62 protein-coding genes (2 of these 62 cut by a window edge) are annotated in these 56,051 nt (G+C 42.9%); 32 read left to right on the top strand and 30 right to left on the bottom strand.

What is annotated here, in order from left to right; translation table 11 throughout:
• The 3 genes from NPE20_RS24885 to NPE20_RS24875 form a co-directional block, all read left to right on the top strand.
• On the top strand, positions 1–854 hold the 3' portion of the coding sequence (locus NPE20_RS24885; protein ID WP_256541421.1) for an EamA family transporter. 82 nt of this gene lie to the left of the window's left edge; 854 of the gene's 936 nt are visible here — the last part of the coding sequence; its start codon lies beyond the left edge, outside the window; it ends in the stop codon at positions 852–854.
• Between the two features lie 130 nt (positions 855–984).
• Positions 985–1,545, top strand: a complete 561-nt coding sequence (locus tag NPE20_RS24880) for an NUDIX domain-containing protein (protein ID WP_256541420.1) — start codon at positions 985–987, stop codon at positions 1,543–1,545.
• 47 nt (positions 1,546–1,592) lie between these two features.
• The gene (locus NPE20_RS24875) at positions 1,593–2,330 is read left to right on the top strand and encodes a lysophospholipid acyltransferase family protein (protein ID WP_256541419.1); all 738 of its coding nucleotides are present in this window, start codon (positions 1,593–1,595) and stop codon (positions 2,328–2,330) included.
• Between the two features lie 295 nt (positions 2,331–2,625).
• Here NPE20_RS24875 and ypfJ read toward each other — a convergent pair whose 3' ends face one another.
• The 4 genes from ypfJ to NPE20_RS24855 form a co-directional block, all read right to left on the bottom strand.
• Positions 2,626–3,474, bottom strand: a complete 849-nt coding sequence (gene ypfJ / locus NPE20_RS24870; RefSeq protein WP_256541418.1) for a KPN_02809 family neutral zinc metallopeptidase — start codon at positions 3,472–3,474, stop codon at positions 2,626–2,628.
• A gap of 80 nt (positions 3,475–3,554) precedes the next feature.
• Positions 3,555–4,859: a M28 family metallopeptidase gene (locus NPE20_RS24865; RefSeq protein ID WP_256541417.1), complete on the bottom strand. Its 1,305-nt coding sequence runs from the start codon at positions 4,857–4,859 to the stop codon at positions 3,555–3,557.
• Between the two features lie 3 nt (positions 4,860–4,862).
• Positions 4,863–6,704 (bottom strand): M61 family metallopeptidase, encoded by a 1,842-nt coding sequence (locus tag NPE20_RS24860; protein WP_256541416.1) that lies wholly within the window; start codon positions 6,702–6,704, stop codon positions 4,863–4,865.
• 91 nt (positions 6,705–6,795) lie between these two features.
• A complete protein-coding gene (locus tag NPE20_RS24855) occupies positions 6,796–7,914 on the bottom strand; it encodes a DUF4407 domain-containing protein (protein ID WP_256541415.1) in 1,119 nt (372 codons plus the stop codon).
• A gap of 122 nt (positions 7,915–8,036) precedes the next feature.
• On the opposite strand from NPE20_RS24855, the gene NPE20_RS24850 reads away from it, so the two are divergent.
• The 3 genes from NPE20_RS24850 to NPE20_RS24840 all read left to right on the top strand — a co-directional run bounded on the left by NPE20_RS24850 (position 8,037) and on the right by NPE20_RS24840 (position 9,522).
• Positions 8,037–8,351, top strand: coding sequence for a rhodanese-like domain-containing protein (locus NPE20_RS24850; protein ID WP_256541414.1), 315 nt, complete (start codon positions 8,037–8,039; stop codon positions 8,349–8,351).
• A 1-nt stretch (position 8,352) separates the two neighbouring features.
• On the top strand, positions 8,353–8,541 hold the full coding sequence (locus NPE20_RS24845) for a DUF6358 family protein (protein WP_256541413.1): 189 nt from the start codon (positions 8,353–8,355) through the stop codon (positions 8,539–8,541).
• 75 nt (positions 8,542–8,616) lie between these two features.
• Entirely contained in the window at positions 8,617–9,522 is a 906-nt protein-coding gene (locus NPE20_RS24840; protein WP_256541412.1) for a prohibitin family protein, read from the top strand.
• A gap of 146 nt (positions 9,523–9,668) precedes the next feature.
• Here NPE20_RS24840 and NPE20_RS24835 read toward each other — a convergent pair whose 3' ends face one another.
• A complete protein-coding gene (locus NPE20_RS24835) occupies positions 9,669–10,901 on the bottom strand; it encodes a glycoside hydrolase family 5 protein (protein WP_256541411.1) in 1,233 nt (410 codons plus the stop codon).
• A 130-nt stretch (positions 10,902–11,031) separates the two neighbouring features.
• Between NPE20_RS24835 and modA the strand changes: the two genes are divergently transcribed.
• Genes modA through NPE20_RS24820 form a run of 3 tightly spaced genes read left to right on the top strand, consistent with a single transcriptional unit; the run spans position 11,032 to position 13,085 of the window.
• Positions 11,032–11,793, top strand: a complete 762-nt coding sequence (gene modA / locus NPE20_RS24830; RefSeq protein ID WP_256541410.1) for a molybdate ABC transporter substrate-binding protein — start codon at positions 11,032–11,034, stop codon at positions 11,791–11,793.
• 3 nt (positions 11,794–11,796) lie between these two features.
• Positions 11,797–12,468: a molybdate ABC transporter permease subunit gene (gene modB / locus NPE20_RS24825; RefSeq protein ID WP_256541409.1), complete on the top strand. Its 672-nt coding sequence runs from the start codon at positions 11,797–11,799 to the stop codon at positions 12,466–12,468.
• Positions 12,465–13,085, top strand: coding sequence for an ATP-binding cassette domain-containing protein (locus NPE20_RS24820; RefSeq protein ID WP_256541408.1), 621 nt, complete (start codon positions 12,465–12,467; stop codon positions 13,083–13,085). The genes modB and NPE20_RS24820 overlap by 4 nt, the downstream gene beginning before the upstream one ends.
• A 7-nt stretch (positions 13,086–13,092) precedes the next feature.
• Here NPE20_RS24820 and NPE20_RS24815 read toward each other — a convergent pair whose 3' ends face one another.
• The 5 genes from NPE20_RS24815 to NPE20_RS24795 all read right to left on the bottom strand — a co-directional run bounded on the left by NPE20_RS24815 (position 13,093) and on the right by NPE20_RS24795 (position 15,791).
• Positions 13,093–13,860 (bottom strand): DUF3592 domain-containing protein, encoded by a 768-nt coding sequence (locus NPE20_RS24815; RefSeq protein WP_256541407.1) that lies wholly within the window; start codon positions 13,858–13,860, stop codon positions 13,093–13,095.
• An 80-nt stretch (positions 13,861–13,940) separates the two neighbouring features.
• A complete protein-coding gene (locus NPE20_RS24810; RefSeq protein ID WP_256541406.1) occupies positions 13,941–14,519 on the bottom strand; it encodes a peroxiredoxin-like family protein in 579 nt (192 codons plus the stop codon).
• Positions 14,520–14,600: 81 nt separating this feature from the next.
• Positions 14,601–14,864, bottom strand: coding sequence for a hypothetical protein (locus NPE20_RS24805; protein ID WP_256541405.1), 264 nt, complete (start codon positions 14,862–14,864; stop codon positions 14,601–14,603).
• Positions 14,865–14,926: 62 nt separating this feature from the next.
• Positions 14,927–15,202 (bottom strand): hypothetical protein, encoded by a 276-nt coding sequence (locus NPE20_RS24800; RefSeq protein ID WP_256541404.1) that lies wholly within the window; start codon positions 15,200–15,202, stop codon positions 14,927–14,929.
• Between the two features lies 1 nt (position 15,203).
• The gene (locus NPE20_RS24795) at positions 15,204–15,791 is read right to left on the bottom strand and encodes a sigma-70 family RNA polymerase sigma factor (RefSeq protein ID WP_256541403.1); all 588 of its coding nucleotides are present in this window, start codon (positions 15,789–15,791) and stop codon (positions 15,204–15,206) included.
• A gap of 180 nt (positions 15,792–15,971) precedes the next feature.
• Between NPE20_RS24795 and NPE20_RS24790 the strand changes: the two genes are divergently transcribed.
• The 3 genes from NPE20_RS24790 to NPE20_RS24780 are packed head-to-tail and all read left to right on the top strand — an operon-like array spanning position 15,972 to position 18,241.
• Positions 15,972–16,769, top strand: a complete 798-nt coding sequence (locus tag NPE20_RS24790) for a DUF1223 domain-containing protein (protein WP_256541402.1) — start codon at positions 15,972–15,974, stop codon at positions 16,767–16,769.
• 13 nt (positions 16,770–16,782) lie between these two features.
• Positions 16,783–17,475: a cytochrome b/b6 domain-containing protein gene (locus NPE20_RS24785; protein ID WP_256541401.1), complete on the top strand. Its 693-nt coding sequence runs from the start codon at positions 16,783–16,785 to the stop codon at positions 17,473–17,475.
• Complete coding sequence (locus NPE20_RS24780) at positions 17,465–18,241, top strand: molybdopterin-dependent oxidoreductase (protein ID WP_256541400.1); 777 nt, start codon at positions 17,465–17,467, stop codon at positions 18,239–18,241. The genes NPE20_RS24785 and NPE20_RS24780 overlap by 11 nt, the downstream gene beginning before the upstream one ends.
• Here the strand turns inward: NPE20_RS24780 and NPE20_RS24775 are convergent.
• Positions 18,226–20,052 carry a PAS domain S-box protein gene (locus NPE20_RS24775; RefSeq protein ID WP_256541399.1) on the bottom strand — a complete coding sequence of 609 codons (1,827 nt, stop codon included), beginning with the start codon at positions 20,050–20,052 and terminating at the stop codon, positions 18,226–18,228. The two genes, NPE20_RS24780 and NPE20_RS24775, sit on opposite strands and share 16 nt — an antisense overlap.
• Positions 20,053–20,145: 93 nt before the next feature.
• Positions 20,146–21,264 carry an alpha/beta hydrolase gene (locus tag NPE20_RS24770; RefSeq protein WP_256541398.1) on the bottom strand — a complete coding sequence of 373 codons (1,119 nt, stop codon included), beginning with the start codon at positions 21,262–21,264 and terminating at the stop codon, positions 20,146–20,148.
• A 90-nt stretch (positions 21,265–21,354) separates the two neighbouring features.
• Between NPE20_RS24770 and NPE20_RS24765 the strand changes: the two genes are divergently transcribed.
• On the top strand, positions 21,355–22,218 hold the full coding sequence (locus tag NPE20_RS24765) for an alpha/beta fold hydrolase (RefSeq protein ID WP_256541397.1): 864 nt from the start codon (positions 21,355–21,357) through the stop codon (positions 22,216–22,218).
• Positions 22,219–22,445: 227 nt separating this feature from the next.
• Positions 22,446–23,021: a pentapeptide repeat-containing protein gene (locus NPE20_RS24760; protein WP_256541396.1), complete on the top strand. Its 576-nt coding sequence runs from the start codon at positions 22,446–22,448 to the stop codon at positions 23,019–23,021.
• A 239-nt stretch (positions 23,022–23,260) separates the two neighbouring features.
• Here the strand turns inward: NPE20_RS24760 and NPE20_RS24755 are convergent, their stop codons facing one another.
• Positions 23,261–24,145 carry a TIM barrel protein gene (locus tag NPE20_RS24755; RefSeq protein WP_256541395.1) on the bottom strand — a complete coding sequence of 295 codons (885 nt, stop codon included), beginning with the start codon at positions 24,143–24,145 and terminating at the stop codon, positions 23,261–23,263.
• A gap of 82 nt (positions 24,146–24,227) precedes the next feature.
• On the bottom strand, positions 24,228–25,472 hold the full coding sequence (locus tag NPE20_RS24750) for a DEAD/DEAH box helicase (RefSeq protein ID WP_256541394.1): 1,245 nt from the start codon (positions 25,470–25,472) through the stop codon (positions 24,228–24,230).
• Positions 25,473–25,643: 171 nt separating this feature from the next.
• Between NPE20_RS24750 and NPE20_RS24745 the strand changes: the two genes are divergently transcribed.
• The 7 genes from NPE20_RS24745 (at position 25,644) to NPE20_RS24715 (ending at position 33,024) form a co-directional block, all read left to right on the top strand.
• Positions 25,644–26,636, top strand: coding sequence for a hypothetical protein (locus tag NPE20_RS24745; protein WP_256541393.1), 993 nt, complete (start codon positions 25,644–25,646; stop codon positions 26,634–26,636).
• A gap of 144 nt (positions 26,637–26,780) precedes the next feature.
• A complete protein-coding gene (locus tag NPE20_RS24740) occupies positions 26,781–27,443 on the top strand; it encodes a 3-keto-disaccharide hydrolase (protein WP_256541392.1) in 663 nt (220 codons plus the stop codon).
• A 45-nt stretch (positions 27,444–27,488) separates the two neighbouring features.
• Positions 27,489–29,225, top strand: coding sequence for a GMC family oxidoreductase (locus NPE20_RS24735; RefSeq protein WP_256541391.1), 1,737 nt, complete (start codon positions 27,489–27,491; stop codon positions 29,223–29,225).
• Positions 29,226–29,231: 6 nt separating this feature from the next.
• The gene (locus NPE20_RS24730; protein ID WP_256541390.1) at positions 29,232–29,867 is read left to right on the top strand and encodes a gluconate 2-dehydrogenase subunit 3 family protein; all 636 of its coding nucleotides are present in this window, start codon (positions 29,232–29,234) and stop codon (positions 29,865–29,867) included.
• 208 nt (positions 29,868–30,075) lie between these two features.
• Positions 30,076–31,182 (top strand): acyltransferase family protein, encoded by a 1,107-nt coding sequence (locus NPE20_RS24725; protein ID WP_256541389.1) that lies wholly within the window; start codon positions 30,076–30,078, stop codon positions 31,180–31,182.
• Positions 31,183–31,294: 112 nt separating this feature from the next.
• Positions 31,295–32,035 (top strand): YdcF family protein, encoded by a 741-nt coding sequence (locus tag NPE20_RS24720; RefSeq protein ID WP_256541388.1) that lies wholly within the window; start codon positions 31,295–31,297, stop codon positions 32,033–32,035.
• Positions 32,036–32,040: 5 nt separating this feature from the next.
• A complete protein-coding gene (locus NPE20_RS24715) occupies positions 32,041–33,024 on the top strand; it encodes a glycoside hydrolase family 43 protein (protein ID WP_256541387.1) in 984 nt (327 codons plus the stop codon).
• Positions 33,025–33,823: 799 nt separating this feature from the next.
• Here NPE20_RS24715 and NPE20_RS24710 read toward each other — a convergent pair.
• Positions 33,824–34,213, bottom strand: coding sequence for a hypothetical protein (locus NPE20_RS24710; RefSeq protein ID WP_256541386.1), 390 nt, complete (start codon positions 34,211–34,213; stop codon positions 33,824–33,826).
• A 364-nt stretch (positions 34,214–34,577) separates the two neighbouring features.
• Complete coding sequence (locus NPE20_RS24705) at positions 34,578–35,975, bottom strand: Gfo/Idh/MocA family protein (RefSeq protein WP_256541385.1); 1,398 nt, start codon at positions 35,973–35,975, stop codon at positions 34,578–34,580.
• A gap of 179 nt (positions 35,976–36,154) precedes the next feature.
• Here NPE20_RS24705 and NPE20_RS24700 point away from each other — a divergent pair, with 179 nt between their 5' ends.
• Complete coding sequence (locus NPE20_RS24700) at positions 36,155–38,056, top strand: beta-N-acetylhexosaminidase (protein WP_256541384.1); 1,902 nt, start codon at positions 36,155–36,157, stop codon at positions 38,054–38,056.
• An 84-nt stretch (positions 38,057–38,140) separates the two neighbouring features.
• Here NPE20_RS24700 and NPE20_RS24695 read toward each other — a convergent pair whose 3' ends face one another.
• The 6 genes from NPE20_RS24695 to NPE20_RS24670 all read right to left on the bottom strand — a co-directional run bounded on the left by NPE20_RS24695 (position 38,141) and on the right by NPE20_RS24670 (position 40,720).
• Positions 38,141–38,575: a hypothetical protein gene (locus NPE20_RS24695; protein WP_256541383.1), complete on the bottom strand. Its 435-nt coding sequence runs from the start codon at positions 38,573–38,575 to the stop codon at positions 38,141–38,143.
• 130 nt (positions 38,576–38,705) lie between these two features.
• The gene (locus NPE20_RS24690) at positions 38,706–39,089 is read right to left on the bottom strand and encodes a DoxX family protein (RefSeq protein ID WP_256541382.1); all 384 of its coding nucleotides are present in this window, start codon (positions 39,087–39,089) and stop codon (positions 38,706–38,708) included.
• A 30-nt stretch (positions 39,090–39,119) separates the two neighbouring features.
• Positions 39,120–39,665, bottom strand: coding sequence for an SRPBCC family protein (locus tag NPE20_RS24685; protein WP_256541381.1), 546 nt, complete (start codon positions 39,663–39,665; stop codon positions 39,120–39,122).
• Positions 39,666–39,667: 2 nt separating this feature from the next.
• Positions 39,668–40,048 carry a DoxX family protein gene (locus tag NPE20_RS24680; protein WP_256541380.1) on the bottom strand — a complete coding sequence of 127 codons (381 nt, stop codon included), beginning with the start codon at positions 40,046–40,048 and terminating at the stop codon, positions 39,668–39,670.
• Between the two features lie 19 nt (positions 40,049–40,067).
• On the bottom strand, positions 40,068–40,478 hold the full coding sequence (locus NPE20_RS24675) for a VOC family protein (protein ID WP_256541379.1): 411 nt from the start codon (positions 40,476–40,478) through the stop codon (positions 40,068–40,070).
• Positions 40,479–40,507: 29 nt separating this feature from the next.
• Positions 40,508–40,720: a hypothetical protein gene (locus NPE20_RS24670; protein WP_256541378.1), complete on the bottom strand. Its 213-nt coding sequence runs from the start codon at positions 40,718–40,720 to the stop codon at positions 40,508–40,510.
• 115 nt (positions 40,721–40,835) lie between these two features.
• On the opposite strand from NPE20_RS24670, the gene NPE20_RS24665 reads away from it, so the two are divergent.
• Positions 40,836–41,816: a GlxA family transcriptional regulator gene (locus tag NPE20_RS24665; RefSeq protein ID WP_256541377.1), complete on the top strand. Its 981-nt coding sequence runs from the start codon at positions 40,836–40,838 to the stop codon at positions 41,814–41,816.
• An 85-nt stretch (positions 41,817–41,901) separates the two neighbouring features.
• Positions 41,902–42,699, top strand: a complete 798-nt coding sequence (locus NPE20_RS24660) for an alpha/beta fold hydrolase (protein ID WP_256541376.1) — start codon at positions 41,902–41,904, stop codon at positions 42,697–42,699.
• Positions 42,700–42,730: 31 nt separating this feature from the next.
• Here the strand turns inward: NPE20_RS24660 and NPE20_RS24655 are convergent, their stop codons facing one another.
• Positions 42,731–42,886 (bottom strand): FeoB-associated Cys-rich membrane protein, encoded by a 156-nt coding sequence (locus NPE20_RS24655; RefSeq protein WP_256541375.1) that lies wholly within the window; start codon positions 42,884–42,886, stop codon positions 42,731–42,733.
• 225 nt (positions 42,887–43,111) lie between these two features.
• Between NPE20_RS24655 and NPE20_RS24650 the strand changes: the two genes are divergently transcribed.
• Together NPE20_RS24650 and NPE20_RS24645 are read left to right on the top strand one after the other, a co-directional pair.
• Positions 43,112–43,678, top strand: a complete 567-nt coding sequence (locus tag NPE20_RS24650; RefSeq protein WP_256541374.1) for a cupin domain-containing protein — start codon at positions 43,112–43,114, stop codon at positions 43,676–43,678.
• A gap of 134 nt (positions 43,679–43,812) precedes the next feature.
• Positions 43,813–44,322 carry a DinB family protein gene (locus NPE20_RS24645; protein WP_256541373.1) on the top strand — a complete coding sequence of 170 codons (510 nt, stop codon included), beginning with the start codon at positions 43,813–43,815 and terminating at the stop codon, positions 44,320–44,322.
• Positions 44,323–44,555: 233 nt separating this feature from the next.
• Here the strand turns inward: NPE20_RS24645 and rlmF are convergent, their stop codons facing one another.
• Complete coding sequence (gene rlmF / locus NPE20_RS24640; RefSeq protein WP_256541372.1) at positions 44,556–45,467, bottom strand: 23S rRNA (adenine(1618)-N(6))-methyltransferase RlmF; 912 nt, start codon at positions 45,465–45,467, stop codon at positions 44,556–44,558.
• Between the two features lie 45 nt (positions 45,468–45,512).
• On the opposite strand from rlmF, the gene NPE20_RS24635 reads away from it, so the two are divergent.
• Positions 45,513–46,007: a GyrI-like domain-containing protein gene (locus tag NPE20_RS24635; protein WP_256541371.1), complete on the top strand. Its 495-nt coding sequence runs from the start codon at positions 45,513–45,515 to the stop codon at positions 46,005–46,007.
• A 154-nt stretch (positions 46,008–46,161) separates the two neighbouring features.
• On the opposite strand, the gene NPE20_RS24630 is transcribed toward NPE20_RS24635, so the two are convergent.
• The 4 genes from NPE20_RS24630 to NPE20_RS24615 all read right to left on the bottom strand — a co-directional run bounded on the left by NPE20_RS24630 (position 46,162) and on the right by NPE20_RS24615 (position 49,127).
• Entirely contained in the window at positions 46,162–46,773 is a 612-nt protein-coding gene (locus NPE20_RS24630) for a DUF1349 domain-containing protein (RefSeq protein ID WP_256541370.1), read from the bottom strand.
• A gap of 61 nt (positions 46,774–46,834) precedes the next feature.
• Positions 46,835–48,268 carry a glucoamylase family protein gene (locus tag NPE20_RS24625; protein ID WP_256541369.1) on the bottom strand — a complete coding sequence of 478 codons (1,434 nt, stop codon included), beginning with the start codon at positions 48,266–48,268 and terminating at the stop codon, positions 46,835–46,837.
• A gap of 59 nt (positions 48,269–48,327) precedes the next feature.
• Positions 48,328–48,720, bottom strand: coding sequence for a hypothetical protein (locus NPE20_RS24620; RefSeq protein ID WP_256541368.1), 393 nt, complete (start codon positions 48,718–48,720; stop codon positions 48,328–48,330).
• 50 nt (positions 48,721–48,770) lie between these two features.
• Positions 48,771–49,127, bottom strand: coding sequence for a winged helix-turn-helix transcriptional regulator (locus NPE20_RS24615; RefSeq protein ID WP_256541367.1), 357 nt, complete (start codon positions 49,125–49,127; stop codon positions 48,771–48,773).
• A gap of 112 nt (positions 49,128–49,239) precedes the next feature.
• On the opposite strand from NPE20_RS24615, the gene NPE20_RS24610 reads away from it, so the two are divergent.
• Positions 49,240–49,842, top strand: coding sequence for an FMN-dependent NADH-azoreductase (locus NPE20_RS24610; protein WP_256541366.1), 603 nt, complete (start codon positions 49,240–49,242; stop codon positions 49,840–49,842).
• Between the two features lie 56 nt (positions 49,843–49,898).
• Here the strand turns inward: NPE20_RS24610 and aqpZ are convergent, their stop codons facing one another.
• Positions 49,899–50,606: an aquaporin Z gene (gene aqpZ, locus NPE20_RS24605; protein WP_256541365.1), complete on the bottom strand. Its 708-nt coding sequence runs from the start codon at positions 50,604–50,606 to the stop codon at positions 49,899–49,901.
• Between the two features lie 193 nt (positions 50,607–50,799).
• On the opposite strand from aqpZ, the gene NPE20_RS24600 reads away from it, so the two are divergent.
• The 4 genes from NPE20_RS24600 to NPE20_RS24585 all read left to right on the top strand — a co-directional run bounded on the left by NPE20_RS24600 (position 50,800) and on the right by NPE20_RS24585 (position 55,366).
• Entirely contained in the window at positions 50,800–51,234 is a 435-nt protein-coding gene (locus tag NPE20_RS24600) for a hypothetical protein (RefSeq protein WP_256541364.1), read from the top strand.
• Positions 51,235–51,500: 266 nt separating this feature from the next.
• The gene (locus NPE20_RS24595; protein ID WP_256541363.1) at positions 51,501–53,015 is read left to right on the top strand and encodes an alpha/beta fold hydrolase; all 1,515 of its coding nucleotides are present in this window, start codon (positions 51,501–51,503) and stop codon (positions 53,013–53,015) included.
• 448 nt (positions 53,016–53,463) lie between these two features.
• Positions 53,464–53,814 carry a Bor family protein gene (locus NPE20_RS24590; RefSeq protein WP_256541362.1) on the top strand — a complete coding sequence of 117 codons (351 nt, stop codon included), beginning with the start codon at positions 53,464–53,466 and terminating at the stop codon, positions 53,812–53,814.
• 10 nt (positions 53,815–53,824) lie between these two features.
• Complete coding sequence (locus NPE20_RS24585) at positions 53,825–55,366, top strand: FAD-binding protein (protein ID WP_256541361.1); 1,542 nt, start codon at positions 53,825–53,827, stop codon at positions 55,364–55,366.
• Between the two features lie 97 nt (positions 55,367–55,463).
• Here the strand turns inward: NPE20_RS24585 and NPE20_RS24580 are convergent, their stop codons facing one another.
• Positions 55,464–56,051, bottom strand: the 3' portion of a protein-coding gene (locus tag NPE20_RS24580) for an acetylserotonin O-methyltransferase (RefSeq protein WP_256541360.1). Its footprint extends 453 nt past the window's final position; 588 of the gene's 1,041 nt are visible here — the last part of the coding sequence; its start codon lies beyond the right edge, outside the window; it ends in the stop codon at positions 55,464–55,466.

Genomic DNA, 56,051 nt, shown 5'->3' with positions numbered 1-56,051 from the left:
CGGTGGCTTATGGCTTAAAGGGTTTCCCACCGTTTATACTGGTTGGCCTGCGCTATTTAATTGCAGGTGCATTAATGCTGGCCTGGTGTAAAATAAAAGGTGAACAACTACCCGAACGAAAATTCATGTTTCGCCAGGCCATAAGCGGAACATTGATGCTTGTGGGCGGCACAGGCATGATAGCCTGGGTCGAGCTATACATCAGCTCGGGCCAGGCGGCGATACTGATTGCTACCGAACCCCTTATATTCTTATTGATTGATAGAAAAAACTGGTCGGAATACTTTTCCAACAAGTATATACTTAGTGGCCTGCTCATTGGCTTTACCGGCATCTTTCTATTCCTTAAGCTGGGCGTTGCCGTAGCCAACCCATCGCCCATGGCAACTATTGCCAGTATAGTAGTATTATTTAGTGCTGTTTTGTGGGTGCTGGGTTCGTTAATTACAAAAGACAGCAAAGGCAGCAGTTCATCTACCATGAATGCAAGTGTACAATTACTGGCAGCAGGTATAGCAAGTATGGGTGTCGCCTTCGCCAAAAGTGAGCAAGTTGGGTTTTCTTTTGCCAAAGTATCTGCCGAAGCTTGGGCGGGGCTGATATTCCTGATCATAATGGGTTCCTTACTCGCCTACCTGTCGTTTGTATGGCTGCTTAGTATTAAGCCCCCGGCTATTATCAGCACACATACCTATGTAAACCCGGTAGTGGCCGTGTTTTTAGGCTGGCTGCTTATAAACGAGCATGTAAATATGGCCCAACTATTAAGCTTGATAGTAATATTAGTAGGGATACTACTTGTTAACGTGCCGGGATATTTAAAAAGAAAAGAGGTATCGGTAGAAAGCGCATAGCACTCTAAACCCGTCATTGCGAGGTACGAAGCAATCTCTTTAGGACTGGTTGGCGACATGCATGCAAGAGATTGCTTCGTACCTTGCAATGACGCATGGGAAAACATTCAGAATTATTACCTTTATTCCCATGCATCACCCAACCGAAAACCCCTGGAAAATCACTTCTAAAAAGGAAATTTATGATAACCCCTGGATAAACGTTACCGAGTATCAGGTGATCAATCCATCCGGCAACCCCGGTATTTACGGGCAGGTGCATTATAAAAACATTGCCATTGGTATTTTGCCTTTAGACGATGACATGAATACCTACTTGGTAGGCCAGTACAGATTTACGTTAAACCAGTATAGCTGGGAACTCCCCGAAGGCGGCGGCATTATTGGTGTTGATCCACTGGAATCTGCCAAACGCGAACTGCTGGAAGAAACAGGGTTAAAAGCCTCGCGGTGGACCGAGATCCAACGCATGTACTTATCCAATTCGGTAAGCGACGAACTTTGCATCCTGTATATTGCCCGCGGCCTGGAACAATTTGAAGCCGAGCCTGAGGATACAGAGCAACTGATTGTAAACAAGGTGCCGTTTGATGAAGTATATCGCATGGTTTGCACTGGCGAGATAACCGACTCCTTAGCGGTAACGGCAGTTCTTAAAGCACGTTTAATGCAATTAGAGAACACTTTGTAAACTAAGATTTATCAAATCTTCAAAAAAACTTTAAATTTGCGGGGTTCATGAAAAAGTTTTTAGGTTATATCCTATCCCCGTTTTCCATTTTAGCATTTCTTTTATTGCTGGTGATATTTCATCCAATCCAATGGCTATGCCTTAAACTGGGTGGGTATTCGGCACATAAAAAGTGTGTAGATATCCTAAACTTCTTTTTAACATCTACTTTCTACATTATTGGTAACAAGGTAATTTTCATCAATAAGCAAAACCTGCCTGTTGGCCGGCCTATTATTTTCCTGGCTAATCACCAAAGCTTGTTTGATATCCCGCCGATGATATATTACCTGCGCAAATATCACGCGAAGTTTATCTCGAAGGTTGAACTAACCAAAGGCATCCCATCAATATCTTTTAACCTGAGGCACGGTGGTGGCGCCAATATCGACAGGAAAGACCCGCGCCAATCCATTACTGAACTGGTGAAATTTGCCACGAGGATGAAAGAAAACAGATGGGGAGCTGTGATATTCCCGGAGGGTACGCGCTCTAAAGATGGTAAGGTAAAGCCATTCCAATCGGCTGGCGTAGCAACATTGCTAAAGAAATGCCCGGATGCACTGTTAGTCCCCGTTGCCATTACCGATTCCTGGAAGATGATCCAATATGGCTTGTATCCGTTGAATACCTTCACCCCCATGACATGGAAAGTACTTGAACCTATTGAACCAAGCACCGGTTCCGTTGATGAACTGGTGAAATTAGCCGAGAACAGAATAAGGGCGATAGTAGACCCCAATTAAATAAACGAGTAATACGGTGACGCTCTTTTGTCAGTAGCAAAAATATTAATCAATTGATTTTAAGATAATTACCAATACCCGCAGGTGTTCACGGCCGTGAACGTGAACACTTGCCTGGGGGAACGCGCACTTCATGTCATGCAATGACATTAACGCCTGTTCAAGCGTCAACGCTTGAATGATATAGTTTGTGAGCGTCTGCGCTCACGTAACCGGCAGCGTGGACGCTGCCAATGCATTAAAGTCAAGCGTAGACGCTTGACTTGGCAAAACGCATAGTTTTTTTATTAGATGTTTACTCCAGATCCGATGCTGCAAAGGTATTTCCCTGGCTAACATCTCCTGTTTCGTAACCTTTTTTAAACCAATACATGCGTTGTGCACTTGTGCCGTGGGTAAAACTATCGGGGCGCACCTCTCCCTGGTATTCCTTCTGCAGGCGGTCGTCCCCTATCTGGTGGGCCGCGTTCAGGGCTTCTTCAATATCTCCCGGGTCAAGCACATTCTTCACATTCTTTTCGTAGTAAGCCCAAACACCGGCGTAAAAATCGGCCTGCAGCTCCAGTTTTACCGATAGCTTATTGTATTCGCTTTCGCTAAGCTGACTGCGTGCCTGCTCCATTTTGGCGGATAAGCCCAGCAGGTCCTGCACATGGTGGCCAACCTCATGGGCTATAACATAGGCCTGCGCAAAATCGCCGGCAGCACCAAACTTGTTAGATAGCTCATCAAAAAATGAAAGATCAATATATACTTTTTGATCGCCCGGGCAATAAAATGGACCTGTTTCAGCACCTGCCTGGCCACATGCCGTATTCACGGCGGCTTCAAAAAAGTGCATAGTGGGCTTTTCATAGGTTTTACCCATATCGTTAAAAAGCTTGGTCCATACGTCCTCTGTATCGGCAAGCACCACTTTGGCAAATTTCTTTTCTTTGGTGTCAGCTATCGCGGCCTGATTGTTTTCTTGCGGGGCGCCGCCACCCTGCACCTGGTTAAGTACCGCAGATGGATCTATCCCCGTAAAAAAGTATATAGCTGCTGCGATAATACCCACCACACCGCCACCAAGTGCTAAACCACGGCCGCCACTTGCGCTGCCATCTTCTGTGTTACTGCTTTCGCGCCTGCCAAACCATTGCATAATATTCCAGATTAATTTAGCTTTTAAACAGAAAGGCCCAAACAATTGTTTGAGCCTTTCTAATGCCTATGCCGTCTTAATTATTTCTTCAGCTTGGGGATGCGTGTCGGGCTGTCCTTACCCGAAACTATAGTGCGTGAGCTAAGTGCTATAGCACGGATAGTTGCCACAATATTATTTACATCCAGGGTTTTGTATTCATCCTTTACCGTATGATAAAACTTATCGATATCTATCTGATCTGTTGATATGGTATGCGCAGGCACGCCCAATGCCGCCAGTGTAGCGTTATCGCTGCGGTAGAAAAGGTTTTGCTCCGGATATGGGTCCGGGTAAAACTTAAATTGTGTTCCTTCCAGGTTGCGTTGAAGGATAGCGCCAAAATCAGATCTTTCGTAACCGGTGATAAATGCCGAGTTCTCGCCAAATTTTGAAGCCTTGCCTATCATTTCGATATTGAATAAGGCTACAACCTTATCAGGATCCAATTTGGTAGAAAAGTATTGCGAACCAAATCCACCGATCTCTTCGGCAGTAAAGGCTACAAACACCAGTGTGCGCTCGTTATTATTAAGTTTTTTATAATATTTAGCCAGGCTGATAACTGCCGTTGTACCCGATGCATCATCATCAGCACCGTTGGCAATGCTATCACCCTCCATAGGTTTGATGATACCTAAGTGATCGTAATGGCCACCAAACACGACATATTCATCAGGTTTTGTTTTACCGGGGATAACACCAACAACGTTAAACAATGGCTTCTCGGTTGTCTGTACTTCGTAATTAACAGTTAGTGATTTTACATCGCCAAATGTGCCCAGTACAAATACAATGGCTGGTGCGCTAATATCTCCTTTAAAAGAAGGCGATTCCCGTTTGTATCGCCCGGCCAACCTGGTAAATGTTTTGGCATAACTGGTATCTATTAAAACAATTTGCTTTTTACCGGCACTAACTATAGTCCTGTACTCAGTCATAAAATCTTTACCGGCTGCAATATTCACAATAGCAATCCCATCGGCATTTGCCCAGTTAAATGATGACGTAGAACTGATTGCCACCTTATCGGCAGGAACCTCTGCGCCATTAATATTAACTTTTGAACTTACCGGTTTGGTGCTTGTCATGGCAAAACTCTGGCGGAAGCCAGTGTTGCCTGTCATTGGTTTTAAACCGGCAGCTTTAAACTCGCCCTCAATAAAGGTTGCGGCTTTATCAATCCCTTTGGTAAAAGTACCGCGACCTTCCATATCGTCGGCACTAAGGGTTTTAATGATACGTTCAACATCATCCTGTTTTATCAGTTTGTTTACATCCTGACAAAAGCCCAGAACCGGCGCTGCGGCTAAAGCGGTTATCGCTACTAAAATTTTTACTCTCATGGTTTATTTAACTTTTGATGATAACCAATTGCTGCGGAAATCTTTTTGTTGTTGGCTTAATTCTTTACCTGCTTTTTCGTAGGTCACTACCTCTACAGATGGGCTTTCTTCCAATGTGATGGTTGCCTCGTGGTTGCCGGTGCGGTTCTTGTAGCTTACGCTTACTTTGTCACCTGGCTTTTTGTCTTTAATTATATCGTTTATTGCGGCTGCTTCTTTTACATCCTTTCCATCAATTTGCATAATGGTATCGTTAGCGTCTAACCCGGCTTTATAAGCAGGGCTATTTGTTGATGTTGAGCCTCCAATAACCAGCCCGCCATTACCCGGGCGACCCGGAATACGGCCCATCCAGCCTTTGCCCGGTGCTGCTTTTTGCAATAGCAAACCTGCATTAGCTAACAATGCTTCGTAATTATTCTTTTTAACACCGTATATGTAATCGTTAAAAAACGCCGCGGCAAATTTTGGATTGGTTACTTTACCTAATACGTTTTGCAGATCGGGAATGGTATATGGTTTTCCTGTTTTGCCATAGGCCAGCCAAACCTGGCGCATGTAATCATCCAAGGTGATTTTAAACTCGCTGCGTAAACGCAGATCAAGCGCCAATGCAGTTGCGCCGCCATATACATAGTAGCTGGTGAATACATTGGTATAGTTGGTAGCATCTACCGCTACACCTGCATCGGTAAATACCGCGTAACGGCTCATTTGGGCCGGCGAATATTTTGCAGGTGCAGGTGGTGCCAGTACTGAATTAACCAGGCCGCCAAGAGTACCCGTATAATCATCAATCGAATTAAAGCCGGCGCGGGCAAGTATCAGCTCACCGTAGTATTGTGTAAAGCCTTCGGCAAACCAAAGCTCGCTGCTCATGTTAGCATGCTCAAAGTTGAAGGGCTCTAACGATTTTGGGCGGATCCGCTCTACATTCCAGCTATGGAAAAACTCGTGCGAGTAGGTACCTAAAAGGTTGTTCTCGTTACCTGCAATTTTCTCTGATCTGTCGACAATGCAAGTTGAGTTGCGGTGTTCCATTCCATCGCCAAAATTTGTTGGGTGGATATCATCAAGAAAGGTATAGCTGCCATAATCATAATCGGGCTGTTCGCCAAAAACGGCTTTCTCTTCCAGCACAACTTTTTGCACCATAGTAGCAAACTTATCTACTGTTGCCTGGTCATCATCTGAGTGCACAGCGATACCCATTTTTTGCTTTTTGCCATTGGTGTTAACAACATCCCAATAGTTTGTTTTAACATTTGAAAGCTCGGTAGGGCTATCCATCATATATTGCAGATCGGGCGCGCTATAAACGTTATCGCCTTCGTGCTTTAACTGCGTGGCTACTTTCCAACCATATTTATCAAGATCGTTAAACTCAAATTTTACAGGTCTGTTAGCCATCCCAATTGCCCACATAAAACTTGCCGGCATATTCAGGTGAGCATGGCTTGCATCAATACCTACATAGGTACCATCGGTATGATTACCAAAAAGGGTGTAGCTTATTTTTACAACCGTTCCGTGCTCCCCAACCTCATAAACATCACCTTCAATTTGTTTTATGGATAAGTCTTTACCACTAATATCAGTAGCTTTTACGTTGTAAATATTTTTACCAAACTCGTGAGTAGCATACCTGCCCGGCGATGAGCGGCTCATGCGCACCTTAAGTGGCCCAATAGCCGGCACATCAGTAAGTGTCATGGTAATTTCGGCCTCGTGGTGGGCCGCGTTAGGGAAAGATACCAGGTAGTAAACCCCATTGCGAGCAGGTGCTTGCGCGTTAGCTGCAAACGCAAAAAAAGCCGCTGCCGCCATTAAAAATATTTTCTTCATTGTATGATATGATTCAGGTGATGAAATTACCAATTAAATCAATAATTACCATCTATCAATTTTATTACAAAATACGCGAAAGGAGGATCTGCTAATCATAGGTTTGCCTACCCAGATCATACTCTGATTGTGCAGTTATGATCTGCTTTCGCCGTTCGATATCTGTACTCAGACTATGGTCATAAGTATTATCTGTAACAGCTATATCGCGGTCTTTATCTTTATCGGCATAATAATTATTAGCTTCTGTCATTTTTGCAAGCGCGGTATCATATGGCCCTCGGGGCGACATCAGTTTTACAAAAACCGGCAGGCATTCAAAAAGGATGAACAGATAGCCTATGAATGAAATAGCCATATAAGTATCCAGATCGCGCGTGCCGTCTACGTTGTAGGATAATTGGCCCAGCGCCCAGTTACGATCTGCAAAACCCGCCACGTTGGAGAGGCTGTCCAGTTGTTTTTCGTTAAAAAGGCGGGTAGAGTTTACTCCTTCATAATCTTTACGCTGGCCAAGGTAGCTATCCATCTGCCCCAAATTATCGGTAACTGTTTTTAATCTGTCCTCTTTTTCCTTCAGCACATCGGCCTTTTGTTTGGCATAGGTGCCATAACCTATAATGCCCGATGTTTGGTTGGTTTTATCCCCAAAAACTTCCTGGTTCAGTTGATAACGAGAGCGGTTTATATCGCGTTCAAGCGAATCCTTTTCCTTCTTCAGATCGTTGTTCTTGCCCAGTTCCTGCGCGTATTTTTGCTGATAGGTTTTTTGCAGGCTATCTATCTTGGTATGCTGGCCTTTTAGGTAAGCCGTTTTTAATTTACTGCGGATCTCTTTATCAAAGATCTTCAGCTCCAGCGGGCGGGATATAACAATCCCTATCATAATGGCCAATAAAATACGCGGGGTTGCCTGTAAAATTTGCTGGTTCATGCTGCCTTCTTTGTTAATACTGGATACGATATATCTATCCATATTAAAGATAGCCGTGCCCCAGATAAGGCCAAACAAAATGGCAAAACCAACTGCAAACGCGTTACCGCTAAATACAAAATACATCGCGTATCCGCCGGATAGCGATGCAAATAATGCGGTGAAAAATATGGTGGCACCAATGCCCACATATTTGTTATGTTCTATAGGGTATTTTTTTAGCGTGTCCACGTGCGCGCCGGAACAGAACCAAAAAAATCTGGTTACTTTCTTCATGAAGTTATTTTGTATAATTTATTCTTATGTTATATAAAACGCACTTAGATACTGTTTGTTACAAAATATGCTCAAATATTTGATATAGAAAAACATACCTTTGACTAATAATTACATACAAGATGAAAGAAATAAGCGTACAGGAACTTAAAGAGAAGTTAGATAACGGCGAAGATTTTCAATTAATAGACGTTCGCGAGGATTTTGAATACGAAACATCAAACATAGGCGGATTATTGATACCGCTTGGCGGCATTTTAATTGAAGCTGATAAAGTAGCTAAAGATAAGCCTGTTGTAGTAATGTGCCGCAGCGGTAAACGCAGCGCAGCCGCTATTATGCAGTTAGAAGCGCAAGGCTATACAAATCTAAGCAACCTGCAAGGGGGTATATTAGCCTGGAAAGCCGAAATAGACCCCGAACTTAACGTATACTAATATGGGCAAAAAGGTAGCACTTAATGTGTTTTACAACATTATTATATTTATATGTATTGTTGTAATATGGTCGGCCGTTGAGCATGGCCGGTACGAGTATGTGTTGGCTTGTGCATTTATTGCGGGTATCATTATTACCCTGAAAGTTCGCCTGATAAAAGAGATCAGGAGTATGCAAAACAATAAGTAATTGTAACGATCGACAGATCGCGGTGTCTATATTCTAAAATATCCAAAACAAAGAAACCCTAAACCAAAACATACAATGTTTTTAATTATTGTTGGTATTGTTGTGCTTGTTGCAGGCATAATGGTAAAACGTTCGCCAGAGCCGGTTGGCCGCTTTGGCGGTCTGATAAGCATTGTTGGTATTGCTGTAGCAGCTATCGGCTTAGTTTTTTCTGTATTTAAAGTAATAGACCCGGGTAAGGTTGGTGTGCAGATACTGTTTGGTAAAGTACAGAATGATGTGCTGGAAAGCGGCCTGCATATCATTAATCCCCTGGTTGATGTAACTACCTTTGATATTCAAACGCAAAACTATACCATGAGCGCTGTGCACAGCGAGGGCGCGGTGCAGGGCGATGATGCTATCAGGGTGTTATCGTCTGACGGGCTGGAGGTAACCATTGACCTATCCGTTTTGTATAAAGTAAATGCGGCAAAGGCTCCCTTTATTATGCAAAACATTGGCATGGATTACGTTGATAAAATTGTACGTACTGTTGCCCGCACTGCCATACGTGATAACGCTGTAAATTACGCCGCGGTAGATCTGTATTCCATAAAAAGACAGGAGTTTCAGAATAAAATAAACACCACCATCTCGCTAAGTTTTGAAAAACGAGGGCTTGATCTTCAGCAGATATTAATCCGCAATATCTCTTTACCGCCATCTGTTAAGGCAAGTATCGAATCAAAAATAAATGCCGAGCAGGAGGCCCAGAAAATGACCTTTGTACTGCAGAAAGAGCGCCAGGAAGCCGACCGTAAGCGTGTAGAAGCACAAGGTATTGCCGATTACCAAAAGATCCTTTCGACCGGGTTATCTGACAAACAGCTACAGTACGAAACCATTAAAGCCCAAAAAGAGATTGCCCTATCGCCAAATACCAAGGTTATTATTATTGGAAATGGTAAAGGCAACCCGATATTGCTGAGCGATAAGTAGGCAATACAAGCCCTCTAATCTCAACCCATGTCATTTCGAACGAGCGATAGTAAGGAGAAATCTTGTTCATTATGCAATGTCGTCTCCTGTTATTCGAACAAGATTTCTCCTCGTACCTCGTTCGAAATGACAGGCTGAATAAATAGTTATTTCACCGGCACCTTCAATCCCAATGCCTCAATATATCCTTTATTAGGGATGCAATTAGCAAACTTGCTGTTCTCTAAAAACCCATATAAAGCTTTCTTCATCTTTTCCCTGTCGGCAGGAGCCGCTTTGCGAATCTCCTCGAAACTTGCACGGGGCTTTTCCGTGTAGGCAATTATTTCGTCGTAACCATCGGGTATATTGAAGCTGGTGATGCCTTTTAAATTGTCGAGCTTTTTGTATGGCCAGTAATGCCAGCCTATGCGATTCTTTTCGCACAGTATGCGGAAATCTCTTACCCATTCATCGGTATTCTCGCCTGTTTCGCCAACATAAATAGGCACATTGTATTTGTCGCGAAAATCCACATAATCCTGTATCACCTTTTGTATCGGCTCTGTCCAGTATTTATGGAAAGTATAAACGCTTTTGCTATCAAACGGCTTCCCGAATGGTTTAAAGTTGCTATCCCATTGTGCGCCGCCAATAAATACTATGTGGTTTTTATCAACCGAGCGCACCGCGGCAGTTATCTGTTTAAAGGTTGGCTCTAAATGCGGGTTCAACTCATCTACCTTAAAATAGTGGGCAATAGGCTCATTCAGCAGGTCATACCCTATTATAATGGTTTCATTTTTATAGTGATTGGCAATTTTGCGCCAGATATCAGCTGTTTGCTTACGACTTGCCGCGCTGGTAAACAGGAAAGGATAACCATTGCCATCGTCAATATTATCGCCGGTTTGGCCTCCGGGGGCGCAGTGCATATCCAGCATCACATATAAATTGGCCTTTTTACACCAGCCTATCACCCTATCCAATAGTTCGAAACCGCGGTTGGGGTTGTTCTGGCCCATATAATCTTCATAGGTAAACAATTTATAATTGAAAGGGATACGGATGGAGTTCATGCCAGATGCTTTCAGGAACTGGATATCCACCTCGGTAACGTAGGTATCCTGAAACTTGCGCCAAAACAATTTCATCTCTTCGGGGCCAACCAGTTCGGTTAATGCCTCGTTTATTAAACGCTGCGAATTAACGCTTTTAAACTTGAACATATAACCTTCGGGTACCAGCCAGTTACCCAAATTGGTTCCCCGCATCAGGAAAGGTTTATTATCTACACCGATAATTTCTTTACCTTTAACAGTGATAAATTTTGGCACTTGTGCGCATACGCTAAACATAACTGCAACCGAAAGCAGCACGCTTGTAATGAGTTTTTTCATTTGCTTTTTAAGATGTGGTTGGTTTGCGCTAATTGGCCAAGCGCTTTAACAAATGTAAACGATTCTGTTATCATTTAACATTTGTACCCATATGCCAATATTACGTATTTTGTGAAACAACAGAACAAGGATGATAAAACTATTCACTAAAACGTTTTCGCTGTTTTTTATCGCATTGAGTTTTTTTGCTGGGGCTGTAAATGCACAAAGCATTAAGATAGCCATAGCCGCCAATCTGCAACCTGTTATGAAAGATCTGCAGCGCGACTTTAAAGTGCGTACCAAGATAGATATCGATATCATATCCGGCTCGTCGGGTAATTTGGCTACCCAGATCCGCCATGGTGCGCCTTATGATGTTTTCCTTTCGGCCGATAGGGATTTCCCTGAATCATTGCAGAAAGATGGTTTCACCGTAAAAAACTCAGTTGTTTATGCACATGGCTTACTTATCATCTGCAGTACACAAACCCTCGATTTTACTAATTGGAATAAGCTTGTATTAACAGATGCCGTTAAAAAAATAGCTATTGGCAACCCCGCTACTGCACCCTACGGCAAGGCTGCGCAACAGGCGCTCACCAAAGCCGGCATATACGATAAAATAAAGGGCAAAATAGTTTTTGGCGAAAGCATTACCCAGGTAAATACTTATATAACCACCGGCGTTGTGCAGGTTGGCTTTACTACATTGTCATTAATAAAAGATGGCGCTAACAAACAAAAACTGTTCTACAAACTGGTAGATAATAAAAGCTATGCACCTATAGAACAGGCTATGGTTCTACTAAAACATGCCAAACAAAATTCCGCTGCCGAAAAATTTTACCAATACATATTAAGCGCCCCGGCTAAAAGGATCTTTAAAGCTTACGGCTACAACACCTTATAAACAATGGATCTGTCACCTATTTGGCTTACCTTAAAATTAGCGGCTATCACCACATTGATATTGCTGCTTATTGGCTTGCCTTTGGCCTGGTGGTTATCCAAAAAGCGATCGTTAGTAAAAACAATTATCGAGGCCATAATTACCATGCCTTTGGTGCTGCCGCCATCTGTATTGGGTTTTTATTTGCTGCTGGCTTTTAGTCCGCAGCATGGTTTGGGGCATTGGCTGCAACAAACGTTTAATGTACAGTTTGTATTTTCTTTCCAGGGATTGGTACTGGCATCAGTTATTTACAGCATGCCATTTATGATAAGCCCGGTAAAGTCGGCCTTTCAGCAATTGCCGGTATCGCTATCGCAAGCATCATATACTTTGGGTAAAACGCAGTGGGAAACGTTCAGGCATGTGTTATTGCCCAATATCAAGCCATCTTTACTCACCGCGGCAGTGCTCACCTTCGCACATACGTTGGGCGAATTTGGCGTTGTGCTGATGATAGGCGGGAATATCCCCGGGGTTACGCGTGTGGCATCCATAGCGGTATATGATTCGGTTGAGCAGATGAATTATACCGCCGCAAATAACTATTCGCTTATACTGTTCGCCATCACTTTTGTAATGGTGTTAAGCGTGTTCATTTACAATAAATACCAGGTTAAAAGTCCGTTAGAATGATAATAGTCGATATTAAAAAAGGGCTAAAAGCTTATAATGGCTTACAGGTATTGCAGATAAAAAAGAAATTTATTGTCGGCAGCATTACCCGTATCACCGGCCCATCCGGCGCGGGTAAAACCACGTTCCTTAAAATGGTAGCAGGATTGATAACACCAGATACCGGCATTATCAAAACAAATAACACTGCCTGGTTTGATGCTTCTCAACAGATAAACTTAAGTCCGCAGCAACGGCATATTGGTTTTGTTTTTCAGGATTATGCACTGTTCCCAAACATGACCGTGAAACAGCACCTGGAATATGCTACCAATGATACCCAATGGATAAACCGCCTGTTAACAATCGGCGGCCTTAGCGACTTTACCGATCACAAACCAAACCATCTATCCGGCGGGCAACAACAGCGACTGGCTATACTGCGGGCACTGGCCATCAAGCCAAAATTACTACTGATGGACGAGCCCTTTTCGGCGTTAGATCTTAAAATGAAGTCGGCATTGATAAAAGATTTGCAAGGGCTGTTTGCAGAACTTGGCGCAACCACGCTAATTGTAAGCCATAACCCGCAGGAGTTGGATGGAATAAGTGGGGATGAACTGGAGATAGGAAGTTAAAGTTCTCTCATACCGCCCAATTGTATTTGAGCGCCTCCAATTTAGGAACCAGGCATGAATTATTTTCATTTCGCGCTGATACAAATATTTTAACCTTGTCGTTTGGCTGTTTTTGTGACAGATAAGTATAATCAGCTCTTGACTTTCCGAATACCTTATCCTGGTGCAAGCCGGTAAAGTAATAGTGTACATCAACCCCTCGCTTTGCCGGCTCAACAGACACTACGGAAGCTTCGCGTACATCACCATTTTTGTATAATTTGTACATTCTTATTACGGGTAACACACCAATTATAAAAAACGGGATCCCTATTAATAAAAAAATGCCGGGTATAATATAAAACATGTCAAACGGAAAACTAAATGGTTCTACACCCGCCATTTTAGATTGATCGCCAAGCACTTTTATTTTGATCTCGTCGCCAACATTTAAGTTAGCGATCTTTTCCAGATCCATTGTTGCAAACTTATCATTACGCATTTGACCATTATTTTGATAATTGTAGCTGATCACAACCGGATGCTCCCCGTTTATGGAAACATTATACATAACTTTTGCATAAGTAATTTTAGCGGGCATCTCAACACCCTGCGCTTCTATCTTTTTATGGTCGTATTTTTCATATGGCTGTGTGTCAGAAGACACCATAAGGGCAATCATAGGTATTAAAACAAAAAGTGGCACTAATGTAAATGCCAGTCCCATAGAGGCAAAGGGGTTGCGATATTTGATCAAACGGATTAAAGTTGAAATGCCAACTTGTCTTTTATTCATATTAATGGTTTAGTATTTAAATAAAAAGCTCAAAATCGCTTAAGCAATCTTGAGCAAATTAATAAATAAGTACCACCTTATTAAAGCACCGCCAAAATATCTTTTACAGATGCGCGCTTGCTATAATCTTTATCAAAATGGGCAAACGCTATTTTGCCGGCACTATTAATTATATAAGTAGCCGGGACAGGCAGCACGTTGTCTGTATTACCATTCGCTTTGGTCATATCTAACCCGTAGCCTTTGTATTTATTAACGATGGCTTCTTCCATTACGTAGTTTACGCCGTAGCTTTTCATAATGCTGTAGCCTTTATCTTGTATTATAGAATATGTGGCCTTTGTTTTTGCAACCGTTTTGCCAATATTCTCAGCGGTCTCTGGTGTTATGCCAATCACATAGGCGCCTTTGCCGGTTAATAACTGTAAAGAATCCTGAATGTGCTGCATTTGTTTATTACAGTATGGACACCACTGGCCACGGTAAAAAAACAACACTACCGCCTTATTAGATTTTAACAGGGCTTTCAGATCAACCGTTTTACCCAAATTATCCTTTGCTGCAAACAGGGGTGCGGTATCGCCTATTTTTAAACCCGTTTGTGCCATAACATGTATCGAAAACACGAGCGCTATGGCTGCTAAAATATATTTCTTCATTTTGTTTAAAATCAATTTATTAAATAAAGCGGGGGCACTCACTCCCCCGCTTGTTACACAAAAATTTACCCGTGGGCGTAATTACATTTTGCTACCCATTTTATCTGCGTCCATTTTTGATGGTTCCATTTTTGATTTCTCCATCTTATCCATCTTCTTTTTTTTCATCTTCATATCTTTCTTTTTCATTTTATCCACCTTTTGCATTTTGCCGGTATCGCTAACGGCGGTGAGCGATGGTGAAGAATGGCTGATGGTACCCGCGCTTAGGTTAAGGCTAAAAAACAATGCGATAGCGCCGGCTAATACAGCGCCTTTTAAAATTGATCTGTTGTACGTTTTCATTTGTTAAGTTTTTATTATTTGCCGGCTTCGTCGCAAGTAATTAATAAACCTTACAAATGGGGTTAACTTTTATTCAGTTCGTTATCTATCCGCACTTTTAACTCTTCTTTAAAATCATCATCAAGGCGGATGTTTGCGGGCGGGGTGCCTTTAAGTATTTGTTCTACCATTAAATCAATTTTGCGGCTTTGTTTGATGTACAACCGGCACACGCCACAGGTAACCAAGTGCAGGCGCAGTTCAATATTCTCCTGAAAGCTAAGGGGTTTTACCATTCGCTTTTCTATCATGAAAGTAGCTTTACGGCAGTTGTAAAGTATTTTTGTAAGCTTATTCATATTACACCCAGTTTTTTTGAAGACAAGCCCTCAGGTTTAACTTAGCACGGTGAATGATCACCCAAAAATTGGATGCGCTTATTTTTAGTTCGGCGCAAACCGTATCGGTTGTTTCATCATCCATATGTTTCATGGTAAATACCGATAACCAAAGTGCAGGCAGCTTTTGCATGCACTGTTGCAGTATGTGGTTAAATTCCTTATTCACCAATGGGTCTATGCTATCAATACCAAAATGTGTTGGCCAGTGTTCCTGGTGCCAGTGCCCTTCTTTAGTCCAAAAAAACTCGGTTTCCCCGGCTTCGGTATCATTTATACTCAGGGTTTTAAGGCCCTTTGTTTTTTTACGATAAGTATCAATTATCTTGTTCCGTAATATCGCTGTAAGCCATGTACGCTCCGAGCTTTTCCCTTCAAACTTGTGCATCCCTTCCAGTGCGGCCAAAAAAGTTTCCTGCACCAAATCGCGGGCCTGGTCCTCGTTATTTACCCGCGTAATAGTGTAGGCGTATAAATAATCGGCATGGGTATTAACCCACTCGTGTGGTTTAAGCGGCGTTCGTTCGGCAATTATTTCTTTATTATCCATAGTAAACGCGTGTTAGTCGTTCAAATATTTAAATCCTTACAGGCTTTTTATTTTTTTATTGATAGCATCATCCTCATAGTATGCATTTACGTATATTTAACTAAACCCCTGTTTTTAAATATAATTATTTCTTGTAAGGATTTTAGGCGACATCCGACTAAACCAAAAAGAAGCACCAGCATGAAAGATATAAAAGCATATGCGGTTATACTATGCCTTGCCATTATGGCACTGGTATCGGCGGCATTTATAAATAAAAGCAGGGTTAAACCAGCAATCGTCACTAGCGGACAAGGCTTTGCAGTAGTAGAGTTATTTACATCCGAAGGTTGTTCCAGCTGCCCCCCGGCCGATGAGTTGCTTGCCCGTGTGCAAAAAGAGAATATTGGGAAACCTGTTTATATACTGGCCTACCACGTAGATTACTGGAACCGCCTTGGTTGGAAAGATATTTTTAGCAGCGCCGACTTTAGCAAGCGCCAAAGCACTTATGCCAAATGGTTAAAGTTAGGTGGTGTTTATACACCGCAAGCCATTGTTAATGGCCAAACCGAGTTTGTAGGATCGGCACAGGGCACGTTACGCAATGCCATTCGCACCAATTTGACTAAAGCATCAAAAACACAAATTAGCCTGACGGTATTAACCGCCACAAAAGATAAAGCCACATTAAAGTATAACACAGATGGCGCAGCAGATAACACTGTATTAGTATTGGCACTTGTGCAAAAAAATACCACATCGGTAATTAAAAGCGGCGAGAACAGTGGCCGTACCTTATCGCATATCCAAATCGTAAATAAATTGCAAAACATCCCGTTAGGGAACAATAAAACCGGCGAAGCAAGTATCGCCCTGCCACATAATTTTTCGGCACAGGGCTGGGAAGTGATAGGCTTTGTACAAAACACGCAAACCGGCGACATTAGCGCAGCAACACGCGCTGCTTTCCCGCAAACGGTTACGGCAAATAATTAATTTTAATAGGTAAATGAAAACGATAAAAGAGAAACATTCTTTAGCCATGCGGTGGTGCCATTGGGTGAATTTCCCCATACTCACTATTATGATATGGAGCGGGATGCTTATTTATTGGGCCAGCGATACTTATTCTATCACCTTGTTTGGGCATACCTGGTTTAAGTTTTTCCCTAACTGGTTTTACGATACTTTTAATATCCCCAAACGTTTGGCCGAAGGCATGGCTTTCCACTTTTTGTTTATGTGGTTCTTTACCATCAACGGTGTGGTTTATGTGTTGTACACAATTTTCTCGGGCGAGTGGCGCCAGCTTGTACCCAAACGCAATTCATTTAAAGAGGCATGGCAGGTACTATTGCATGACCTGCACATCCGCAAAATGGCGCCGCCTCAAAAGAAATACAATGCCGCGCAGCGAATAGCCTATACAGCCATTATAATAATGGGGTTTGGTTCAGTCATAACCGGACTGGCCATTTATAAACCGGTACAGTTTAATACGCTTACCTGGCTTTGCGGCGGTTACCATGCGGCAAGAATAGAGCATTTTGTATTAACCATTGGCTATGTGCTGTTCTTTATCATCCACGTAGTGCAAGTGGTGCTGGCGGGGTGGAGGAATTTTCAATCGGTTGTTACCGGCTTCGAGGTAGTGAACGATCAGCCTAAACAAGTTATTAAACCAGTAAGTGATGAAAAGTAAGCAGCCAAAAAAGCCGCTCACTATTGAGCAGAAAATAAACCGGCGTACATTTATTTCGCTCGGTACATTCGTTGTGCTATCGGGCGCGGCCTATGGCGGGTGGAGCTGGCTTAAAAATTCGCCCAAAGAAATACGCACCGCTACCGCCGGGGCAAAGGCACCATTACGCCGGGCGCTTAACAAAACCGAGCTCTTCTTCCGTAACTTTCTCAGCAATAACAACCTGGTCAAAACCTACCCCAAAGAAATGGCAGCCAAGGTGGTGCGCCATAACAGTGACATAGGTTCGGGCGGCACTCCGGATATGGCGAACTGGAAACTGGAAATAAAAAAGCAATCGGGCGAGGTATTGAATATTAGCCTGGATGAAATAAAAGCATTGCCCAAAACCGAGATCGTTTTTGATTTTAAATGTGTAGAGGGTTGGGACCAGATCTCGTACTGGGGTGGTGTAAAATTTGCTGATTTTATTGAACACTTTAAACTGGGCGACCAAACCCAGCTGGCTTATGTGGGTATGGCTACGCCCGATAAAAAATATTATGTTGGCCTGGATATGCCAAGTGCCATGCACCCGCAAACCATTCTGGCCTATGAAATGAATGCCAAACCGCTGATGCCCAAACACGGCGAGCCCCTACGCCTTATTATCCCCGTTAAGTACGGCATTAAAAATTTGAAGCGGATTGGTAGTATCACTTTTAACAACCAACGCCCGCCCGATTACTGGGCCGAGCAGGGGTATGATTATTATTCGGGATTATAGCTTTTGTTGATCTGCTTTAACCATCGCCTCGCTTTAGCGGCATCGTCAAAGGTTTTAACCACTATATTAGTATTAATATTTGCAATGGTCATATCGGCAGAAAGCCTGGCAAATGTACTCGAAGAATAAACCCATGCTATGTGCGTAACGCCTGCATTTTGCAGCATCGGAAAAAACTCTGCTGCTACCCAATCTATCGCCTCGTTCCAGGTACCTATTACATCTGTATTATCATTAAAAATATACTTTGCGCTTTGCTCTGTAACTACATTTAATAATTTTAAGCAACCGGTTTTTATAGAGTGTAAGCTCTGAAAGCCATCCCATTCTGCAACAACGCTGCGTAAGGTATTATTATACTTAACGTTAATGCCGGGCCCCTGGTAGTCAGAAAAATTAGTAACCCCAACCTGTTTGTAAACCCCAATGTTTGACATGGGCAGGCGTATACTAAACACAGCCCCCTTACCTGGTTTACTTTCAACCCAAACATTACCATTATGCTTTAAGGCAGCATCTGATACCTTGCCTAAGCCTGTGCCCATCTCCTTTGCAACGCTTTTTTTATTAAAGCCTAAAAATATACGATTGAGGGTTTGGGTGTCTATGCCCACCCCAAAATCTTGCACAGAAACGATAGCATTATGCCTTACTACCTCAAGGCACACTTCAATTTTATCAGCATTGGGCGAAAACTTGATGGCATTATCTATTAGCTGTTTTAGTGCTGATGCAATGCTGTACTCGTCTCCATAACAAGTGATCTCCTCTTTATATTTCAGAATAATAGCATGCGATTTTTCCTGCTTTTCAATTTCTGCAATTACATACTCCACTAAATTATTCAACGAAAAGTTTTTTATCTCCTCGTAAGCAATATATCCCGATTCATCATTTACCCTGCTATTTACTTTATGTACAACACTATCAAGTTCCAGACTACACTCCTGTATTTGTTTGGCAACAACCTTATACTCATCCGCACTAATTAGGCTATTGCTTATAAGCCCTGTTAAGCCGAGCAGACTGGCCACAGGTTTGCGGATATAGTGAGAATTAAGATAAGAGATCTCTTTTAGTTGTTCAATTTTCTCCAGCAGCTTTTCTTCATACCTTTTACTTTCTGTAATATCTCTAAAATGAATCACCAGGCCTTCTTCTACATAATAGATGGTAACTGAAAGCCATTTTTGCACCGGCCAAAAGTAGGAGGTGAATTCTGCATTACGCTGTTCCCTTATAGCTTGCTGGTATTGTTCATAAAAATCTGTATCAATAGCTTCTGGAAACACATTCCACATGTTTTTGCCTAATAGATATTCCCGGTTATATCCTATCATTTTTTCGGCAGCATGGTTCCAATAGGTTATTGTATGATTATGGTCTACCTGGAAAAAGCCAATACTTGTGGTTTCCAGCATTCGGTTCAATTTAGCCTTTGTTAATTCCAACTGCCCTACCATCGCCTTTTTCTCCTCAATATTTTGGGTAGTAACAAGCCGGGCATCTTTCCCGTCAAATATGATAGGATACGACATAATTTCTACATAAAATACCCTTCCTTTACTATCCCTATGTCTGAATTCGCGAAAATGTGTTTGATCCGCTCTTATTTGGGAAAGCATTTCTTCCACTAAATGCACATCTTCAGGGGGGCGAAGATCTTTAATAGTTTTGCTTAAAAAGTCTTTCTTAGTGTAACCATATGCGGCTATCGAAGCATCATTAACTTCCAGAATTTGTAGTGTGCAGGTATCAAAAACCCACATTGGGTTGGGCGAAGAGTAAAAAAGTATATTAAATTCGTTCATTGGCCAGGAAGTATCATGCAACTGTAAATTTAACGAATGGCAGCATTTAAAGTTTAAATAATAAGAAAAAAATAAACAATAAATTAATTTTACCTACTGACAAATCAGATCAATGAACCGCTCAACCACACAAGTAGATAACTGTCCACCTGGGCCATTAATGTTATAATCAAACCCGTGTGTTGCCCAGGGCAGATCAAGGTAGAAATGTTTGACGCCGTTTTGCTGCAACTTTTCATCCAGCTTACGGCTATGTATAGGTGATACCAGCACATCATTATCGCCATGAATAATTAAGGTAGGTGGGGTTTGTTTATTCACAAACTCGATAGGCGAACTTGCCGCGTACTTATCCGGAACAGCTTTATAGGTGCCGCCCAGATAACGTTCCATCACCGCACGCGAATTCATTACCAGCTTACTTGCCGGTGCCGAGTACCCCCAAACCATATCGGCAGGACCATAAAAATCTATCACTCCTTTTAAGCCTTGCTGATGCTGGGTATAGGCAGCCAATAAAGCTATCTGCGCCCCTGCCGAGCGGCCAAGCAATACAAAATTATTAGTGTCGATATTTAGTTTCTCCGCGTTCCTTCGCAGATAAGCGAAGGCCTGCTTTACATCCTCCAAAGCTAAAGGCGCCTGGTATTTTGGTGCAAGCCGGTAATTTATCGAGGCAACATTATATCCCTTAGCAGCCAAATAGCTGTTTAGTTCGGGCAATTGCTTGCTGTCCCCGCTGCTCCACGAGCCGCCATGAACAACAATTACACAAGGTCTTTTCCCGGTTAGTTGGGCAGGGTAAAGATCAAGTGTTAAATCATCACTGTAAGTAAGGCTTTGGTAGCTAACATTAGTTTTATTTGAACTTGTAAACAGCTTCAGAAAGCTAAAGGGTTTGTCTTGTGTAGTATCTTTTGACTCAAATGCCGCCTTAAAATTTTGCTTTAGGGTAGTTGAAATTAGATATGCTCTTATTATGGGCGATACAAATAAAACGATGGCTAATACCCCGATAATAACTGATGCCAGCTGGTACTTTTGGATCCAAAAGCCCGTTATGAGCAATACGCCTGTAAGGCAAATAAATATTAAAGGAAATTCTGATACCACCACAGCCGCCAGCCATAAATAGTAGGCAGGCGCTTTAAATATGGTTAACAGGGAAACAAGCAGCAGTAATATCAATAGTGAAAGCTTTATCGTCCCCATTTGTGCTTAAGCGATTTTTGATAAACATAGATATTTTAGCCCAGCCTGCCATCAATTTATTTATAGCTTTGATTAGCCTCACATCATCTCATGAAAAAATTAAAGCAAATTATACAAGACGTTAAAACACTAATTGCCGAAGATAAACCCGATGACCTGAACAGTATGCTTTGGCAGCTGATATGCTACCCGCCAAAGATGCCGCTACGCTTACAGCAGGAACAGCTACTGAACGAAGCAGAGCAATTCAGCGTTACAGTAAACGACCCTTACTTTACACATCAAACCTTAAATATTAACGGTTTTAAATGGGGCAATGGCCAGCGCAAAGTTTTAATTACCCATGGCTGGGGATCAAAAGCGCTGGATTTTGCTGAAATGATAACCGCCCTTAAAGAAAATACCGACTTGCAGATCGTTGCCTTTGATGCCCCGGCATGCGGCAGTTCGGGCGGAGAGCTATCAAACCTGCTATTGTTTGTAAATGCGGCCAAAGCAATTGTAGCAGAAGCAGGAACCCCGGATATCGTTATCGGCCATTCTTTTGGTGCCATGGCAAATGTGGTGGCTTTAACCGAATTGCATATTGTTCCTTCCCTGCTCATCAGCATTACCCCTTTTATTTTGCTGAAAGAAAACTTTGTGAAAAGCATGACAGCCGTTGGCGTTCCGCCGGAAGCACAGGAGCGGTTTATGCAGGATTTTAACGCCCGGTATGGCGTATCTCCGTCTTATTATGACATGAATGACCTGTATACCTTTAACACGCAGCTAAACCATTGGCTGGCTTATGACGAGCAGGACATGGTACTACCCCATAAATACCTGGAACATTTTCTGTCGGCCCATCCATCCATAAAAACAAAGAACTATAACGGCGCAGGGCATGAGCGGATCATCAAATCAACTGAGTTGATTGGTGATGTAGTGACGAAGGTGAATGAGGTTTTATAGCTTGTCATGCTGAGCCTGTCGAAGCACAGTTTGCTAAGTCTTCGACAAGCTCAGACTGACAAACGCCAACGCGTCATTGCGAGGTACGAAGCAATCTCTTTTGGACAATTATACATCTTGCATGAAGGATTTGCTCAAAGAGATTGCTTCGTACCTCGCAATGACGGTGGAAACTTTTGGGTCTTTTTTCATGTTCGCTTTTTCTCCAAAACCCTACCTTTACACCCATGTTTGACCAGCCCACCTACGACGATAAAACCTTCGAAAAATTAGTATTTACCGATAGCATTACCCGCCACAAGGAGTTTCAAAGCTGCACCTTTCGCAACTGCGATTTTTCTAACAGCACCTTCACCCGCAACAAGTTTTTGGAATGTACTTTTGAGGCATGCAACCTGTCCATGGTTAATTTTGAGGCGTCAACCATGAACGATGTGTTATTTAAAGGCTGCAAACTTTTGGCCGTAAACTTTAGCAAATGCGAGGATTTTTTGTTCGGCGTTGGTTTTGATAACTGCATATTAGATTATGCTTCTTTCGCCGGTAAAAAGATGGTGAAAACAAAATTTAAAGGATCATCCCTGAAAGAAGTTAGCTTTAGCCAAACCAATTTAACGGGTTCTGCTTTTGATGAATGCAACCTGCTTGAAACCGTATTTAACCGCACCGATCTTACTTCAGTAAATTTCACAACAGCCTATAACTACATCCTTGACCCGGAATTGAATACACTCAAGAAAGCCATTTTTTCCATGACCGGGCTGGAAGGGTTATTAACTAAATATGGGATCAAGGTGGTGTAGAGACGTTGCTTGTCTTATTACCACCACCTGTCATTTCGAACGAGGTACGAGGAGAAATCCTGTTCGAAATAACATGGCGGACTTTGCATAATGAACAAGATTTCTCCTCGCTGTCGCTCATTCGAAATGACATGGTGGTGGATGCGAGGCAAATAAAGAAAGCCCGATTGCTAACACAACCGGGCTTTCTCAAATCTTGATTCTTGACTCTTATTTCTTGTATCTCATCTGTGTCTCAACTACACGTGAAACCTGTTTGCTTTTATATAATTATAGCTCTTGGTAATGCTTACAAACGGATCGCCGGGGCAAATATCCTGCTCGTTGAAAAAGTATTTTAACCCTGCGGTTTTAGCATGGGCAAATATCTTTTTGAACGGGATAACGCCATTACCAACTTCGGTAAACATTTGTTTTGGGGTGTTATCCATATCCTTTACGTGCCATAATGGGAAACGGCCCGGGTGTTTTTGGAACATCGCGATAGGGTCTTGTTTGGCCCTGTACATCCAGTAAATGTCCATTTCCATTTTTACAAGATCGGCCTCGGTACTGTTCAACAGCACATCGTACGGGTATTTACCATCTTGCGATGCAAATTCAAAATCGTGGTTATGGTAGCAAAGTTGTATACCTGCTTTTTTGGCAATTTCGCCGGCTTTGTTAAGTTTATCGGCTGTTTCTTTATAGTGGTCAAGTGTGCCACGCTCACTGTCTAACAGGTATGCGCAAACCATATATTTAAGGCCAACCGCGGCGGCATCGTCAACAGCTTTTTGCCATTCGTTTGCAATAGTACCTTTGGTGGTAGGCATACCTTCGCCCAGCATAAAGTGACCGCTTGGCATGATCAGGCCGTTATCGCCCAGTACTTTTTTAAACTCGGCAGGTTCCATCCCGTAAAATTTTTGCGTACCGGTGTAGGTAGCGCCTTCAACAGAGTTAAAGCCAACTTTTGATACCTTGGCGAGGGTAGCAACCGGGTCTTTCGCCATTGCATCGCGCACGGTATAAAGTTGTACGCCTATGTATCTTTTTTTATGTGCTGCAAATAATTCGGGCGCCATTAAAAGGCCTGCCGATAGCACCGCGGTGCTTTTCAGGAAAGAACGTCTTGATGTCATTATCTGGTTAGTTTAATTTGGTTTGTGTAAATGTAACGCATTGACTATACAAAACAAATAGACCATATAAATATTACAAGGTTTAATTTGCCGGGCGCGATGGTTTGTTTTTACCAAACCGCTTAGGGTTGCGTTTACCATCTCTGCGCTGGCCAGATGCAGAACCATGCGGGCGGTCCTCTCTGGGGGGCGCTTCAATGCTTTGTAGCACTTCTGGCAATTCTTTAATGGCGATAGGTTTTTCTATAAGGTCCTCTATGCTCTTTAAACGTTTCAGGTCGCGGTTGTTAACAAACGTGATGGCGGTGCCTTTGCTTGCGGCACGTGCGGTACGGCCAATACGGTGTACATAATCCTCGGGATCGCCGGGTACATCATAGTTCACAACCAGGTCAATCCCCTCCACATCAATACCACGCGATAAGGCATCAGTACCAATAATAACCGGCAACTGCTTGTTTTTAAATTTCAGCAAGATCTCTTCGCGCTCGTTCTGTTGCAGATCGGAGTGGAAAGCGGCCACACTAATATGTGCCGACTTTAATTCTTTATAAAGCGATTTTACAATCTCCTTGCGGGATGCGAATATGATAGAGCTTAAATAACCGCCATCTTTTAAAAGCATCTTTAATAAAGGTGTTTTTTGTCCGTCGTGCAATCGGTAGATTTGCTGATCGATACCGGCGGCGGGTTGCGATATAGCGATGTTTATCTGCTGCGGATCGGTTAGTATCGCCTTAGCCAGCGTACGGATCCTTGGCGGCATGGTAGCCGAGAATAAAAGCGTCTGGCGTTTTTTTGGCAGATAACCGATGATGCGCATAATATCGTCAGAGAAACCCATATCGAGCATGCGGTCGGCCTCGTCTAATACCAAATGGGTAATATCATTAAACTTTAACACACCCGATGTAAGGTGGGCTATAAGCCTGCCCGGGGTTGCTATAATGATGTTTACGTTGTTTTGAATACCGCGGCGCTGCTGCTCATAGGCCATGCCATCGCCACCGCCAAAAACAGCCTGCGAACTTACGCCCGTAAAATATGCCAGGCCTTCTACCTGTTGGTCTATCTGTTGTGCAAGCTCGCGTGTTGGGGCCAGTATCAGCGCAGTAGTATGATGTTTATGCGTATTGCATATATAATTTAGAACCGGCAGCAAGTATGATGCTGTTTTGCCAGTGCCTGTTTGTGCGCAGGCTATAAGGTCGTCTCCATTCAATATAGCCGGGATGGCCATTGCCTGTATGGGTGTTGGAGTAGTGTACCCCATGCTTAAAACGCCTTCTAAAAGTTGTTCGTTAAAATTGAAATCCTGAAAAGTCACTTATGTTATTAAAGATGAGCATGCAAGTTAAGAAATTTTGTGGTTTTTAACATGTTTACTTTATAATGATGAAGTATCCTGTAATTTTGAAGCCGTAGCAAACACGCTTAAATTTCTATTTAAGAAAACTATTTTCAAACTAAATCATTAATAAGGTTTCTGTTAGTTTATATGTTTAAACTTTTTACTAAAACATCGTTCTCCCTCGTATTCCTGCTTGTTCTAACATCGGGCTATAGCCGTGCTGCTATTATTGATACAGCCACGGTAAACAATAATATTGATACCGGCAAAATAGCCACACGCATCGTCAATCGCGGTTTTAACGACATTTATGTACAAAACTTAAAGCCCTCCTTTTTTGGGCAGGAGCTTTTTCAGCCTGTAAAAACAAAGCTGGTGGGCGATATAAACGCGCACTTTGTATTATTAAATACGCCTAAATCGCGTTTCTTTTTTGATGTATCCGCAAGGATAAAAGTAAGGCTGTTATCCGAGTACGGCGAACCGGTAAAATCACCCAGTTACATGCCCAGCGGTAATTTATATTACAGGATAAACCGCGACACTTACAAACCGCAATTTCTGCAATTATCCTATACACATCATTCTAACGGTATCCGCGGACCAACCCTGCGGCCCGATGGCAGCTTTAATCGCGATAGCGGAAAATTCAGTACCGATTTTTACTCGCTTAACTATACCATTGGTAAACGGATAGATAAAACCAACACCATTGATAACCATTACAGCACAATAGGCATTGAGCTGCACAGGGGCTTGTTTGGTAAAGACGCCGCCCTTGGCCTTCCCGGTAATTATGGTTTTGTACGCGTTAATGGCGGCTATATTTACAACATTGCCAAAAAGTACGCGGATGATATTGATCCTGCCAAATCATCCTATAAAAACTGGCAGCGTATCCAGTTCGATTTCACCTACATTGCCGATAAATACAGTGGCTATAAGGCATCTAACTTAAAAAAACGCCTTAACGCCAGTCTTAAATACTATTATCAATTCCCTTTTATGCAAAATGTATCGTTTATAGTAGGCGGCGGGTATCGCGGGCAGGACGATTACAACATCTATTTTGAGGATAGCTACGCCTATGTGCAATTTGGTATCGCTTCGGGGCTCACATTCTTATTCCATAAAAATTAGAAGTATTTGTTTCTTAATCTATTCTGTAAAAATTTTGATTGATACTTTGCGTTATTATAGCATCAATTAAAATAAATACTACATTTAGCCTTTCTAATATTAAATAAGTATGCGTTTACCGCGCTGCTAAATCTGATAACCAAAATGAAAAAACTAATCTTAAGTGCATTAGCTGTTGCAGCATTACAATACTCATCATTTGCCCAAACTAAAAGCCTTTTTGATGGTAAAACCACTGCCGGCTGGCATGCTTATCTACAAAAAGACGCAGGCCCATGGAGCGTAGTTGACGGCGCTTTACAGTTCGATCCTAAAGCACCAAACTCAGCAGACCTTGTAACTGATGGCGAATATGAGAACTATGAGCTTTCGATAGACTGGAAAATTGCCGAAGGCGGTAATAGCGGTATCATTTTCGGAGTGCACGAAGACCCAACTTTGGGTGCTACCTATTTATCGGGTATAGAAATGCAGGTATTAGATAACCAAAAAGCCGAAGACAATAAAAAGCCAAGCCACCTGGCAGGCTCATTATATGATTTAAAACCTGCTCCTGCAGATGCAGCAAAACCGGCCGGCCAATGGAACACGGCTAAGATCCGCAAGGATAAAGGCCACTTAACTTTTTGGCTTAATGGCAAAGAAACTGTCGACGTGCAAATAGGCAGCCCACAGTGGACCGAAATGCTAAACAACAGCAAGTTTAAAACCTGGAAAAGTTTTGCGGCTTATCCAAAAGGCCGCATAGCCCTGCAATCTCATGGTGCGGTGGTAGCGTTTAAAAACATCGAAATAAAACAGCTGTAATTTACCACCTCAAAAAATATTTATAGTTCGACATATAGTGTATTAATGGAAGATTTACAGATCAAAAAATCTACTGCGGCTTATGATGTAGTAATTGTAGGCTCTGGTGCAGGCGGCGGTATGGCCGGCTACGTACTGGCTAATGCAGGCATTAAAGTTTTAATGCTGGAAGCAGGTGCTTTCTTTGACCCCAAAACAGATTCGCACCAGTTAAAATGGGCCTGGGAATCTGCACGCCGCGGCGCGGGTACTACCCGTCCGTTTGGTGATTTTGATGCCGCGTATGGCGGATGGCAGCTGGAAGGCGAGCCTTACACCACTAAAGACCAAACAGAATTTGCATGGTTCCGCGCGCGTATGCTGGGCGGCCGTACCAATCACTGGGGGCGCATTTCCCTGCGTATGGGGCCGGAAGATTTTAAACCAAAAGACGGGCTTACAGACCCATGGCCTATAACCTACGAAGATGTTAAACCTTACTATGATAAGGTTGACCGCATGATAGGTATTTACGGTACCGTTGAAAATATTGAAAGCGAACCCGATGGCATATTCTTACCTCCGCCAAAACCAAGGTTAAACGAGCTTTTTATTAAACAAGGCGCAACCAAGGCCGGTGTTAAGGTAATTACAGGCCGTGGCTCGGTACTAACCGAGGCTTTACCAAACAATAAAGACCGTGGTGCTTGTTTCTTCTGCGGGCAATGCGGCCGCGCATGTAAAGTATACGGCGATTTCTCGGCATCATCATGTTTGGTTATCCCGGCCATGAAAACCGGCAACTTAAAAGTGATAACCAACGCCATGGTGCGCGAAGTTATTACTGATAAAAATGGATTGGCTACCGGCGTATCATACGTAAATAAAGATGATATGCAGGAGTACCAGGTAAACGCTAAAACGGTAATACTTGGTGCCAGTGCAGGCGAATCTGCCCGGATCCTGTTAAACTCAAAGTCTGCCGCCCACCCGGGTGGTTTGGCCAACAGCAGCGGCGTAGTTGGTAAATACCTGCACGATTCTACCGGATCTGGCGCGGGTGGTTTCCTTCCGCAACTAATGGACCGCAAGCGTTATAACGAAGATGGCGTAGGCAGTGTGCACATTTACTCGCCATGGTGGCTGGATAATAAAAAACTGAACTTCCCACGCGGATACCATATCGAATACGGTGGCGGCATGCACATGCCATCATACGGTTTTGGTGGCGGCATACAAGATATGAACGGCGCTGTACCGGGCCGCGATGGTAAAAAGAAAGATGGCGGAGGCTACGGCGCATCGCTTAAAGATGATTATCGTCGTTTTTATGGCACCCAGGTAGGCATGGCCGGCCGTGGTACTGCCATAGCACGTGCCGATAATTATTGCGAGATAGACCCTAATGGCGTTGTAGATAAATACGGCATCCCGGTATTGCGTTTCCATTACAAGTGGACAAACGACGAGATAAACCAGGCCAAACACATGCAGGAAACCTTTGAGGAGATATTGCATAACATGGGCGCTATTTATGGCAAGATGCAAGGCCCCGAAACCAATTATGGTTTAGAGGCGCCGGGCAAGATCATCCACGAGGTAGGTACCATCCGCATGGGCGATGACCCTAAAAAATCGGCTTTGAACAAATGGTGCCAGGCGCACGATTGTAAAAACCTTTTTGTGGTTGATGCCGCGCCGTTTGTGCAGCAGGGCGATAAAAATGCTACCTGGACCATTTTGGCCCTAAGCATGCGCACAGCCGAATATATATTACAAGAACGTAAAAAACTTAATGTATAACGCATCATGAACAGACGCGACTCCCTTAAAGCAATAGGTTTAGGAACTTTAACAACCGGCTTATTAATAGGCGTTGGTTGTAAACCAGGTGATAAAGCAGCCACAGAAGTCACCCCTGACAAAGCAGTAGCCGTACCCGGCCGCATGCCCGAAGAAGTAGAACGTGAAAATAAATTAAAAGCCGAAAAGTATTTTGATGACCATGAAATGGCTACCATCACCGTACTGGCTGATATTATTATCCCGAAGGATGATAAATCCGGCAGTGCATCTGATGCCAAGGTGCCCGAGTTTATTGAGTTTATTGTGAAGGATATCCCGAGCCATAAACTGCCTATGCGTGGCGGCCTTAAATGGCTGGATATGCAATGCCTTAACCGTTACGGCAATACCTTTATCAAATGCAGCAATTCGCAAAAAACCGAGCTGTTAGATCAGATAGCTTACCCATACAAAGCTAAAGCCGAAATGGCACAGGGCGTTGCCTTTTTTAACCGCATGCGCGATTTAACAGCTTCGGGTTTCTGGAGCAGTGAAATGGGCACTAAGGATATTGGCTATGCAGGTAATGCTCCCAACAAATGGATGGGTGTACCGGCTGATGTTTTGAAACAGTACGGTATGGAAAACGTTAAAATATAAATAAAAAAGGCTGCTTAAATTAAGCAGCCTTTTTTATATGGCCCCAATTTAGACAAATACGCACAAAGTTCTTCACCATCAGCTTCTGCCATCTTGCCAAAAATTTTGGCGAACCTATTAGCCATACACACCAAACTACCAGTCATCTATTGCATTTTTTATAATTTGCATCAGTTTTAATTCATAGTTTGTATATCCAATTTTATTAATGAACAACAATGAGCTGGCCACCAAACCACACTACCCCATATTAGACGGCCTTCGTGGTGTTGCAGCTATTATCGTTGTAACATTTCATTTAACCGAGCCATTAGGAACCGGGCACCTGGATATTCTGGTCAACCATGGCTATCTGGCTGTCGACTTTTTCTATATACTATCGGGCTTTGTCATCGGCTATGCTTATGACGACCGCTGGCACAAAATGACGGTAGGCAGTTTCTTCAAACGCCGTATCGAACGTCTTCAGCCAATGGTGGTTTTGGGGATGACCCTCGGCGCTATCGGCTTCTATTTTACGGATTCTACCATATGGCCGTTCATTCATACCGTCCCAATCTGGAAAATGTTGCTGGTGATGCTGATCGGTTATACTATCCTGCCCGTACCATTATCGCTTGATATACGTGGCTGGCAAGAAATGCACCCCATGAATAGCGTAGGATGGTCATTGTTCTTTGAATACATTGCCAACATACTGTATGCTGTCGGGATCAGGAAATTCTCCAAAACGGCATTAAGTATCTTAGTAGGCATCGCTGCTATCGCACTCGCGCACCTGGCAATCACCAATGGCGACGTTAGCGGGGGCTGGACACTGAATGTGGAGCAGGTACGCGTTGGGTTAACCCGTACCATGTATCCTTTCTTTGCCGGCCTGTTACTTTCCCGCATAGCAAAACCAACCCAAATTAAAAATGCCTTTTTATGGTGCAGTCTTTTATTAGCAATCGTACTTTATATGCCGCGTATTGGCGGCGCTGAGCATCTTTGGATGAACGGCATCTATGAATCTGTTTGCATCATCATCGTTTTCCCGCTTATCGTATACCTTGGCGCCAGCGGCCTGATGCAAACTAAAAGAGAGAACAGGGTATGCAAATTTTTAGGTGATATATCCTATCCGCTTTACCTGGTACATTACCCTCTGGTTTATTTTTACGTTGCCTGGATCAGCAACCATAAAGGCGGGACCATTGCACAGGCCTGGCCTTATGCGCTACTTATTTTAATAGGCGGTATCATTTTGGCCTATGCCGCGTTGAAATGGTATGATGAGCCGGTTCGCAAATGGTTGCGGAAAAAGCTTGCATAGGGTCTCAGACCTTTCAAACATCAAACCTTAATCCCAGGTATCTCATAATAAAAAATGGTTACATGCATCATTTATAAAATTTGAATTAATTTGCGCCTACATTTTACGATACATGTTTTTTATACTTTCTAAGATATTATATGTGCTTATTTTGCCCCTCACCTGGGTGTTTACGTTACTGGCTTATGTTATTTTCGCCAAAAATCATAAAATAAAACAACGGGGATTAGTAAGTGCTTTTATAATATTCTGGTTTTTTGGCAACCAGTTTACAGCCAATGCAATAGCCAATATGTGGGACGTTGCTCCCTATCAGCCATCGGCAAAAACATACAGCACGGTAATAGTTTTGGGTGGTTTTATATCTGAGGATAAAAACGGGAAGGGATATTTTAACGGCGCTGTTGGCCGCTTTAAAACCGCTACAGCATTAATAGCCAATGGCACAGCCAAACATATTCTGTTTAGCGGTGGCAATGCAGACCTTAACCCCGATGGCTTTAGCGAAGCTACTTTTGTTGGTGAACAACTGAGGAAACTAAATATTGCCGATAGCCTTATCCTTCTGGATGGCAAGGCACGCAATACGCTAGAAAACACCGCTAACGCGAAAAAATTATTGCAAAAGGCAAATTTGAAGCCGCCTTATTTATTGGTTACTTCGGCCTACCACATGCGCAGGGCCAGGCATATATTTGAAAAAGCCGGTTTAGATGTAGTAGCCTACCCCTGCGATTACGCACCAAAAGGTGTAATAATGCCAACAAGCTTTGTACCAGGTGAAGAAGCTTTTGGCAAATGGAATTTATACATTAAAGAAATGATTGGTTATATTGTTACCGGCCTAAAATAATACTTATGAAAAAAACATTGCTATTAATTATGCTGCCCGCCTTTATGCTACAGGCCGCTTATGCACAAACCCCAAAGAAAACAACATCGGGCAACCCGATAGCCGAAGGCTGGTATGCCGACCCGGAAGCAACCATATTTGGCAAACAATACTGGGTTTACCCCACCTTTTCTGATAAATATAACAAGCAGGTACATTTTGACGCCTTCTCCTCGCCCGACCTGGTGAACTGGACCAAACACAATAACGTGCTCGATTCATCAAACGTAAAATGGGCCAAACGCGCCATGTGGGCACCGGCAATAGTTGAAAAGGGGGGCAAGTACTATTTCTTTTTTGGCGCTAACGATATACAAAGCGATAAAGAATATGGTGGCATTGGTGTGGCAGTTGCCGATAAACCCGAAGGCCCTTTTAAAGATTATTTAGGCAAACCACTTATTGATAAAATAGTGAACGGCGCGCAACCTATTGACCAGTTCGTGTTTAAGGATACCGATGGCCAGTACTACATTATTTACGGCGGATGGGGCCATTGCAACATAGCGAAGCTAAAAAATGATTTTACCGGCGTTGAACCTGCAGCAGACGGCAAGGTCTTTAAGGAAATGACACCCGAGGGTTATGTAGAAGGCCCCGTTATGTTTATCCGCAAGGGCAAATATTACTTTATGTGGAGCGAAGGCGGATGGACAGGCCCCGATTACCGTGTAGCTTATGCCATTGGCGATAATATAAACGGTCCGTTTAAAAAGATTGGCATAGTATTAAAGCAAGACCCTGCAGTGGCTACAGGCGCAGGCCACCACTCGGTAATAAAAGTGCCGGGTAAGGACGAATGGTATATTATTTACCACCGCCGCCCGCTTACCGAGACCGACGGCAACCACCGGGTAACCTGTATTGAGAAAATGACCTTTGATAAGGATGGCTTGATAAACCCGGTTAAGATCACCAATGAAGGGGTGACTGCGAATAGGATAAGGTAGCAATCCATATTGTCATGGTGAGCCTGTCGAACCATTAACCCGGCGTACAAGTCTTTGACAGGCTCAGACTGACACCATCGGCTTATCTCACCGCAGGAGCTTCTGAAAGAGGCCCTGCGCCATAACTCCCCACCCTGTCATTTCGAACGAGGTACGAGGAGAAATCTTTTACACCATGCGAACTTGCATATCCGGATGCATAGTGTAAAAGATTTCTCTTCGCTCCGTTGCACGACCCTGCCCGGGCTCGTTCGAAATGACATGGTGGTTAGTAACACACGCGGCACGCGTGCGCCAGCGTAGCGTAGTCGGGGTGAGTAAACTAATGAAGCAGTGGTCAACATTGTCATGGTGAGCCTGTCGAACCATTAGCCCGGCGTACAAGTCTTCGACAGGCTCAGACTGACACCATCGGCTTATCTCACCGCAGGAGCTTCTGAAAGAGGCCCTGCGCCATAACTCCCCACCCTGTCATTTCTCCTCACCCCATTTCACAATCCCAGCCCCTGTTCGTTCGAAATGACATGGTGGTTAGGAACACACGTGGCACGCGTGAGCCAGCGAGGAGGTTAATACTGTCATGGTGAGCCTGTCGAACCATTAGCCCGGCGTATAAGTCTTCGACAGGCTCAGACTGACACAATCGGCTTATGCCCTCGCAGGATCTTCTGAAAGAGACCCTGCGCCATAGTTCCCCACCCTGTCATTTTACCTCACCTCACTTCACATTCCAGTCCCTGTTCGTTCGAAATGACAGGGTGGCCAGGCACACACATGGCACCGTGTGCCTGCGAGGGTATCAAATATCTGCAATCTGCACTAACATCTGCCTACAATTTTTACGTACTTTATATAACGTATAAAAAAAGTAAATTACAACAACAGCCACAACCCAATAGGCCCTTGTATCTGTGGTTGCACCGATAAAAACTATCCATAATGCAAAAATCACAGGAGGAATGTAATCAACGGTATATTTCATCTCCAAAATTCCGCTTTTCTCACTTTCTACAATTTCTATTTCTCCATAATGGGTATATAATGCCACTTCATGCCTTGGCATATAGCCGGGATTTCGTGTAAAAGTAAATTTATACCCGGTCTTATTCACTACGCTATAGTCCCATTCATTCAATACGGATTCTATTTGGTCTGTGATTTCTGGCAGACTGTTTTGCAGAAGATTCAATTTCTTGTTGAATTTTTAAACTAATCATCCACTTGCCCATATAAAGGTATTTAACAACAATATTAAAAATTATATTTATAACTCAGCACAGATGAAAAATGGGCGTTTGTCCTCGCAGGGTCTTCTGAAAGAGACCCTGAGCCATATGCCATATGCAAGGCATCGCAGGATCCACAATGTGAGACTCTGCGGCGACAAAGTAGTCCATATTGTCATGGTGAGCCTGTCGAACCATTAGCCCGGCGTATAAGTCTTCGACAGGCTCAGACTGGCATGCTATTTGGAACAAAAAGCCGCTAAAAACAGCGGTTTTTTTAGGAAATAAATATTGGTCTTGTCTCTTGATTCTTGCCTCTTGACTCTCCTACCCCACTATCTTCATATGCTCTGCATCCCAGTGAATAACCTTATTTTGGAAATAGCTATCGTTACATGCCAGGCATGGCGCAGCGGCCCTAAACCCAAATACGGCATCTTCCACAACAGGTTTACCGGTGCGTACCGATTCCATGAAGTTGGCAAAGTGATCGTTTGAGGCGTTGTAATCGTCGGGCGCGCGATAGGTAATATCCGGAATATGTGGCGTTTCCTGATCGGTTGGTGAAAAACGTTTGTTGTAATCGTCCATCAAAGCCTTTTGCTCGGCTTCTGTATAGGTAAATAACGAATCCCAACCGCCTATGCCCGGCGCTACCGACATTTTATTTTTACGGATAGTAAAGCTCTCTCCTTCGCCACCAAGGTCTATTACCCCTTCCGATCCTACTATTTTAGTTGTACCATGATCGCCCTCCCCGCTTATAAAATTAACCCGCAGGGTAACCTGGAAAGCAGGATGTTCTTTTGTATCGCCGTAATGTATTACAGCGCTCATTACATCGGGCACATTACGGCCATCTTTCCAGTAAGTAAGATCGCCTATGGCATAAATGCGCTCCGGCCCCTTTGAACCGGTAATAAAATGAATCCCGCTTAGCAGGTGCACAAATAAGTCGCCCGCTACACCCGTGCCGTACTCGCGGTAATTTCTCCACCTAAAAAACCGGTTCTGGTCAAAGTCATGTTTAACTTTGGCGTTCGACTGAAACCTTGCCCAATCCACATTCTGTATATTGCCATCAGTAGGGATAGTGTATTGCCAGGCACCCAAAGCGCTCTGGCGATTAAACGATGCTTCGATAGAGTTTATCTTACCTATAGCGCCGGCCTCGTACATTTCTTTAGCCTTGCGGTAAGCTATACTGCTCACCCTTTGGCTGCCCACCTGGAAAACCATTTTGGTGTCTTTTTGCGCCTGTATTTCGGCAAGACCCTGGCTTATCAGGTGTACCATTGGTTTTTCGCTATACACTGCTTTGCCTTTGTGCATGGCATCAATAGCTATCTGGCTGTGCCAGTTATCGCTGGTGGCTATAATAACCGCGTCAATATCTTTACGCTCCAATAAATTGCGATAATCGTTAGTAGTATACAAATCTTTGCCATAAACCTCTTTAGAACGATCAAGGCGGCCTTTGTACAGGTCGCAAACACCAACCAGCTCTACACCAGGGACACTTAATGCGGCCTTGGTATCATTAAACCCCATAATCCCCATGCCAATGGTGGCTATCCGTATTTTATCGTTCGGGCTTACGCGTTTCTGCTCACGTAATATCCTTACTTCGTTTTCTTCTTTAGCTGCTAAGCTGGTAAGCGAGGCCGATGTCAGTAAAACTGAGGTACCCAAATGCTTCAAAAATTTCCTACGGTCGGTTGACATGATTCTAATTAGTTAAGCTTTAATAATTGGTTAATTAACTGCAGGCGCAGTTACGGTTTACGAAAGGCAATTTAATAAAAAAACCATAATGAAAATATGTTTCGCAAACTTTTTAATATTATTTAAAAAGTTATAAATTGCATGTTGATACCTCAGTTATAAACCATCAATTATAGTACATGAAAAAATTATGCTTACTGGTATGCTCCTGCCTTATAGGAACGCTCGCTTTTGGCCAGGCAAACTCAACAATTGCCATTATCCCCGAGCCTGTAAAAATCACCCAACACACCGGCAGATTTGTGCTGCCAAAGGTTTTGGTTGTACAATCGGTTTCGCAGGATGCGATGACACCGGTGCTTAATCTTATTAAAAATAAGTTTTCGACCGCTACAGGCAAAATTATTCGTGTAAGAGAGGCGGCGCCTAATGCTACAATTAAACTGGTGCTTAATAAAACACCCGATAATGTAATTGGCAAAGAAGGCTACTACCTGTCTGTTAAAGCAAAAAGCATTACAATAAGGGCCAATGCCGAAGCCGGTTTATATTATGGTGTACAAACCTTACTGCAATTACTGCCCAATCAAATTGAAGGTAAAGAAATTGCTAAGAATGTAACCTGGGCTGTACCCATTGTTGATATAACCGATTACCCGCGTTTTGAATGGAGAGGATTAATGTTTGATGTATCGCGCCATTTCTTCACCAAAAAAGAGGTAATGAGCTATATTGATAACATGGCAAAATATAAGCTTAATCTTTTCCACTGGCATTTAACAGATGATGAAGGCTGGCGTGTAGAGATAAAAAGCTACCCTAAGCTAACTACGGTGGGCGCTTATAATGTAAAACGTGAAGGTGAGTTTGGAAACTTTATCCCGCCAAAACCTGATGAGCCCCGCACTTACGGTGGTTATTATACACAAGACGATATCCGTGAAGTGATCAAATACGCTAAGGACAGGTTTGTAAACATTATGCCCGAAGTTGATGTGCCCGGCCACAGCCTTGCCGCTGTTGTAGCATATCCCGAGTTATCGGCCACCGCCGGTGCAGATAAATACTCGGTACGCTCCGGCGAGAGGATAATGGACTGGTCGAAACCCGGGCACCCGGCCCTGGTAGATAACACCTTAAACCCAGCCGGAGAATTCACCTATACCTTTTTAGACAAGGTGGTTGGCGAGATAGCAGAGCTATTCCCTTTCCCGTATATCCACATGGGCGGCGATGAATGTGCCAAAAACTTTTGGGAGCAAAGCGATGCCGTTAAAGCTTTAATGGCCAAAGAAAACCTGAAAACACAGGAAGAGGTGCAAAGCTATTTTGAAAAACGACTTGAAAAGATAGTTGAATCAAAAGGCAAAAAATTTATGGGTTGGGATGAAATATTGGAAGGTGGCATTGGCCCCAACGCTGCCCTGATGAGCTGGCGCGGGGTTAAAGGTGGTATTGAAGCGGCCAAACTTGGCCACGAAGTAGTAATGAGCCCAACCACCTTTGTTTACCTTGATTATATGCAAAGCGACCGTATAATGGAGCCACGTGTATATGCATCGTTACGCTTAAGCAAAACCTACGAGTTTGACCCGGTACCGGCTGGTGTTGATGCTAAATTGATTAAAGGCGGGCAAGCAAACCTGTGGACCGAACAGGTGTACAACATTCGCCAGGCAGAGTACATGACCTGGCCACGCGGTTTTGCATTGGCAGAGAGTGTATGGTCGCCGCCTGCTAAAAAGAATTTCAACACATTCTTTACCAAGGTGGAGAAACATTTCGACCGTTTTAACCTGGCCGAGACCAAATATGCGCCAAGTGCCTATGATCCTGATTTTAAACCGGGCCGTAATGCCGATAGCACTTTAAATGTCACCCTTACTACTGAGGTGCCAGGGTTAGATATTTACTACAGCTTCGATAATTCGTACCCCGACAATTTCTATCCAAAATATATTGGAGTGCTTAATATCCCAATAGATGCTACGCAGTTGAGGGTTATTACTTATCGTGGCAAGAAACCGGTTGGCCGTATGATTACCATGCCGATTGCCGAGTTAAAAAGTAGATTAAAATAAGTTTGCAGATATTAGTTTACAGCTTGCAAGAAAACCGCACCAGTTTGGTGCGGCTTTCTTTTTATTTGGAAAATATTAAGAGTCTTAGTCTTTCCTCTTCATCCTTGAAAAAGGGAAACCATTACAGCCTTTCTTTGGATTTTGACGGTCGGTTTTGGCCGTATTTTGGGCGATAATATCCGTTTTTGCGTCGTAAATACTCAGGCAAAAACCCCATTTCCAGGGCTCCATATTGCTGAACTGCATATAATCTATCCGGGTATACAAGCCGCCCTCACCGGGGTTTTGATCATCGTTGCGGGCAACTATATACTGGTCTTTAACATTCCATTTTATGATATGGTATTTAGTGCGGGGCTGCTGTATAAACAAAGTATCATTTATGGTATAACGGATGCCGTAATCATCCACAAAATTGCCTTTAAACATAGCAGGAATATCATTGGTATGGTGCGTAGGTTTTTTATCGCCAATACTAATTATCGATAAGAACAGGATAAAGAAAGCCAGTTTTTGCATGTGCTAATTTATTGATTTTTAACCATAGAGAGGGCCGAGGATTTGTATGTCTTTAAACACAGAGGGCACGGAGAAATAATCTCCGTGCCCTCTGTGAAAATCTTTGTGTCCTCTGTGGTAAAATTTACGCTTATTTCACCGCGAAAAGTGTTTCATAATTTTTACGGTAGTAATACGCCAGGAACAGGTTACCAATTAGCAAGGCTACTGCTGTCGGGATCCCTTCAGGGGCTACAAATATGTGTGTTAATAAAATATTTATGACAATTGGAAATATAACAACTGTAGCTAGAGTTACGAAGCGCCCTGTTAAAAATAATATAGAGCATATCAATTCTGTTACTTTTATAAAGGTTAGTAAATAGCCGGATGCCATTATACCCGCCATAAAAGTTTTGTTGGCCTCGCTCATTTCGGGCATTTTACCCATATCAATTTTAAAAAGCACTACAACCGATGCGAACAGGAACATAAGCCCCATCAGTGTACGAACAATGATCATTGCAATTTTCATAATATTTAGTTTTAGGTTTGTGTGTTTAGTTTATTGTTTTTCCAGTATCTGTTTTAAATTATTCAGGCTTATCTCCATATCCTTACCCAGCATTTTATCCATATTCATAAATAGCAGCATAGCATTCATTGGGAAAGCCATTTTACTATCAAAATTCCATTTCACACTGGTAGCATCCTCACTAATTGTTTGTGTGGCTATGTAAGTATCGGCTACGCCGGTAAACGGTTTTATAAACACCACACGGATGTCTATCCTTTCGCCGTCTACAATTTTTTCTATCGTTTGGTGGCCTTTCCCCGCTTGCTTCATATCGCTGTCCCAGGCGGCATTAAAGCCTTCTGTTCCGTCTGTACCGGTATAGGTTATGCGTTTATTGGGGTCGGTCATTACCCATTTACTGTAGTGATCCATATTGCGCAGGTATTTAATATAATCGAATACTTGCTGGCGGGGTGCTTTAATAATAATGCTGCGATTAACATTATAGGCTTTTGGTGCAATTAAAGCTAATACAAGCACTACTACAATTATACCTGCAAAAATCCCCAGGATGGTTGTTACTGTATCATTCATAATTATGCGGTTTTAATGGTATCGTATCGTTTCCAGAAGTAGTACAAGATAAACATTACAACAAGAATTACCAATGGAAACATCAGTAAACCAATACCATCGCCAACAAAAGCCCTTGATGCAGATGCGCCAACAAAGGTGATAAAGAAGCCTGCAAACGCCCACTCTTTAATAGTTTTTAAACTATTTTGGGCTATTGCTATAGCCCCTAACACTTTAAATACGCCTGTTATTACCATTATGTAAATGGGGTACCCCAGGTGCCTCATAACTTCCTGGCCGGTTTTTTCGCGGGCAATACCAGCTCCGCCATCCATCGCCATAAACAAAACAAAGATGACGGTGAGTACCCAGTAAATGATTTTTATTGTTTTTGGTTTCATGATAAGGTTAGGTTTATGTTTATTTCTCCTCGGTAAATATACCCCAGCGTATACCAAATTTATCAATCACGTTGCCCATGGTACCGGCAAAAAAGGTCATAATAGGATGCACCACCTTGCCACCTTCTGCCAGCTTATCAAATTTTTGCTGCACCTCGGCTTTATTCGCACAAGTTAAGGTTAGCGATACCGCACCTATCTGCGCATCTATAGTTGCATCGGGCATATCGGTTGCCAATAATGAAAAATCGCTCCCGGTAAGGTCGGCGTGCAGTATACCCTGCTGCGCTTCGGCAGGGAACATATCCTTCATAGGCGAATCTTTTACCGGCATCAGGCTAAGCTCTCCGCCTAATAAGCCGTGGTAAAAAGTCATTGCTTCAGCGCATTTGTTATCTTTAAAGTTGATGTAAGCATTAATTTTTAACATGATTTCTATCTTTTATGGTTTATAAATGGTTATGTAAGCACTTCGCAGTAGTGTCCGTTCAATTTAAGCAATTCTATTATGCGGTTGGCACAAAAGTCCTTGCCTTCTACCCGTAGTATCTTGTCGCAATCTTCCAGGTCGAAGTTTATTTTACTGGCCGGGAATTGTTCTAATAGCTTTTGAATAAGTATCCTTGACCTATCCATCTCCTGCACATTTGTTTTAAAAACCTCGATCATCATAAAATTAATTATTTGATACAATACAAAGGTGCGTGTCTTTAGTATATTTAAAGGGGTGTAATTACGACAATCTAAGGGGTTGATTGCGACGATGATACCATCTAACTTTGAAACTATGAAACACATATCAATACTTATCCCGCAGGGCGAAACCAGCCTGAGCAACATAGAGGCCACCTATAAGATGTTCTCGATGGTAAACCAAACGCTTGACAGAATGAAGAAAGCGCCGCTGTTTAAGATACAATTGGTTGGTTTAAATAAAGAAACCGCGTTAACTAACGGCCTATTCACCATTAAGCCCGAGTTTACCTTTGATGAGATTACTAAAACCGACCTCATTATTATCCCCGCGGTGCATGGCGATATAAATAAGGTACTAAGCGATAACAGCGATTTTATCCCCTGGATAATAAAACAGTATAAAACGGGCGCTGAAGTGGTATCGCTTTGCATAGGCGCCTTTATACTGGCCTCTACAGGGCTGTTAAAAGGCCGTAGCTGCACTACACATTGGCTAATGGCCGATGAATTTAGAAAGATGTTCCCCGATATAAACTTAATGCCCTATAAGATAATTACAGACGAGGGCGGCATATATACCAGCGGGGGTGCCTACTCATCTCTCAATTTACTTTTATACCTGGTTGAGAAATTTGCCGGCAGAGATATGGCTATCAACTCATCAAAAATATTTGAGATAGATATTGAACGCAACAGCCAATCGCTGTTCATCATCTTCCACGGGCAAAAGGACCATGATGACGATGTAATTAAAAAAGCGCAGGACTTTATTGAGCACAACTACCAGGAAAAAATTACGGTAGATCACCTCGCATCGATGCTTGCCCTAAGCCGCCGGCACTTAGAACGCCGCTTTAAAAAGGCCACATCAAACACCGTGGTAGAATATATGCAGCGCGTACGTATCGAAGCCGCGAAAATGAGCCTGGAAACCATCCGCGAAAACGTGAACGAGGTAATGTACAACGTTGGCTACACCGATACTAAAGCTTTCCGGATGATATTTAAAAAGATAACCGGCCTGTCGCCGGCCGAATACAGGAATAAGTACAGTAAGGATGTAGCGGCTTAGCACCTATTTTCCTCGCCAAGCAGAGGGACAAATACAATAAATTATGCGAAACATTAAACTACTGGTTTTTAATTTAATACTGATTATGACTACTAATGCAACAGAAGCCCAAACTGCGGGCAAATATGCCCATGTTAACGGCATAAAAATGTACTATGAGATCCACGGAACAGGCAGTCCGCTGGTTTTGATACATGGCGGAGGTTCTACCATAAAAACAAATTTTAGCCGAATAATGCCTGTGCTGGCAAAAACCCACCAGGTTATAGCAGTTGAGCTGCAAGCCCACGGCCATACCGGTGACCGCGATGCACCGGAAACTTTTGCACAGGATGCTGATGATGTAGCGGAACTATTAAAGCAATTAAACATACCTAAGGCTGATATATTGGGCTTTAGTAATGGTGGTCAAACCTGTTTGGAACTGGGCATTAGGCACGCGGATAAAGTGCGCAAATTGATAATAGCCTCGGCCTTTTATCAACGTGATGCCGCCCCGGAAGCTTTTTGGAAGGGATTTGAAAAGCCCGATTTTAGCCACATGCCGCAGATTTATAAAGATGAATATTTAAAGATAGGTACACAGGAAGGCCTGATGAATATGTTTAATAAGGATGTGCAGCGGATGTACACATTTAAAGGTTGGACGGACGAAGATCTGCAAAAGATACAGGCACCCTCGCTTGTTGTGATAGGCGACCAGGACTTGCCAACACCAGAGCATGCTGCCAAAATGAGCCGCACCTTACCGCATGGCCGTTTAGCTATATTGCCCGGCACGCATGGCAGCTATATAGGCGAAGCTTTTTTGCCCAAACCAGAGAGTAAAATACCAGACCTGTTTGTGGCGATGGTGAATGAGTTTTTGGCGGATGAGCTATAATTTGGCGAGACACCGAACCCCGGGGCGGGCATTACTCCTTCTCCGGGTCTTCCGGGTCCACCATCGATGAATCTATCTCATCTTTTTCAAAAGCCTTTTCATCTTTACGGTTACGCCATACTAACCATATCACCAATGCCAATAGCACTACTGCTATTATACCGAGTGTGAAATAATTGATTTGCATACAGTTACACTCACAAGTAATGTGCCTAAAATCAAACATTGTTGTCTAATTATAAGCCTTTTATAATAAGTATAGTATATGGAGCATTAGGTTGGCAGGAACATGTCCCTGGCTCATACAGGTGCCTTAGCTATTAATACTGTTCACCTCCAGCAGCACTTATCCTCTCATTATTAAGTATTTATATTTAGCTTTGAGTAGCTATTGTTCACTAAATACATGGTTATGAAAAGAAATAAGTTTCTTGGGGCATTGTTAGCTACCGCAGTAGTTCCGCTGGTTGGAAAATCATTTAATTACAAAAATATTGTTAGGACAGGGAAAGGCTTTAAGACTGCGGCCGGCGAGGGCAGGCTACACGGCCATATTAAACTAAAAGGTGTCAATCAAAATGTTCTTGATGTGAAAGTATCTGGTAGCGATACTAACGGACAATTTGCCATATTTGAACAAACCAGCCTATCTCAAGGTAAAGGGACACCCTTACATATCCATCACTCGCAAGATGAAGTTTTTTATGTTTTAGAAGGCGAATATCAGTTTAAGGTAGGAGATGACAGTTACCATCTTAAAGCCGGTGATAGTATATTTTTACCCATGAAAGTAGCACATGCATGGACTCAGGTTTCTGAAAAAGGAAAAATGACTGTGACTTTGCAACCAGCCGGCAAATTAGAGAGCTTTTTTGTAACAATAGCAGCCCTTGATCATGAGCCGTCACAAGAAGAGTTAGCTAAGATATTTTCTGATAACGAGATGCAAGTTGTAGGCCCACCATTAAAGCTTCAATAATAAAAGCGGTTGCATCACTAAAGAGAATGCTCCAATCATAGATCATTTTCTTTTTTAAAACATTTAATCCCTGCTGACATACTGCTGTCATTTGCCTATAGTTTCTTTGTATCATAAACTTAAAACTATAAGCCATGACAAACACAACAGCAACAACTAACACCCCGGTAATAACATCTGATGCTTTTTTGAAAAACTGGCAGGCGCATCGCGCGTTAAGCCGCAGGGTGCTGGCTGCCTTCCCCGAGAAAGAGCTTTTTGAATTTACCATAGGCGGCATGCGCGCCTATAACCACCTTGCCGGCGAAATGCTTGGCCTGGCAAGTGCCGGCATGAACGGCGTTGTAACCGGCAAATGGGAGACCACCCCTGCGCTCGATCATTTTAATGACAGCATACACCTTACCACCAAAGCCGAAATATTAGAAGCATGGGATGAAGTAACCGAACAAATAGATGTATTATGGCCGCAAATACCTGCCGAACGTTTTTCTGAAACAGAAGCCGCTTTTGGCCAATACCCAAACACTATTATAAATACGCTACAGTATCTTTTTGATAACGAGATCCACCACCGCGGCCAGGGTTATGTTTATCTGCGCGCACTGGGTATAGAGCCGCCCGCGTTTTGGGACAGGTTTTAATTCCGCCCGGCGGAAGGGTTAGATGACAGCGGTATAAGTGCTTGCAGGATACCGAATAAGCCAAATCAGCATCCGATAAAATGTATCAGTTGCTGATTTGGTGTCATACTTGCGACACCAATAAAATCAGATGTCTGATTATTAAGAATTTACGAGTGTCCACGGCGTTCACGTGTGGTGAACGTGAACACTTCCCCCAACCTTGTAATGACCGGCTGGCTATGGTTTATTTGCTAAAACCGCCACACCAACACCCTGCTGGTTTTTTGCCCTTGCGACATGGTGATGGTTTTTACATCGGCCGCCTTGTAATAATCAAGCGATTTATAGCAGCCATCTAATGTGGTTTTCTTTGATATCAACGAAGAAAACCACTTGCACGATCTTGCAAACTGCTTACTCTCGGTTATCATTTTATTAAGGAAACGTGGTTCACCTCCTTCGTACCAAAGCTCGTTATTACGGCCGCCAAAGTTTAGGTCGGTACCTTTGTCCTGCCCCAGGTTTTTCCACTTGCGGCTCGATTTTTCTTTAACTTCTTTTGATGATGAGTGAAACGGTGGGTTGCACATGGTCATATCAAATTTTTCGCCTGGCTTTATAATACCGTCGAAAATGTTTGCATAAGTTGTTTGCTTACGAATCTCTATTGCACCGCCTAATCCGTTATCCTCAATTATCTTTTTCGCCGAAGCAGCGGCTATGTAATCTGCCTCGCTTCCTACAAAATCCCAGCCGTATGTTTTGTGGCCTATAAGTGGGTAGATACAGTTTGCCCCAACACCAATATCAAGCACTTTAATTGTTTTACCTGTTGGCACTACGCCGTTATTGCCTTCGGCCAGTACATCGGCAATGTAATGGATATAATCAGCCCGGCCGGGGATAGGTGGGCACAAAAAGCCCTCTGGGATATCCCAGGTATTCACACCATAATGCTGTTTTAGCAAAGCCTGGTTAAGCGTTCTCACCGCATCAGGGTCGGTAAAATCAATAGACAGATCATCGTGTTCGTTCTGCGAAACAAATTCGCGCAGCCCGGGCAAGGCTTTTACCAGCGCTGCAAAATCGTACCGGTTACGGTGCGCGTTACGCGGGTGCAGGTTTAGTTTTTCGTCGGGTTGGGATGTTGATTGATCTGCCATAATATTTTGCAAAGGTAGAAAGTATATTTGCAATCATAATAAGCTATGCTACAACCAAAGATAGAAACCATACGAGCAAAAAAGTTAATGGGCAAAAAAATACAAATGAGTTTGGCCGATAACAAGACCCGCGCGCTATTTCAAAGCTTTATGCCTAGCCGCCATCAAATAAAAAACAAAGTGAATGCCGATGTAATTTGCATGCAGGTTTATAACACATCGCTTAATTTTAAAGATTTCACTCTAAACACAGTCCATCAAAAATGGGCTGCCGTTGAGGTTACTGATTTTAACTTAGTACCGGATGATATGGAAATCTTTACATTACAAGGTGGCATGTATGCCGTATTCTTATACAAAGGCACCCCGGCTGCTTTTGGGCCAACATTTAACTACATTTTTAATACCTGGCTACCCGCATCTGCTTACGAAGTAGATAACCGCCCGCATTTTGAAATATTGGGTGAGAAGTATAAAAATGATGACCCGGAATCTGAAGAAGAAATTTGGGTGCCCATCAGGCTAAAACAACCACTCTAAAAGCTATTGTAACCCTTTTTGCCCCAAATGCCGGTTACCTGCTAAAATCATCCAACTTCTAATTATTCCAGTTTACTTGCCGGCTCATTGCTATGTAAAAAAGAAAGCCTTCGGCATAATGCCGAAGGCTTTCTTTTTTATCGTTTTACTATCTCTATTCTACCTTCTTTACCACAAAATCTTCAAACACAACCGGGAAGTTTAATTTGCCCGGTGCAGCAGCCACTATACCTATTTCGGCCTTTACATTTGGCGGGAAATAAGCCAGCCGCAGCATTTTAAAATCTTTGTTGTCGAAAGAATAGCGGATCTCTACATAATCACCTTTACGCAGCAATTTAAGCCAGATAGATCTGGGGCTATCCGTGCGCGGCACTACCGACCAATCCGACACTTCGCGTGTTACTACAGCGCTTACATTTTGCACGCCATCTACATATTCAATCCCGGTTTTTATCCAGTTCTTGTTATCTATCCGCACCATTAAACCGGCCTGGTGAAAAAGTTCCTGGTAGTTCCCGGTTATTTTTACCGATGCCTCAAAGTTCCCCTCCGCTTCCTCGAAATAAAACGGCCCCGAATCACGAATAAAACCATAATGGGTTATGCGCCAATAATCTGTACCCGGGTCAACCGTCATGGTCAGTTTTTGGGCGTTGCCTTCCCATTTCTTTGGTTCGTTAAGCCATTTCATTGCTTTGTTATTTTGTGCCGATACCGCGCAGGTTATTAATATAAAAGACAGGGCTATAAAATATTTTTTCATAGAGGTGCGATGTTGAGTGGCAATACTACAGAAAATTAGGGAAATGGTTTTTTCTAAAAACTTATTCCTTTATCCATTTACTTTTAAAGCCCAGGCGTTTTAAGCCGTTGCGGATATCCGGGTTGTTCATCAATAGTTTCCATATAAGCCCGCTGCGATAGTTCTCTATCATCACTACAATAGGCCCCTGATCTATTGCCAAATGTGTTTTGGCATACCAGTTATGCGATTCGCTAAAGCCATCGGCAAAACCATACGGCCCCCAGATTTTATCGCCCAGGTCATAATAAAAATGTTTAAGGGCCTGCATAGAATACTTCGGGGTATAAGGAAATGACGAGAGCGCCGCTGTAGGCTGTATCACACCATAATCAACTTCGGGGCAATGGGCAACATAACCTTTATAGCTGTCACCGGCTGTTAATCCCCAGCAATTCTCACCGTAACCTTTATACTTTTTAGGGTTCTCGATGCAATAGGCACGGTTTATCAAGGTGTGATTTTTTGTTTGTACGGCGTAATCAATCCCATGATCATCTGTTAGTCCGTTAGGGTCGATACCCATATAGGTATATTGTTCAAAAAACAGTGGCCCGCCCTTGTCAAAATTCCCCAAAGGCAACTCGTGACCGTAATAGGTTTTACCATTTTTCCAGCTATCAGATTTAACCCAGCTATTTTCGTAAAGCTCTTTTGATATGGGGTGCCTTGGTGATGATGCCGAAACAATATAAGTGATTAAAGCTTCGTCGTACCCGCCAACCGGAAAGTTCATATCAAAATCGTTGCTTGGGCTCCAGTGCCAGTACAAGTGCTTGTTATCTTCTTTACTGTGCCAGTTCCAGTTAGCTGCATCCCACATTTGCTGTACTCGTTTCTGAAAATATTTTTCGGCTTTTGTATTTCCGTTAAAATACTCTTTGGCGCCCAAAAGGCCCATCATCAGGTACGATGTTTCTACAATATCGGCGCCATCATCTAACCTGTCAAAAGCAATAGTTTTACCTGTGGCGCCATTCATAAAATGCGGATAGATGCCATGGTAGCAGTCGGCCTTTATTAAGAAATCTACAATTTGTATGAGGCGTTTTAAAGCGGTATCCCTGCCTATCCAACCGCGGTTTGTTGCAACAACTGTTGCCAGGATGCCCATACCCGTTCCACCTATCGCACAGGCTTCGGGGCCAAAGGTGCCTTTGCTTAGGTTCGGCTCATCGTATGCTTCGTTTATATAATCCCAATAATACTCGCCCTTAACGGTGTTGTCCCTTTCGCGTGCAAGGCCGCTAACCGGGTGGGCAAAATGCCAGAAATATCTGAATGTTTGGCGCTGCACAATATCAAGCAGGGCCGAATCGCTGATGTTTTTGATAATGCCAACCGGGGCAATTGAAGCAAGCTCGGCAGGTTTAGCTTGTGACCTTTTTCTGGTTTGAGAAAAGGCACATAAACCTAACAATAAACCAACAATGGTGAGAGTAACCTTTCTTTTCATAATTAGTGGTGATGCTTTAAGGTTGACCCAATATAGCGCTTTATACGTTAGGTTAACCTTTAAGTGGCTTTACTATATTTTTTCACAAGCATTGCCAAGCCACCACCAAAAAGGCCGCATAGGCTGGCAAGTATGGTAACAAATATTGCGGTGCTTATCCAAACCGGGATAGTTGGATTATTTTTAAGATTCCCTGTATTGGCTTTTAAAAGCATTGAAATTTTCCAGCCGATGGTAGAGTCAAAAAGCCCTATGCCCGCAGAAATTAATAAGCCGGTGGTTAATCTTTTTCTTTGAGTGCCTGCAAAACCAAAGGCAATATAAATAATAAATGAAACCGGGGCTAAAATAGCAGCATTAAAGTTAAATTGCCGGGAAGCAATTGCTCCCAAGATATCACACAAACAAATTGCTATTAAGCCCCATAAAAGTATTTTGTATTCCTGTTTCATAGTTATTGCTGATATGCCTTGTTTTTATTCCTCATTAAACTTTTGTATATTTATCTTTCCCTTCTAAGTTTATCGCGGTGCATAGCCCCCCAGCTTGACAGGGAGGTTAAAACTCCATCCAAAGTATCGGCATACTCGGTTATCTGGTATTCTACAACTACAGGTGTCCCCGTATGCACTACACGGGTTACAAAACCATTCAATTCCAGCTCTTTTAGTTCGCTGGATAACACCCGGGCTGATATGCCATCTATCGAACGCTGTATCTCGTTAAAGCGCTTGCTACCATCCAATAAAGCAACTATTACCCGCAGTTTCCACTTACCGCCAATAACATAAAGGGCATCGCCTATTGAGGTAAGTCGGTTAGTACATTCCTGAGAAGCATGTTTGATCGATTTGCTCATAACTAATTGAATTTCAAAAAACTAACAAAAAGGTTACCACTAACCTTTTGTATACTACTAATATTTTATAACCAAATGTACATAGATTTGGCCATATAAAATATTTAAAACGATGAAAAAGATCCTTCATATTATTTCGAGCCCCAGGGGAGATGCTTCCCTGAGCATAAAATTAGGGAACGCTGTTGTTGAAAAAATACAGGCTGCTTATCCGGGCAGCACCGTAAAAGAAACCAATTTGGTAAATCAACAATTTCCACACCTGGAGGAAGCCCACATTGCTTCCTTTTACACTCCTGCAGAAAACAGGACGCCGGCAAATTTAGTGGCTATTAAACACTCTGAAGATGCTATATCAGAAATACAGGATGCCGATATTATTGTAATTGGTGTGCCTATTTACAACTTTAACATTCACTCTACTCTAAAAGCATGGATAGACCATATTGTTAGGCGGGGCGTTACTTTTAAGTACGACGAAAATGGCCCGCAGGGCTTACTACCGGGTAAAAAGGTTTACCTGGCATTAGCATCAGGTGGTATTTTTTCTGAAGGCCCAATGGCTGGTTTCGATTTTGCAGTACCTTACCTAAAACACATGTTGGGCTTTATTGGCTTAACAGATATTACGGTTTTCAGGGTTGAGGGCACATCTATACCGGGTATACAGGATACCGCTTTAGAAAAAGGCCTTAGCAGCATTCAGTTAAACTAAAATAGGTTTAAACGAAAGGGGAAAGATGCGATCACATCTTTCCCCTTCTTATTTTGTTATTTCCGCTCTAACATATATCGCCATACTATAGCGCATAGTATACTGCCTAAAATTGGGGCAACAATAAACAACCATAACTGGCTTATAGCTGCACCACCAACCAGCAGGCCCGGGCCTATACTGCGCGCAGGGTTTACAGATACGCCCGTAACCGGGATCCCTACAATATGAATCAGCACCAGGCTTAAGCCTATAGAGATGCCCGCGAACCCCCCATGTATATTTTTTGTAGATGTTGAACCGAAAATAACGAACAGGAATATAAAGGTAAAAACAGTTTCGGCAATAAAACCTGCCTGTAAGTTGTAATGTGCGGGGGAGGAAGCAGCATAGCCGTTTTGCCCTAAACCATTAACAGCAATATCATACCCATCTTTGCCCGATGCAATTAACAATAAGATACCTGCCCCCGCAAGCGCGCCTAATAATTGCGCTATAATATAAATTACGGCCTCGCTTGCTTTCATACGGCCGGCCACAACCATGCCTATAGAAATAGCAGGATTAATATGGCAGCCCGAAATATGCCCGATAGCATAAGCCATTGCCACTACAGATAGGCCAAAGGCGAAAGCAATGCCCAATAAGCCCACCCCGGTTGTACCATTTGCACCGGCAATTACTGCACTGCCGCAGCCCATTAAAACAAGAACAAGCGTGCCAAAAAACTCGGCAGCAAATTTGGAGGATGTGTTTGTTTCCATTTTAGGTTTTACTTAATAAGTGAAAAGTGTAGTTTGAGAATTGTTATACCTGTTATTAATACGGGGCACTATGTAAATATAAAGATCAGGCTTATACGTAGGTTATACTTGTTATCCACAAATAGCAAATTAAAGTTAATATTATAAACCCAGAATTATTATATTGCATTAGACATTTGTAATACAGTATGTTATGAAAAAGACGCTGCTGATAGTTATAGTATTCGGGCTGCTTTTTGGTTCGTGCAAAAAGAGCAACCACACTCCCCCTCCTACAAAAGTTACGATTGTTGGTAAATGGCAGTACAAAAAATCGCGCAGCCTTTTTATGGATTCGCAAGGCACAATATTATCTGAAGATGTAATTATGGATTATACCGACAATGATTTCGTGAAATACAATGCAGATGGCACAGGGCAATCAATGTTGAAGGGTAGCGAGGTTAATTTTACCTATAGTTTGAGCGACAGCACCCTTACGCAATATACATTACCCCGGTCGACAGGTGATAAGCCATTAATATTTACCGTGTTTGCATTAACTGTCACCACGTTTACACGGCATAGTGAAACGTTTGGCCCCGGAGAATTTAGGACAATCCGCGACGAAGACTTTGCTAAATTTTGACCGTTGCTTTTTGATCGTGTTGATTTCGCTGCTTTTTGGTTGAGGGAGTTTAAGTATAGAGCTATCAGGAACCAGAGTTATAAAGTCAACGCTTTTTTTGCTTACGGTACAGAGAGCTATCTCCATTTTCTTCTCAAATTTAACGTGAGTTTTATGGGCGATTGGTGAACATGAGCTTCCTGGTTGACTCACCTAAACGGTGAAGCCTCCTATAATAAGCCTCTCTTATACTGTAACGTTTGCAATAATCAAACGTCATTTAAACCATGAAAAAAAACGCCATCCTTACAATAACGATCATCATTTTTTTGGTAATCGCAGCCAAAGCACAGCAAAAAAAGTATGTTCCAAAAATAGAGCTCTGCAATTGTAGGTTTATGATGGATAGCACCTTTGTAAAAATGGCACCGGCTAATTTGAAGTCGGCTTTCTCTGCACCCTTTGATGGTATTGATAGTAGTTTTAAAACAAAATGCGGGTATCTGATCGTGCCCGAAAATCGTTACAAAGGCAATTCAAGGATGATTAAGTTGCCCTTTATAGTAGTCGAGAGCATAAACCCCAATAAAAAGAAGGATCCGATTTTATATACCGCTGGAGGTCCCGGCAATAGCTCGTTAGGTTGGACAATTGGGGCAGCTAAAAACGATTTCATTAAAGAACGCGATTGCATTGCAATTGAGCAAAGAGGAACCAGATATGCTTTGCCGCATTTAAGAACGTTTGAACTGGATGCCGCTATAAAAGAATCTTACCGGAAAAACCTGAATAAGGATAGCATGGTACTGGAAGGGGTAAAACGGTATAAAAAAAGTCTGGAAAGCCGGGGCATTGACCTGGCAGGATATAATACCGATGCAACCGTTTCTGATATTTACGATTTATTGACCACCCTGAAGGTAGATTCCATCAATCTTTTTGGCGGATCTTATAGCGGCGGACTGATGACTGCGGTGCTGCAGAAGCATCCATCTATGGTCAGATCACTTGTGCTCGACTCTCCGTTACCCATCTTTACGCCAATAGATGAAGATGAACCCGCCAATTTTAATGAGGCCTTAGGTATGTTATTCAAGCATGTAGAACAAGATTCTACAAATAAATTGCTGTATAGCAACCTGCAGCAAAAATTTCTGCAATATTTTAATGGCATTACCGGCAAAACGTTTTATTTACCATACCTAGAAAACGGGACTAAAGATTCTATTCGTATTGCTTACACTAAAAACGAATTGCTGGCCGAAATTATGAATGCAATGTCTGCCGATACTAAAAGAAAAGATGTAGCATATATTATCACGGAAATGATAAACGGCAGGCATAGCCCTTATGTAAAAGATTTTTTAGACAATCTTTTCCGCAAAAATCAGGCTCCGGATGGCATGAGGATCTCTGTTTACTGTGCCGACGAGAGCGCCTATCATAGTGAAGCGGTAATTCAACAACTATATAAAAGCTATCCATATCTTAACGGATACCATATAAATGATGTTTACAAAAGCATGTGCGATTGCTGGAAAGTACCGCCGGTTAACACTGTAACCAAACAACCTTATTATTCTACAAAACCTGTATTGATGGGAGATGGTGAGATGGACCCTAATTGCAGGCCATTATATATGCGGATGATCAACCATTATATGCCAAATGGCCAAAGCTTTTTATTCATGAACCGGGGCCATGGAATTGGCGGCAAAGATTGGAATGGCATGGTTCAGCAATTTTTGGATAATCCATATAAAAGGGTAATATCACCCAAACCGGATATTATTGCTTATTAAAACTTATCGGGACACAATCGCAACCATCTGTCAACTCTTAACCATACTTAAAGAAAAAACTTCCAGGGAAACTATCCTAAAATTTGGAGCATATAAAAAATGCTGTTGTTGCATTAAGCAACATAGTAGTATAAATCAGACTGCGCCCTAAGTTCTCAAACGAATGCCCCAACCCCATCCTTCCTTAATCAACTCTAAACTAACCTATTAAAGATATAAATATTTGGTATTGTTAATAATAGTATTTAAATTGTTTTAACTTAACCATCTGACAATGACTTGCTTTGCCCTCCTGCAGATATCTACGGTCATTATTTCTAAAAAGACGGCGATGCTATGCGCCGGGATCCTTAATATCACCAACTTCAGGCAAAGGCTATTTATCGCCCCGATATATGATAACATATGCCAACAGGCAATACCCCATTAACCAATAAACCACACTATCATGCATCCTACCCCTCAACCCATTCCTTATCGCTGCCGTTTGGTGGTGATTTTGCTGACGGTTACTTTATCCTTCAGCAGTTGTGTTACTTACCGCGTTCAAACCAAAAAACAGGAAGGCTCCGAATACGAGCAGCGAAGAGTAAGCTCGCTTTTTTGGGGCATACTTCAAAGCCCGAAAGTGGTGACTACCCCGGTTTGTGATTCGTTGGGATCGCAAGGAATGTCTGAGGTTTATATGAGGCGAAATTTTGGAGACTATCTGCTTAGTACCGTTACACTGGGTATTTATAACCCCAGCACCCTAAAATGGAAATGTGGTAAGCCCTGCCCTAAAACCGGAACCCTATAACCCCAATGTTATGAAGATCATTAAAACAGAAAATACTGCCTGGACTAACCGGCACGATACCTTCACAGAAACCATGAAAGACCTTTATGAATTGGGCAATGAGGATGATTTGGACGCCCTTGACAGCTATAACGATGCTACTAAAGGCTTTTTAAATATGATTGCCGAAGCTATAGCCACGCAAACGTGTTTGCGCCCCCTGGGTACCGGCTGGTCATGGGCCAGGATAGCGACGGTTGCAAACGGAATAATGCTGGATACAAAGCCGCTAAACACCCGTTTTAATATTACAGCTGAAAGTGTGGCCGCTGGTTACTCCGGCGATCCGGAGCATCTGTTATTTGTCCAAAGCGGCATGAGTATCCAGGAACTAGGTGATTTTCTGCGGGCAAAAAAACAATCGCTAAAAACTTCGGGGGCAAGTAACGGGCAAACCATAGCGGGGGCTTTAAGCACCGGTACGCATGGCGCAGCTTTTGATTTTGGCGCCGTACCAGAATTTGTGGTAGGCCTTCATATTGTGGTGGGGGCTAACCGGCATGTTTACCTGGAGCGGGCCTCGGCACCTGTAGTTTCTGACACGTTCGTTCAAAACATACAGGCCGAGCATATACTGGATGACGACCTGTTTAATGCGGCACTGGTTAGCTTCGGGAGCTTTGGCATTATACATGGGGTGATGATAGAAACGGATGACCTTTTCCTGCTGGAAACTTATATGCAGCGCTTGCCTTATGATGATTCAGACCAGGGTAAGATGTTAAAGGGAATAATGCAAACGCTGGATTTTAGTACTGCCAACCTGCCCTGTGGCAACGAGCGCCCTTTTCATTTCGGGGTGCTGATCAACCCTTATGACATGGATAAGGGCGCTTATGTAACAACCATGTACAAACGCCCCTTTACAACCGATTATAGCCCGGCGGTGGCTAACGAGGCCGGTATTGGGCCGGGCGATGATGCGCCCTCCTTTATTGGTTTACTCACAGATTCAATTCCGGCACTGGTGCCTACTATGGTTAATAAAATACTGGGGGCAAGCTTAACGCTCAGCGACCTGGATGCCCAGGGCCAATTGGTGAAAAGGTTGGGTACAGTAGGTGAAATTTTCAACAATACCACTCTGCGCGGCAAATTGCTTAGCGCGGCAGTGGGCTTCCCGATAGAAAAGGTGAACGAGGTTATTGATCTGATGCTGAAAGCGAATGACGACCTTGGCCCTTTTGCCGGGCTTTTCTCGTTCCGCTTTGTTAAGCAATCAGGTGCCACCCTGGGTTTCACAAAATTTAAACACACCTGCGTGATGGAGCTGGACGCAGCCCATTCAGACAAAGTGCATAAGTATTATTCGCAGATCTGGAAAATTCTGGAAGATAACAACATCCCTTTTACCTTTCATTGGGGCAAGGTTAACGAGCTTTCTCCAACAAGGATCAATAACATGTACGGCGACGCTGCCACATCATGGAAAGCCGCGCGAAACAAATTATTGGATGCGAATACTATTAAAGTATTTACCAATCCTATCTTACAAGAATGGGGATTAGATTAAAAAAACAAGATATAATGTATGGAACAGTAAAAAGCCTTTAGATTAAATCTAAAGGCTTTCCTGCATCAGTTTCACCAACGGCAATGTTAGCGCAGTTTTATTTGTATGCTATTGCCGCGCTTGATGGCCCTGCTAACGGGAGAAGCGAGGTTGATTTAAATCCTACAATATTTGCCCACCTGTTAAAGTCGGCAAATGTGTAATCAAATCCTGTTCCTGTTTCAATAAGCATATTCAAGCTCATCATCATACCAAAAACGTTTTGCTTTCTTTCATCATCTATTATGCCCTCAATAGCAACAAATGCCCCGCCACTGGGAATTGCGGCATAAGCCTTTCTCATTAATGATATCTTATTTTCTTCGTCCCAATCATGCAGAATATTGCCCATTACAACAACATCTGCATTGGGTATTGGCATAGTGAAGAAATCGCCGCTTGCGGTTTTTACACGATCTGATAACCCGAATTGCTGTATCGTAGCGTTTGCAATAGGCTCAATTGGCGGCAGGTCAAAACTTGTACAATGTATATGGGGATTATGCTTTGCAACCATTATTGAAAGCAACCCGGCCGAACCACCTACATCAATCAGCGTTTTATATTTTGTAAAATCAAATTTTTGAGCAAAGGTCATAAAATTACCCATTTGAATCCCGCTCATTGCATTGGTAAATTCTTTTAA

This window comes from Mucilaginibacter aquariorum, from assembly GCF_024498135.1.
Lineage (GTDB): Bacteria > Bacteroidota > Bacteroidia > Sphingobacteriales > Sphingobacteriaceae > Mucilaginibacter > Mucilaginibacter aquariorum.
This window is presented reverse-complemented; position numbering and strand designations above follow the sequence as displayed.

Excerpts from the sequence above, each read along its gene's own strand:
- NPE20_RS24880 (WP_256541420.1), top strand. The coding sequence starts at position 985 with ATGCATCACCCAACCGAAAACCCCTGGAAAATCACTTCTAAAAAGGAA.
- NPE20_RS24875 (WP_256541419.1), top strand. The coding sequence starts at position 1,593 with ATGAAAAAGTTTTTAGGTTATATCCTATCCCCGTTTTCCATTTTAGCA.
- ypfJ (WP_256541418.1), bottom strand. The coding sequence starts at position 3,474 with ATGCAATGGTTTGGCAGGCGCGAAAGCAGTAACACAGAAGATGGCAGC.
- NPE20_RS24865 (WP_256541417.1), bottom strand. The coding sequence starts at position 4,859 with ATGAGAGTAAAAATTTTAGTAGCGATAACCGCTTTAGCCGCAGCGCCG.
- NPE20_RS24860 (WP_256541416.1), bottom strand. The coding sequence starts at position 6,704 with ATGAAGAAAATATTTTTAATGGCGGCAGCGGCTTTTTTTGCGTTTGCA.
- NPE20_RS24855 (WP_256541415.1), bottom strand. The coding sequence starts at position 7,914 with ATGAAGAAAGTAACCAGATTTTTTTGGTTCTGTTCCGGCGCGCACGTG.
- NPE20_RS24850 (WP_256541414.1), top strand. The coding sequence starts at position 8,037 with ATGAAAGAAATAAGCGTACAGGAACTTAAAGAGAAGTTAGATAACGGC.
- NPE20_RS24845 (WP_256541413.1), top strand. The coding sequence starts at position 8,353 with ATGGGCAAAAAGGTAGCACTTAATGTGTTTTACAACATTATTATATTT.
- NPE20_RS24840 (WP_256541412.1), top strand. The coding sequence starts at position 8,617 with ATGTTTTTAATTATTGTTGGTATTGTTGTGCTTGTTGCAGGCATAATG.
- NPE20_RS24835 (WP_256541411.1), bottom strand. The coding sequence starts at position 10,901 with ATGAAAAAACTCATTACAAGCGTGCTGCTTTCGGTTGCAGTTATGTTT.
- modA (WP_256541410.1), top strand. The coding sequence starts at position 11,032 with ATGATAAAACTATTCACTAAAACGTTTTCGCTGTTTTTTATCGCATTG.
- modB (WP_256541409.1), top strand. The coding sequence starts at position 11,797 with ATGGATCTGTCACCTATTTGGCTTACCTTAAAATTAGCGGCTATCACC.
- NPE20_RS24820 (WP_256541408.1), top strand. The coding sequence starts at position 12,465 with ATGATAATAGTCGATATTAAAAAAGGGCTAAAAGCTTATAATGGCTTA.
- NPE20_RS24815 (WP_256541407.1), bottom strand. The coding sequence starts at position 13,860 with ATGAATAAAAGACAAGTTGGCATTTCAACTTTAATCCGTTTGATCAAA.
- NPE20_RS24810 (WP_256541406.1), bottom strand. The coding sequence starts at position 14,519 with ATGAAGAAATATATTTTAGCAGCCATAGCGCTCGTGTTTTCGATACAT.
- NPE20_RS24805 (WP_256541405.1), bottom strand. The coding sequence starts at position 14,864 with ATGAAAACGTACAACAGATCAATTTTAAAAGGCGCTGTATTAGCCGGC.
- NPE20_RS24800 (WP_256541404.1), bottom strand. The coding sequence starts at position 15,202 with ATGAATAAGCTTACAAAAATACTTTACAACTGCCGTAAAGCTACTTTC.
- NPE20_RS24795 (WP_256541403.1), bottom strand. The coding sequence starts at position 15,791 with ATGGATAATAAAGAAATAATTGCCGAACGAACGCCGCTTAAACCACAC.
- NPE20_RS24790 (WP_256541402.1), top strand. The coding sequence starts at position 15,972 with ATGAAAGATATAAAAGCATATGCGGTTATACTATGCCTTGCCATTATG.
- NPE20_RS24785 (WP_256541401.1), top strand. The coding sequence starts at position 16,783 with ATGAAAACGATAAAAGAGAAACATTCTTTAGCCATGCGGTGGTGCCAT.
- NPE20_RS24780 (WP_256541400.1), top strand. The coding sequence starts at position 17,465 with ATGAAAAGTAAGCAGCCAAAAAAGCCGCTCACTATTGAGCAGAAAATA.
- NPE20_RS24775 (WP_256541399.1), bottom strand. The coding sequence starts at position 20,052 with ATGAACGAATTTAATATACTTTTTTACTCTTCGCCCAACCCAATGTGG.
- NPE20_RS24770 (WP_256541398.1), bottom strand. The coding sequence starts at position 21,264 with ATGGGGACGATAAAGCTTTCACTATTGATATTACTGCTGCTTGTTTCC.
- NPE20_RS24765 (WP_256541397.1), top strand. The coding sequence starts at position 21,355 with ATGAAAAAATTAAAGCAAATTATACAAGACGTTAAAACACTAATTGCC.
- NPE20_RS24760 (WP_256541396.1), top strand. The coding sequence starts at position 22,446 with ATGTTTGACCAGCCCACCTACGACGATAAAACCTTCGAAAAATTAGTA.
- NPE20_RS24755 (WP_256541395.1), bottom strand. The coding sequence starts at position 24,145 with ATGACATCAAGACGTTCTTTCCTGAAAAGCACCGCGGTGCTATCGGCA.
- NPE20_RS24745 (WP_256541393.1), top strand. The coding sequence starts at position 25,644 with ATGTTTAAACTTTTTACTAAAACATCGTTCTCCCTCGTATTCCTGCTT.
- NPE20_RS24740 (WP_256541392.1), top strand. The coding sequence starts at position 26,781 with ATGAAAAAACTAATCTTAAGTGCATTAGCTGTTGCAGCATTACAATAC.
- NPE20_RS24735 (WP_256541391.1), top strand. The coding sequence starts at position 27,489 with ATGGAAGATTTACAGATCAAAAAATCTACTGCGGCTTATGATGTAGTA.
- NPE20_RS24730 (WP_256541390.1), top strand. The coding sequence starts at position 29,232 with ATGAACAGACGCGACTCCCTTAAAGCAATAGGTTTAGGAACTTTAACA.
- NPE20_RS24725 (WP_256541389.1), top strand. The coding sequence starts at position 30,076 with ATGAACAACAATGAGCTGGCCACCAAACCACACTACCCCATATTAGAC.
- NPE20_RS24720 (WP_256541388.1), top strand. The coding sequence starts at position 31,295 with ATGTTTTTTATACTTTCTAAGATATTATATGTGCTTATTTTGCCCCTC.
- NPE20_RS24715 (WP_256541387.1), top strand. The coding sequence starts at position 32,041 with ATGAAAAAAACATTGCTATTAATTATGCTGCCCGCCTTTATGCTACAG.
- NPE20_RS24705 (WP_256541385.1), bottom strand. The coding sequence starts at position 35,975 with ATGTCAACCGACCGTAGGAAATTTTTGAAGCATTTGGGTACCTCAGTT.
- NPE20_RS24700 (WP_256541384.1), top strand. The coding sequence starts at position 36,155 with ATGAAAAAATTATGCTTACTGGTATGCTCCTGCCTTATAGGAACGCTC.
- NPE20_RS24695 (WP_256541383.1), bottom strand. The coding sequence starts at position 38,575 with ATGCAAAAACTGGCTTTCTTTATCCTGTTCTTATCGATAATTAGTATT.
- NPE20_RS24690 (WP_256541382.1), bottom strand. The coding sequence starts at position 39,089 with ATGAAAATTGCAATGATCATTGTTCGTACACTGATGGGGCTTATGTTC.
- NPE20_RS24685 (WP_256541381.1), bottom strand. The coding sequence starts at position 39,665 with ATGAATGATACAGTAACAACCATCCTGGGGATTTTTGCAGGTATAATT.
- NPE20_RS24680 (WP_256541380.1), bottom strand. The coding sequence starts at position 40,048 with ATGAAACCAAAAACAATAAAAATCATTTACTGGGTACTCACCGTCATC.
- NPE20_RS24675 (WP_256541379.1), bottom strand. The coding sequence starts at position 40,478 with ATGTTAAAAATTAATGCTTACATCAACTTTAAAGATAACAAATGCGCT.
- NPE20_RS24670 (WP_256541378.1), bottom strand. The coding sequence starts at position 40,720 with ATGATGATCGAGGTTTTTAAAACAAATGTGCAGGAGATGGATAGGTCA.
- NPE20_RS24665 (WP_256541377.1), top strand. The coding sequence starts at position 40,836 with ATGAAACACATATCAATACTTATCCCGCAGGGCGAAACCAGCCTGAGC.
- NPE20_RS24660 (WP_256541376.1), top strand. The coding sequence starts at position 41,902 with ATGACTACTAATGCAACAGAAGCCCAAACTGCGGGCAAATATGCCCAT.
- NPE20_RS24655 (WP_256541375.1), bottom strand. The coding sequence starts at position 42,886 with ATGCAAATCAATTATTTCACACTCGGTATAATAGCAGTAGTGCTATTG.
- NPE20_RS24650 (WP_256541374.1), top strand. The coding sequence starts at position 43,112 with ATGAAAAGAAATAAGTTTCTTGGGGCATTGTTAGCTACCGCAGTAGTT.
- NPE20_RS24645 (WP_256541373.1), top strand. The coding sequence starts at position 43,813 with ATGACAAACACAACAGCAACAACTAACACCCCGGTAATAACATCTGAT.
- rlmF (WP_256541372.1), bottom strand. The coding sequence starts at position 45,467 with ATGGCAGATCAATCAACATCCCAACCCGACGAAAAACTAAACCTGCAC.
- NPE20_RS24635 (WP_256541371.1), top strand. The coding sequence starts at position 45,513 with ATGCTACAACCAAAGATAGAAACCATACGAGCAAAAAAGTTAATGGGC.
- NPE20_RS24630 (WP_256541370.1), bottom strand. The coding sequence starts at position 46,773 with ATGAAAAAATATTTTATAGCCCTGTCTTTTATATTAATAACCTGCGCG.
- NPE20_RS24625 (WP_256541369.1), bottom strand. The coding sequence starts at position 48,268 with ATGAAAAGAAAGGTTACTCTCACCATTGTTGGTTTATTGTTAGGTTTA.
- NPE20_RS24620 (WP_256541368.1), bottom strand. The coding sequence starts at position 48,720 with ATGAAACAGGAATACAAAATACTTTTATGGGGCTTAATAGCAATTTGT.
- NPE20_RS24615 (WP_256541367.1), bottom strand. The coding sequence starts at position 49,127 with ATGAGCAAATCGATCAAACATGCTTCTCAGGAATGTACTAACCGACTT.
- NPE20_RS24610 (WP_256541366.1), top strand. The coding sequence starts at position 49,240 with ATGAAAAAGATCCTTCATATTATTTCGAGCCCCAGGGGAGATGCTTCC.
- aqpZ (WP_256541365.1), bottom strand. The coding sequence starts at position 50,606 with ATGGAAACAAACACATCCTCCAAATTTGCTGCCGAGTTTTTTGGCACG.
- NPE20_RS24600 (WP_256541364.1), top strand. The coding sequence starts at position 50,800 with ATGAAAAAGACGCTGCTGATAGTTATAGTATTCGGGCTGCTTTTTGGT.
- NPE20_RS24595 (WP_256541363.1), top strand. The coding sequence starts at position 51,501 with ATGAAAAAAAACGCCATCCTTACAATAACGATCATCATTTTTTTGGTA.
- NPE20_RS24590 (WP_256541362.1), top strand. The coding sequence starts at position 53,464 with ATGCATCCTACCCCTCAACCCATTCCTTATCGCTGCCGTTTGGTGGTG.
- NPE20_RS24585 (WP_256541361.1), top strand. The coding sequence starts at position 53,825 with ATGAAGATCATTAAAACAGAAAATACTGCCTGGACTAACCGGCACGAT.